Here is a 57671-nt window from a genome sequence, read left to right as displayed (position 1 = left end):
TCTGATTGCAAAATCAGAATTATAGCAACGGGCGAACAGATTCAAAGCAGTCTAAAATCTCCTCCCAAGTGGGAAAACTACCATAACATAACGGACGACATTGAATTGTATATTCCCAACTCAAGTAAGACTTCAACTCCGCATCAGGAAATAGAGCCAAACTATCCCTAAAACTCAATCCTGGTGGTGGTGTGTAGCTATCACCAAAACTCTCGCGACTAATGCGATCGCAATCAAACTTAAGTTGCTGATACTCATCATTTTCTAACATAGTACGAACTTCGACTTGTTGCAATAAGCAGTAGAGGTCGTAGTAATGGCGAGTGTATTTTCCCAAGCCTTCTTTAGTTTGGATGTACTGTCCGACACGACTGTGGATTGCAAACAACTTTTCGATTGCAGTCCGCCGAAAATCTAGTAGAAGCATCGAAAAGCTACTTTCATCCTCAGTTCCTAAATTCTCCCCCACGGTCTGCAGAAATTTCACCACATAAGAAGTAAGTTCCACTCGCTGAATGGGATAGTCTCCGCTGCGCGTTCCCATCTCCAGTAAAATTCTGGGAGCGATGATAGAGATAGTCTCGGTTTCTGGAAATCTTGATCGATAGTCAAAGTAACTATTCCGACTCGCACCGCGTTTGCGATTTCCTAAATCCTTCACCAGAGTTAAACCGGGGTTCAGAGCTACCGCAGCTTCAATCTCCATCAATTCCTTATCGACGCGATTGGCTCCCAAGGGTGGTGTGAAAGCTTGTTTATTCAGAAATAGATCGATATCTTCCGAAAACCGATTGATTAATTGCCAACCTTTGGATAAACTCGTTCCTCCTTTGAAAATAACTGAAGTTTCCCAACCACAAGCAATCCTCCGTAAAGCCTCGGTCACATAGTAATCCTTTTCGATTAACTGGGGAGTAAGTCCGTGTGCGGCAAAATAAACACTAGCTGCGACAAGCGCATCTTGAAAGTCAGGATGTTGGTTTAATCTCATTTAGATTGCCATTCCCGAGCATAACGCAAAGTACTTAATTTCCCAAAATCAAATCTAGAGTAAGGATTCAACAATCCCCTTAACCGTTGCAATAACTCAACCGAGTACCCTAATTCCTGTCCTAGTGCCCCCAACATTGCTCTCACTCGCGGTGGTTCGGTATGGGCGATCGCTACCAATCGCTCGAACATTTCTGGAGATTGAAAATGTTTGAGCAATTGTTGGTGCGTCTGAGCAGGAGACAAATCGCTCCATTTTCCCCGGTAACGTAAAAAGTCCAGCAGAGCTGCTTCCTTAGTTGATAGATTTCCCCAAGTGCTAGGACGACGGGTATAAAGTTTTGCCCGTTCTCCTAACCAAACCCTAGGTAGGCTATTGGCGGTGGTTGCAAAAGTCCCGTTGAGGGCGTTCTGGGTGGTAAATCCTAGTAAATTAGCAGCATTGACTCCGGCGGGATATACGGGCGTTTGGGCTAGTCGGGGAGGAATTTTACCAGGGATAGGCTGACTTATACCGAATCGAGTAGGGCGGGGATGGTAATAATGACCTTTACTGACCCGTTGCAGGATGCCTTCTTTCACCAGTTGAGTAAGGGTTTTAGCCACGGTGGCTAAGGGATAGTCGGATAAGTCTTGATGATGCCAAAATCTTTCCCCACCACCCAGAATCCTTTGGCGGATAGATTCAGTTAAGGTTTTGCTCATAGGAAAAAGAAACTATCTACTGTCTTATATTTTAAACTTATTCCAGGTTTTTGACAAAAAAACTATAACCTAGGTTAAACTTCTGCGTAGTGTTCCTGTTGACGTTCCACAAAAGTTTGTACGCGATAACGATAAATCCTCATATTTTCGTCTGCCCACTCCTTATCACTACTGTTAACAAATAAATGCACTAAGGGTTCACTAGCATCTGGTAATACTAGTACCCAACTGTCATCATAAGATTGACAAATTTTTACTCCATCAATCAATTCTAGGTTGTGTGCGGGATGGGTTTCCACTAGATAACGCATTAAAGCTCCTTTGGCAATCCAAGGACAACGAATGGTATAATTCTTGTGAATCACTCGCGGTAACTCTCCCCGCACAGCAGTCAAGGAACGCTCTTGAATTGTTAACATTTCAATCAATTTGGCGATGCAAAACATGGAATCAAATCCAGGATGTAATTGGGGGAAAATAAAACCGGTTTCGCCACTACCGCCTAATACCACATGGGAATTTTTTTGACAAGCTTCCATTAAAGCTGTGGGGTTGGCTTTGGTGCGAATTACTCTACCGTCATGACGACGTGCTACCTGTTCCACTGCACTCGAAGCATGTACTGGTACAACTACGGAACTTCGAGGATTAGCTGTTAACATCATTTCTACCATTAATGCTGTCAGCATTTCTCCACGCACGGGATAACCAGACTCATCCACTAAAATTAGTTGTTCCCCATTTGCAGACACCTGTACACCAAAGTTCGCTTTCACCGCTTCTACTACATGACCTAATTGAGTTAATAGCCCCTCTTTGGTTGTTATGGTCATTGATGTTTTATTTACACTGGCATTTAAAACTACTGCATCCGCACCAAATTTATCCAGCAGTTGGGGTAGGACAGCACCGGAAATAGCATAAACATAGTCGATAACAATCTTGGCTCGACTATTACGTAAAGTTTCTACATTTAAAAGATTTTCAAAAGCTGTACAATAATAATCTATGACCTGACTAGGATAGGACACATCTCCAATTTCATGACTTTGTGCCCTTCGCATGTCCTCTTTAAAATAAGCTCCTTCAATTTTCTTTTCCTGAGCTTTAGTAATATTAATTCCTTTACCATCCATAAACTCAATCAGGATATAATCGGGACGGTCTGGGTGCACTCGCACATGAATCCCACCAACTAAAGCCATTTTGGGAATTACGGTTCTGGCAATGGGAATTGCAGTGGAGTCAAGATTTTGAATATCTACCCCTACAGACATTAATCCAGCAATCAGAGAACGGGTGACCATACGCGAGACGGTGCGCTGATCACGGGAAACGCTGACTATGGAACCCGGTTTTAAGGTGGAACCATAAGCTACACCCAGTTTCACAGCAAATTCTGGACTAATATCAATGTTTGCTAAACCTTGTACCCCTCGCTGACCAAATAAGTTTCGTTGAGCGGTGTTTCCCCATATTAAATTAATGTTTAAAACAGCACCAGATTCAATCTTTTTACTCGGCCAAACCCGAATCCCTGGATTAATTTGTGCCTCTTCTCCTACCGTGGACAAGGAACCCACAATAGCAGCTTCCATTACATGGGCACGACGGTCTACCCTAGTACCACGGGAAATGACACAAGCAGATAGTTCTGCTTCTTCCCCAATAATCGCTCCATTCCAGACTATGGGACGTTTTAAATTCGCATCCGCACCAATGGTCACGTTGTCACCAATTATTGTACCATCTTCAATTTTTACCCTGGCCCCAATTCGGCAATTATTACCAATAATAGTGGGACTCTCAATTTTTGCTGTGGGGTCAATATAAGTATTTTGACCTATCCATAGGGAGGGAGAAACTTCCATATAGGCAATCTCTAATTTCACTTTCCTCCTTAAAGCATCATATTGTGCCTCTCTGTAGGCGTCTAAGTGACCTACATCACACCAGTAGCCTCGGTCAATATAACCATAAATGGGTTCATTCTTCTCTAATAGCAAGGGAAATAGGTCTTTTGAAAAATCAGATTCCGTATTTTCTGGTAGGTATTCTAAAACTTCTGGTTCTAAAACATAAATGCCCGTATTAACCGTGTCGGAAAAAACTTCCCCTGTGGAAGGTTTTTCTAAAAATCTTCTGATGTGACCTTCCTCATCTGTAATTACCACTCCAAATTCAATTGGGTTGGGAACACGGGTTAATATTAAAGTGGCTTTGGAGTTTTTTTGCTTATGAAACTCAATGGCTGCTTTTAAATCAAAATCTGTAATGCTATCACCGCTTATTACTAAAAATGTTTCGTCTAATAGTTCAGCTACGTTCTTAACACAACCCGCTGTACCTAGAGCTTGTTCTTCTTCAATTGCATAGGTAATTTGCACCCCAAAATCACTACCGTCTTGAAAATATTCCCGAATTACGTCTGGTAAGTAGTGTAATGTGGCGATTATTTCCGTAATTTCATTTTCTCGAAGAAGATGAATAATATGTTCGGCAATTGGTCTGTTCAAGATGGGAACCATTGGTTTGGGTAGATCACAGGTTAGAGGACGTAGTCTTGTCCCTGAACCACCTGCCATTAGCACTGCACGCATAAATCCTCCTGTATACTAGCTGAATTGCATATAGATTCGTTATAAAATATGGCTCTTCTAGTCTCCTATTAATTTTGACCTTTGAGGAACTTCCACAAGAGACATCTTATAAAAGTTCAGCAAATTTACTTATGTGCTCCTCAAAATTGTATGATTGACATCCTCCTCAGCAAGTATCTACTAGGTGGGTATCATGGCTCGCCTCGGCTATACACCAGACCATTATACAATGATTATCTTGCTGAGGATCCAGTTGGACTGGGATTCTTTGTGTTCTCGTAGCAAATTTCTTAAAATTTTTGTCCTTTTACTCTTGACAATGGCTCAAACAGGTGGTAATATGGATTCATAGAATCCATATTACCAGTACAGAGCTGTCAGGGATGTAAAAAGATGAAACTAATGATTATTGGACTTGGCTCTATTTATTTGGTTTTCGCTTGGCGATTCTGGTTAGGTTTTGAAAGAACACATTTCAGTCAAGGATTTTTCAATCGCCTAAAATTTAGTCTTCTGTGGCCAGTGTTTTACCTGACCAACTCCTCCTTTAGGCGCAATTTTAAAAGAGCACTCAAACGATAAAGTTTTTGAATATTTGGTTTAAAAAGCTTGAATCCACTCTTTAACTATATACTCTGTCCAAATACCATTTTTCCAATAAGGGTCAGCTTCTATGAGTTGACTCACAGCATTTTCGCTCTCAGCTTCATAAATACCAAAGACCTTAGTAATATCCTTGGTGGGACCTATGGTAATTAGTATTCCCGCATCCTTTTGTTTTGCCAGTCCCTCTAGGTGTGCTTGACGATAGGGTTCCCGTTTAGTTAAAACCTCTTCGCAATAACTACCCCACATAATATATTTTGCCATGATCTTTTTCCTCTGGTATTTGTAGTTGTGAAGCTTAACCTGCTCCCTAGGGATTTAACTCCTTAAAGTAACACCGAATTTTTCTACTAGGGATTCTCGAATTTTATGGTGTACTGGTTCAACCTCATTATCAGTTAAAGTGTGGTCAACCGCACGATAAACTAACCGAAAAGCTAAACTTCTTTGTCCTATGGGGACATTTTCACCTCTGTATTCGTCAAAAACCTCTACAGACTCTAGCAACCCCTTACCAGCTTTAGTAATTACTTTTTCAATCTCCCCAACCGTAACTTTTACAGACGCGAAAAACGCCAAATCGCGATCGCTTGCGGGGTAGGTAGAATAGGGTTTAAATTTAGGAGTCAATAGTTCATCATTATCCAGGGTACTGAGTAAGGTATCCAAATCTAATTGGAAGACATAAACTGCATCTGGTAAACTCTTTTCTCGTCTGAGTTGGGGATGAACTTGTCCAAAGGTTCCCAGTCTAGCTCCTCCTAACCATAAGGAAGCTGTCCTTCCGGGATGTAAACGTCTATCTCGATTTTCCGGTTGAAATTCTACCTCCAGTCCCAGTTGTTGAAAGACGTTTTCTAAAATACCTTTTGCTGCGAACCAGGTCATGGGATTTTCTTTTCCCCCATTGAACCATCTACCGACGGTGGTATCACCTCCTATAATTCCTGCAATGACTTGAGATTCTTCTAGTCCTTCTTCTTCTCTGGAGAAAATGGTGCCAATTTCAAAACCATTTAACGCCCCATTTCCTTGCTGTAGATTATATTCAAAAGCATCAATTAAACCAGAAATTAAATCGGTTCTCAGGGCTGAATATTCGGCAAATAAAGGATTATTTAAAAGAATTTGCCTGTCTTCACCGGGTTTGACCAAGGAGTAGTGCATTAACTCTGTTAAACCCTCTGCTCTTAAATAACTGCGTAATTTTCGCACTAGTTCCTGGTCTAAGGGTAAATAACCTGGTTCAGTTTTTTCGGGTAGAGTATCAACAAAGTTATCATAACCGTAAAGTCGGGCAATTTCCTCAATTAAATCAATTTCCCTTTCTAAATCGGAATAGCGATAGGATGGCACTTTTACTTGCCAACTACCATCCTGATTATCAGTTAGTTCACATCCTAAAGCTGTGAGAATCTTTTCCACATCTGCTGCTTTTAACTCTCCCGTTTCTACGCCCAAATCAATGGGACCTAACACTTGATTAATTCTCTCTAGTCGCAAAATAATAGGATGATTCTTTAGAGCATTATCAGGACGGTAATCAGCAATTTCTTGATGAACAACTTTAGCATCTGCTAACTCCTGCATCAGAGATAAAGCTCGATCAGAAGCTGTTGCTAATTCTGCCCAATTAACTCCTCTTTCGTATCTTCCCGATGCTTCACTTCTTAAACCTACACTGCGAGAAGAACGACGAATAGCCACTGAGTTGAACAGTGCAGCTTCTAAAAATAAACTGGTTGTACCTGGATGAATTTCTGTTTCTTCACCACCCATAACTCCTGCTAGAGCTACAGGTTGATTGTTAGCAGTAATTAATAAGTTCTGAGTAGATAGGTTCCGGGTTTGTCCATCTAGGGTTTGGAGAGTTTCTCCACCTTGAGCAAATCTCACCCCAATAGTTACATCTGTTCCCTGACCTACCTGCTCTAATCTTTGTTTATCAAAGGCGTGTAGAGGCTGTCCTCTTTCTAATAATACATAGTTTGTAATATCTACTATGTTGTTAATTGGACGTACACCCGCAGCAATTAAACGCCTTTGCAACCATTCAGGAGAAGGGGCAATTTTCACATTTTCTATTAGGGTACCAATATATAGAGGACAAGCGTGCTGTTCAGAAATTTTCACCCGGATTTTTTGTGCTGTGCTGGGGGTAATTTCTACTCCTGTTAGTTGAGGAAGGGATAGCTTTCCACCCGTTAATGCTGCAACTTCCCTGGCAATCCCTACCATGGATAAAGCATCTGCACGATTAGCGGTAGCTGTGACATCTAAAATCACATCGTCCAAACCTAGAAGGGGACCTACCTCCCTACCCAGGGTTAAACCCTCTTCTCTAAAAATATGAATCCCGTCTATCTCTGTGGGTAAACCCAATTCTTTTAATGAACAAATCATCCCATTGGAGGGTACACCTCTGAGCTTGGTCGGTTTGATTTTTAAATCAATATTGGGTAAATAAGTCCCCTTGGTCGCAACCGGTACATAAATATCAGCACACACATTTGATGCACCACAAACAATATTAAGTGTTTCCTCGCCGCCTATATCTACTGTGCAAACACTTAATTTATCCGCGTTTGGATGCTGTTCCCGTTTTAGAACTTTTCCTACGACAACTCCATTCGCCCAAGTGCGACGATCCTCTATACCCTCTACCTCAAACCCCGCCATTGTTAGGGTATGAGCTAGTTCTTCCGGAGTTAGTTTAATTTCTACAAGTTCCCGTAACCAATTGAAAGAGATACGCATTGTCGTTGTGTTTGGATTTGGCCTTTTCTATCTTACCATTTTTGTATTTGGGGTACTACTATTTCTACCCTTTCGCACCACCGATAAAATACAATAGTGCCATGCGCACAGCTACACCACTGGTCACCTGATCTTGAATTAGGCTGAATTTTGGATCGTCCATTAAATCTGAACTGATTTCCACACCCCTATTCACTGGACCTGGATGTAGTACTTTTACTTGAGATTTACAAGCTTTTAATCTTTGCCTGGTAATGCCAAATAGTTGATGATACTCTCTTAAACTGGGCAACAGGTTACCAGTCATCCTCTCTTTTTGCAACCTCAAAGTCATGACAAAGTCAGCATCCTCTAAAGCTGGATCTAATTGCCAATGGATGAATAAATTCTGGGAATTTTCCCGTGATCCTACATATTCACTAAAGTATTTGGGTAATAAGGTGGGTGGTGCTGCTAGATGTACTTGGGCACCACTGGTGGTCAAACTCCAAATATTAGACCGGGCAACCCGTGAGTGTAAAATGTCACCTACAATAGCAATCTTTTTACCTGCTAAAGATGCAATTTTGGGTTGTTCTGGATCAATTAAACTACAAATGGTGAATAAATCTAATAGTCCTTGGGAGGGATGTTCATGTTGTCCATCACCAGCATTTAATACACTAACTTTTACACCTAAACGATCCATTTCCCGGGCGATCGCCTGTGGTACTCCTGCTTCTTTATGGCGAATTACCATAATATCTGTACCCATGGCTAAATAGGTTTTAGCCGTATCTAAAATTGTTTCTCCCTTGGTCATAGAGGAACTAGAACTAGAGAAATTTAGAGTATCTGCACTTAGCCTTTTAGCAGCTATTTCAAAACTACTTCTGGTGCGGGTGGAAGGTTCAAAAAAGAGATTGGCTACCACTTGTCCTTGTAAAGTTGGGACTTTTTTAGTTCGCCGTGATAACACTTCTTTAAATGAAGCTGCTGTTTGTAAAACAGCATTATATTCATTTACAGTAAAATCAGCTAGAGAAAGAATATGATGACGATTCCAATTACTTGCGGGCGTTGACATGTTAAACTGAAAATGATACTGCCTAATAGCTTAAATTAAATACTTTCAAAGCAAGGGAAATCATGCTCAAGAAGGTTAAAAAACCAATAGTATCCAACATAGTTGTCACCAGTGGACCACTCATTAAAGCTGGATCTAATTTTAGCCTTTGTAATCCCATAGGTAATAAAGTCCCCAAACTCACAGCAACCATGGTGTTGGTGGCCATTACCACACCAGCAATTAAAGCTACCCACTTTTCATCGGGTTTTGCCCAAATCAAAGAAAGTAGAATCATGGTTGAACCTAAGGCTAAAGCGGTTCCCAAACCCGCTATTAGTTCCTTCCGCAAAATTTTCCCAGCATCCTTTGTGGTCACCTCCCCTACACCTAAACCCCGAATGGTCACAGTTAAAGCCTGAATACCCACAGTCCCCCCAGTATTAGAAAATATGGGCATAATCACCGCTAAAACCGGAACCGCTGCAATTACCCGCTGAAAGGGAGCGATCGCACTAGCTGCACCAATATACAATGCCATGATACCTAATAACCAGGGTAAGCGTTTGCGAATGGTCAAATGGGGTGGGGATAAAGCCTCTTCATCGCCACTTACCGCTGCCAATTTTTGAATATCCTCCGTGGCCTCCTCTTGTAAAATATCAACCACATCATCAATAGTAATAATTCCTACTAATCTATCCTCCCGATCTACCACAGGTATGGCTATTAAATCATAACGCTGCATGATCCGCGCCACTTCTTCTTGGGAAGTTTCAGTAGTTACTTTTACTACCTGAGAACTAGCAATATCCCTGATGAAAACTTCTGGAAAGGTAAATAACAATTGACGCAAGGAAACCACGCTCACTAACTTACGGTTGTCATCAGTCACATAAGCATAGTAAATAGTTTCCTTATCCTCATCTTGAAGACGAATTTTACTTAATGCTTCCCCCACTGTTAACCCTTGACGCAAACGCACATACTCTGTGGTCATTACCCTACCTGCAGTACCTTCGGGATATCCCAGAATTGTCGCAGTTGCTTGTCTTTGTTCTGGACTAAGTTGTTGTAATAGTCTTTTAACCACCCCTGCAGGTAATTCATCAAATAAATACGCCCTCTCATCAGGACTCATTTCTTCTACCAGATGTACCACCTGAACATCATGTAAGGAATTAATCAATTCCTCCTGCACATCCGTAGGTAAGTACTCAAAAACATCAATGGCCTGATTTTTATTCAACAACCTAAAAGCGATCGCCCTTTGTTGTTCTGGCAATTCTGAAATATACTCTCCTACGTCTACAGGTTGCAGACTATTCAAATCATATTTGAGTTTATTTAGGTCAGCAACATCCAAAGCGTTGCGAACATCTTGTGTTAGCACGATTCACCTCCTTATGTCCCCCCCTACAGCGGGAGACAATCTCGCCAACTTAGGAGAGGATACTACTGCTATCTGGTGGACTTTTGTCCATAAAATTTCAACAATTTAATAGCGATATTTCATCAAAGAAATGCTAACTTATCATCCTAACTCATAATGGTATTGATAGGTAAGATCATCTTTTTTGTCTTTGTGTGGGGGAGAGCGGGGAGAAGTCAAAGCTTATGCCATTAATATCAATAGGAAGGGGTAACACTGTGCATGTTATCCCCACTTTTGCCCAAGCATGGGTCATGGCTTGAACTACTTTAGGGGAGTGCGCGCTGTCTGTTAGAGCTAATAAGGTTGGACCTGCTCCACTAATTACCATACCATAAGCACCAGCTTCTATCACAGCACTTTCCACATCATCATAACCGGGAATTAGAGATTGACGGTAGGGTTGATGCAATTTGTCTTTTAAGGCAGCTTGTAACCATTCTTTCTGATTGCTAGCTAGGGCCTGCAACAACAAACCAAAATGGGAAGTATTAAAAATTGCATCGTCACGACTAATTTCTATCGGCAAAACTTTGCGGGCTTGGGATGTTGATAATTCAAAATCGGGGATGGCTACTACTGGTATAATCTCAGGATGCCAATGCACTGGACAAATTTCCCAACCTCTGCTGCTAGTAGCTGCTAGCTGACATCCCCCCAAAAAGGCAGGAACAACGTTATCCGGGTGACCCTCCATTTCAATGGCTAATTTGATTACTTCCTCTGGGGATAGGGGTGAATCAGCTAGAATGTTACCCCCCACTAGTCCCCCCACTATGGCCGTGGCCGAACTACCTAAACCCCTGGCTAGGGGAATACCTAAATTAATCTCAATTTCCACGCCTGGGGGTGTTTTATTTATACGCTCATACAGCTTAACAAATGCTTGATAAATTAAATTACTGCTATCAGTTTGAACCTTTTCTGCTTCCTTACCGTGAACCTTAATACACAACTTGGAATCACCTAAGGTAAACTTAAATTCATTGTACAATTGCAGTGCCGCACCAATACAGTCAAAACCAGGGCCTAGGTTGGCAGTGGTAGCTGGGACTTTAACAATAACATGAGAAATTATGGACATGGAGACACAACGGAAAACTTTGAACTATTACCCAACGAGTCGGGACTACTATTCTCCCATTATGGTGGTATGGTAGCATATTTTTTTCGACTTCAAGAGTCACTTTTGAACCAGATCTCGGGACATGGATTTACCAAACAGCGAAAGTTGTTAAGAGCATATAAATCCACCATCAAAGTTCAACATGGACATCTCTAATATAAAAATACTTCCCCGTTGTAATTGATTTTCGAATTTTAAAATTGCTTGATGTTTATGAGCGATCGCTATTAATTCGATAAAAAGGATCAATGCCAATTCCCGTATCTTTAACTTTAATGATTGCTTTATTTTCTTTTTTAGGGATGTTTCCCCTTGCGATCGCATCGGGTGCGGGTAGTGAAATTTTACAACCTTTAACCATTGTAGTTTTAGGTGGTTTATTTACCTCTACCGCTTTAACTCTACTCGTAATTCCGGCTCTTTATGCTAAATTTGGTAAGTGGTTAAGACCAAAAATGGAACAACAATTAGGTTTAACAGATTAAAACTTTCTTATAAGATTAGTAGATAGTAATATTTTTCTATGGATAGGTATCGCAAAAAATTATTGGAAATAGTTAAAACATTGTTACAAAATTTTGTACAATGTCATCATCAAACAAATGAGTATTTTTCCCTATTGACATGATGGTGGATAATTTTCCTTGGTTGACGACGATTATCGTCTTCCCCCTACTAGCAGCTTGCTTGATACCCCTAATACCAGATAAGGACGGTAAAACGGTTCGCTGGTATGCGTTAGGTGTAGCTATTACTGATTTTGCATTAATTTGTTATGCCTTCTGGACACACTACAATTCACTTAATACAGGTTTTCAACTAGTAGAGAGTTATAATTGGATGCCCATACTGGGACTCAAATGGGCAGTAGCAGTAGATGGTATTTCTGCACCTTTGGTACTGTTGGCGGGGTTTGTGACCACCCTTTCTATGTTTTCTGCTTGGCAAGTAGACCGTAGACCACGCCTATTTTACTCCTTGATGTTGGTGTTATATGCAGCACAAATAGGAGTATTTGTTGCTAAGGACTTGTTGTTATTCTTCATCATGTGGGAAGTGGAACTAATTCCCGTATATCTATTAGTTTCTATTTGGGGTGGTCAAAGAAGACGTTACGCTGCTACAAAGTTTATCATATACACCGCAGCTGCTTCCATATTTATCCTCATAGCTGCTCTGGCCATGGGTTTATACGGTGGAGATAATCTCAGTTTTGATGTTAGCGACCTAGCTACCAAAAACTACCCTCTTACCCTACAATTACTGCTGTATGCAGGACTGTTTATTGCTTTTGGAGTCAAGTTAGCAATTTTCCCCCTACATACCTGGTTACCAGATGCACATGGTGAAGCATCTTCTCCTGTGTCAATGATTTTGGCAGGAGTGCTGCTCAAAATGGGTGGTTATGGATTAATTCGCCTTAACATGGAATTATTACCGGATGCTCACATTTATTTTGCACCAGTAATAGCAGTCCTGGGCGTGGTGAATATTATCTATGGTGCATTAAACTCCTTTGCCCAAACGAATATGAAACGACGTTTGGCTTTCTCATCCATTTCTCACATGGGTTTTGTCCTCCTCGGTTTGGCTTCCTTTACCGATTTGGGTATGAATGGAGCAATGCTACAAATGCTATCCCATGGATTAATTGCCTCCGTTCTCTTCTTTTTAGCTGGTGTTACTTATGATCGTACTCATACCATGGTAATGAAGGATATGGGCGGTGTTGGTCAAGCTATGCCCGTAGTATTTGCATTGTTTACCATGGGTGCGATGGCTTCTCTAGCTTTACCGGGAATGAGTGGTTTTGTGGGAGAGCTTTCCGTATTTGTGGGTGTAACCACTAGTGATGTTTATACATCCACTTTCTGTACAGTGACAGTTTTCCTCGCAGCTGTGGGTGTTATTCTTACACCGATTTATCTGCTTTCCATGTTACGTCAGGTATTTTATGGTAAAGATGCAGCTTTGACATGCGATATCACTAGTGCGGGAGTGGAGAATCAGGAAGACGAAGGAACCGCCTGTTTTGGTACTGATTGTCTTTTACCTAATCAGTCAATTTACAGTGATGCCAAACCTAGGGAAGTGTTTATAGCAGGTTGTTTCCTGGTATTAATTATTGGCATTGGTTTATATCCCAAGGTATTTATGCAAATGTATGATGCTAAAACCGTGGCTGTCAATGCCCATATTCGTCAATCTTATACTGTTATCTCCCAAAGTTCTCCCAGTATTTACGCCTTGGCAAATCTCAGGTAGTAGAACCTTTACAACCCCCGTCCTAAAAGTTGCTATAGTTGATTATGGAATCCTGCATTTTCTCCACAACTTTTTCGACGGGTATTACCCCCAGTTCACCAGATGCACGGGTGCGAATACTCAAAGAATTACTTTCCACCTCTTTAGCACCTACTACCGCCATCACGGGTATTTTATCTTTCTCCCCATTGCGGATTAATTTGGCCAGGCGATCGCCACTTAGGTCTGCTTGGGCTCTAATTCCCAGCTCTGTCATTTTCCCAGCTACTTCTTTGGTGAACTCAATTTGTTGTTCACCAACTGGTAGGAGTCGAATTTGTATTGGTGCTAACCAGAGAGGAAAATCCCCTGCATATTCCTCAATTAAAATGCCAATCAGTCTTTCTAGGGAACCAAAGGGAGCTCGGTGAATCATAACTGGGCGTTTTCGTGACCCATCCTCTGCTACATATTCTAGGTCAAACCTTTCCGGTAGATTGTAGTCCACCTGTACTGTTCCCAATTGCCATTCTCTTTCTAAAACATCGCTGAAGATAAAGTCCAGTTTTGGACCATAAAAAGCTGCTTCCCCTATACCCTCAAAGTGATCCATTCCCAACTGCTGCACCGCACGACGAATTGCTCCCTCTGCTTTATCCCAAACTTCGTCCCCACCAATGTATTTATCACTGGTCGGATCTCTAAAACTCAATCTCGCTTTAAAATTTTTCAGTTGTAACATTCTAAATACGGTCAAGATTAAATCCACAACGTTTAAAAACTCTTCATCTAATTGCTCTGGTGTGACAAATAAATGGGAATCGTCCACGGTAAAACCTCGCACTCGGGTTAAACCTCCTAACTCACCGGACTGCTCATAACGGTAAACTGTGCCAAATTCTGCCAATCGCATGGGTAATTCTCGGTAAGAACGCAGTTCACTTTTATATATTTGAATATGAAATGGGCAGTTCATGGGCTTGAGGACAAAACCCTGATCTAGGGCTTTTGATTCTTCATTTTCCGCCATCATGGGAAACATATCTTCTTTGTATTTTTGCCAGTGTCCCGATGTTTTAAATAAATCTACCCTGGCAATATGGGGGGTAACCACTGGTAAATAACCCCTTTTTAACTGTTCTTTTTTCAGGAAATCTTCTAAGATGCTTCTCAATAAGGTACCTTTGGGGGTCCATAAGGGTAACCCTGGACCTACAGGGTCAGAGAAAATAAATAAACCCAATTCTTTACCAATTTTACGATGGTCACGTCTTAAAGCTTCTTCTTTGCGACGTTTATATTCTCCTAGCTGTTCGGGGGTTTGCCATGCGGTGGCATAAATACGCTGCAATTGGGCTTTAGTTTCATCACCACGCCAGTAAGCACCTGCAACGCTTTCTAGTTCAATAGCTTTGGGATTGATATCCTTAGTGTTTTCCAGATGGGGACCTGCACATAAATCCCACCATTCATCTCCTAAGTGATAAATAGTGATTGGCTCTTGTTTAATATCCGCCAAAATCTCTAATTTATATGGCTCCTGAATTTTTTCAATCCGTTTTTTGGCTTCCTCTCGACTGACTTCTTCCCGTATCACAGGTAATTTACGGTTAATAATCTTCACCATTTCCTTTTGAATGGCTTTTAAATCTTTATCGCTAAAGGGTTCTGGGTTATCAAAGTCATAGTAAAAACCATTCTCAATCCAGGGACCTATGGTCACTTGCGCCCTAGGAAACAGCTTTTGTACTGCCATGGCCATGATATGGGAAGCAGTATGGCGAATTTTTTTTAAGATCTCTGATTCGCTAGTCTTGGGTAAATAAATTTTTTCCGCTGGTTTTTCTAAATTTTGAGCTTCTTGATTTGACGACATCGGCTGTTGGTAGCTTTTAAATTAATGTTGACAGAACTAGTTTTGATAAGAAATATCTTAATAGATACTTTACAGCTAAGTAGGGAGGCACAATTACTTGTAGGATGGGTTAAGCCTAACCCATGCGGGCGTTGGGTTTCATGCTTCAACCCAACCTACGTTCGTCTTATATTTAATTCCACCCACCCACTTATTGGGCGTAACTGTTGATTCTCCTAATTTACCAAAATATCCGCTGGGGGGAAGCTCTCTTGTTCTATTTTTTCTTTGAGAAAATTTACAAATTGTAAAGTTTTATGAATAGAGTTAATATAAGAATGACCTTTAGAAATATACTTTTCATATATGCCAGAATCTAACCTTTCGGCCTCCCAACTGCTACAATCACTCCTAGAACCACTTTTAGAGGATTTTGAATATTGGTTTGCCCGCTCCCAGCAATTGTTGGAAAATGAGAAAATCTCATTTATGACTGAAGAGGAACAGTCCGATTTACTTGACCGAGTTAAACAAGCACAACTGGAGGTAAATACATCCAAAATGCTATTTAATGCTACTGGTAAACAGGTGGGACTAGATATGGCAACTTTAGCCCCTTGGCATCAACTTTTAGGTGAGTGCTGGAGGGTAGGGATGCGCTATCGTCAAATAAAATAACACCAAAATTTCAGGTTTAGAATCTTAACATTGTTTTCATAAAAAAATAATGTGTCCCATGCTACGTTAGTGCTAATGCCTTTGAAAATATCAGCACATAGACTATTTTACTTTTCTTACTTTTGCCAATTACAGGTGAGAAAAGTTTAAGGAATTATAGCCGTAGCTACCCGGGCGAAGGTAAGCCAGAATGCCTATCCAGCAATCAGTTTCAGCTATAGTCTATGGCGTTCTGGCTCAATACATACAATATAAAACTTTAAAATTTGTTATCTTAGTGGAGGATAAGTTGATGTTACACCTACTGTACATTGTAGCTTTTACGGCTTTAGCATTTATTGCTGTCAGTAATTTAATTAGAAACCTGATTATGTTCAGTTTTGACCGTTCTTATCCTCCCAAAATGGGGGGTAATCAAAGTGGTTTTGGTTATTATGGAACCAAGTCCATACCCCATCCGGAGTTATTGGATGATTCGGGTAATTTAATTAAGGAACCACTTTTAGTAATGCGTTCTATTAATATAGAGGATGCACGTCAGCATTTGGATGCGCTGTATGAGTCTTCCCCTGGCAAAAAAATTGAGAGTTCGGAAGATGCTTAGTTAGCTTAGTTATAGGTTATAGTTAGATGTTTTTCAAAGATTAGAAACTATTTAAAACCAAGTAAAGGCTTACCCTAGAGTAAGCCCTTATTCAGTTAAACTAACCAAAACCTAGGCAAAAGCAAAGTTACTGGCAGTGAGTGTGCTAGTATTTATTCCGGTTAAGGTGGCTACTTTATTCCCATTGATGATAATGTCGCTATTGGTTAGGGTCAGATTATTAAAACCAAAGTTGCTTCCTTGACCACTAATACCTAAAACGTCAGTACTTATCTGGAAGTCCACAATGGTATTGGCAACGTTTTTGTTGTCAACACTAGGGATATCACCGGTAGTGATCCAGAATTGGTCTGCACCAGCACCACCGGAAATTAAATTCCCTCCACCCTCGGTAACAAAGAATTTATCCTCTCCATCGCCACCTAAAGCGCGACCATTAGTACCCAGATAAAATACATCATTACCAGCACCACCGGAAATGCGATAGTCTTTGGCATCCGTGGCGAAGATTTCATCATTCCCACTACCACCAAAAATGCGATCGCCATTATTTACGTCTATAATATCTTTTCCGCTACCTGAGTGTACTGTATTATTGCCTGCGTAGGGGTTGGTGACACCCAGGGTATCCACTTTATCGTCTCCAGCACCAGTGAAAATTATATCATTAATGCCATCGGTTCCTTGTGTAACAGACACATTATCAACACCGGGAGTGCCAAAAACCAATTGAGAGCTTTCAGCGATGGTCGCAGCTAGACCTAGACGAGCATCCAGGGCGAGAGGCTTGTCCAACTCTAGCACAACGATTTCATTATTGTCAATGAGGGGGGGACGACCAATGGAGAAAGGATAATTGTTATCATTAGCCACAATAATGGTTTTATTATCCCATACCACCACATCTTCAATGGTTTGAAATGGCATGTTATAGGTTTTATTACCATCACTATTGAGATCATTGGGGTCTTGGATATCCAGTAAGTTTGCTACTTCTTCCTTGGGAACAAAACCTTGAGCATTGACCTGACTAAAATCCACCTTGAATATCTTTTTAAACGCTGCGCCAGTGCCCTGATTATTGTCCCTTTCAATTACCAAGAACTCTTTGTCATTTATAGGTGTGAAATCGCCAATAGCATTGCTAGGACTGGCTAGTTGATAACGTCCTACTAAACCGGTGTAAGTTTCTGTTGCTACATCAAATTTGTAGATTCTGACGGAACCAGCAGGATCTCCTACCACCGTACCTTCCAACATGGGATAGACCGTTTGACGGTCTGGACTAAAAGCCATACCTTCAAATCCCTGGGAGCGGTTGAGATTAGCAGTAACTAAATCACCATAGTAAGGTTGATTGGGATTGAAGTAAACTGGGGAGTCGGCAAAATAGGGTGAGTTCAAGTTATTGTTGGGGTTGGCGTAACCTGTTCCCGCTAGATAGTTGTTAACTATTACGGATGTTCCTGTTTTGGGGAAATCAGTAAAGAAACCATCTACGCCTAAATCCACAAATTTACGTACTTCTGCTCCCGGATCTCCCTTATAGTCGGCAGAAAGGAAAAACCCATCATTTCTTAGGGTGTAAAGATGAACTAGTAGTCCCGCTTGGTGGGCATCCTGAATGAGAGTTGTTGGTGCGCCCAGGGTGCGGTCTGCATCACTGATTTGACCATCTCCATTTAAATCATCCGGTTGACCATCTTTATTATTGTCTACGGTGGTCATAGGAACTATGCGCTGTTTGTTTGGTCCTATGCCTTTTGCATACTGAGCAATTTCTTTTAACCCAGTAGGTGTAGAAAGGTCATTATAGGTACGACTGTCTCCATTGACCACAAAATCGTAGGGTCTACCGGATCCACCAAATAATTGCACTAATGGGATATCAACACTCGCACCAGGCATAATTGTGTTTTTCAATTCCTTGAGGTTACTAACTTCAAAGGATTGAATGAAGACACGACTAGCATCAGTAAAGTTCAGGGTTTTGAGGGTATTTACCAATAATTGACTGGTGTTAAAACCTTGCTGCTGGAAGAATGTAGGATGTTTGGTTTCTGGGTAAATACCAATCTTGCGTCCAGTTTCCAATTCTACCTGTTTCACCAGGTCAATTACCTCTTTGAGAGTGGGAACCTTCAACCCATCTTGATCAAAGGCGGTACTACGGAGAGAAGGAAGACGCTCAATAGCATTTAGTTCTTTGATTTCTGCTAGGGTAAAGTCTTCTGCGAACCACCCACCCACGTTGCGACCATCTAAGTTTTTGACTTTGAGGCGATCTTGGAATTTATCACGTAGATGAACGTCTGTGCTGGTATCTGTGAGATTGATTTCTGGTTTACCACCCACAAGTTTAATTGTACCATCAGTGTTGAGGTTCACAACCGCCAACATCGGTTCATGACGGGCAATTAAAACATTATCTTTGGTGACAACCAAGTCTGGTTCAATGAAATCTGCACCCTGGGCGATCGCCAATTTATAACTAGCTAGGGTATGTTCTGGACGCTCTCCGCTACTACCTCGGTGACCAATGACAATAGGTTTTTGACCATTGAGAGTATCAAAGTTAGGTTTGGACAGAACAGTGGGATTTTGGGGGGATCTTACTTGGTTGGTGGTAATTTGGTCTCTCACCAAATCTCCTGTTCCTGGGAAGTCGGTAAAGTAACCATCTACACCCAAACTGATAAATTGACGATATTCCAATTCCGGATTGTTATTGTAGTCCGATGCCAAAAAGCGACTTTCATTGCGGAAGGTGTAAGGATGAACTAACAGTCCCACTTTGTGAGCATCGCTAACCACACTGGTAGGTGGCAAGGTTACCTTGTCACTGTCATTGATGACCCCATCATTGTTGAGATCGTCTGGTTTGCCATCATTGTTCTTATCTACGGTTTTAACAGAAATAATCTGGCGCTTCCACGGTCCAATGCCATCCGCGTATTTGGCAATTTCCGCTAAACCTGCTGGAGTCAGGAGATCACCATAGGTACGAGTGTCTCCCTTGACAGTAAAATCGTAGGGACGAGCGTAAGCATCTTTGTATATAAGTGTGCCATCATCAGCTACATCATATGCATCAATTAGCTGCACTAGGGGAATATTAACACCTCTTGCTGGCATGATGTTATTATTCAAATCCTGAAGATTACTAACTTCAAATGATTGAATGAAAATGCGTGCCGGATCAGTAAAGCTCTTGCTTTTAAGGGTGTCAATTAGTTTTTCTTCTAAAGATAAACCCAGATTGTCGTGGTAGGTGGGATGTTTAGTTTCTGGGTAAATACCAATTTTCTTGCCCGTTTGTGCTTCTACTTCCTTGACTAAATCAATAATGTCGCCCAGGGTAGGGATTTCCAGTAACCCATTAAACACCTGGTCACGGTAACCCTGAGGCATAACTGCTCTAAGAGTTTTAATTTCCGCTAAGGTAAAGTCAGAAGCAAAGAAGCCTTCTTCTTCTACTCCATCCACCACAACCTTTTTCTTGCGACTGGCAAATTCAGGACGATTGGCTACATCAGTAGTATTAATCAAATTGGGTTCGTGACGAGCAATTAAGACCCCATCTTTGGTAGAGACTAAATCTGGTTCAATGAAGTCAGCACCTCTTAAAATTGCCAGTCTATATGCTTCAATGGTATGTTCTGGTAATTCACCACTAGCACCTCTATGACCAATAACAATGGGTTTTTGACCGTTGAGAGTGTTTAGTTTGACCAGATTGGGGGTACTAATGGGCGCATCCAATAAAACTCCATTGCTGTCAAAGTGTAGCAGGTAAGTACCAAACTCATCACCTATCCAAATATCCCCTTTAGCATCAATAACAAAGGATTCTACGTCAAAATCCGCTCCTGTGAGTTGTCGTTCAGGAGTGTTTTGATTCACAATGGAAAAGGGAATCAGGCGGTTAGGATCTGAAAGTTGAATGAAGTTCTCTACCCCAACCTTAGCATTACCATTTTCAACCCCAGTAAAATTAGGGTCTAGTTGGTAGATGCGCAGGAGGAAGTCCGCACTGTTGTTTTTAGCACCAAAACCATTGTCCGCTAAAAACCAAAATCGGGACCCACTGGTGTTAGGAGCAAATTGCACCCCGCTAAAGCCTTGTACAGGTTGACCAGAAAAAGGCGTAGTACGTCCATTGGTGGGATTGGTGACAGCAGCACCGGATTTTGGACCAGCAGCAAACGTATCAGCAGGAAGAACAGCAAAACCTTTGAGTGTTACCATATTGGGAATTTGGGTAAAGAAAAATTAAGTTAGTATTCCCAATACAACTTATTGGTAGAAAGTTAAGATACCATTGTCTCGAGAGTAAGTCTATTTTAAATATTGATTAAGTTATTGATTAATTAGGATTGAGGAGGGGAATTTTTTGAGTTTTGTCAAGATTTAACAGTTACCAAACTTACTTGATCAGTTTTTGGATTAGGATCTGGGGAAGTGCTTTCTCATGGTCTAAATTGGACGTTTAAGAATATTCATGAGCATCTCGACTTCCGTGCTGAGTGATTTGCTACAGTCACTATCTCACCTACGTCCCCAGTTATATTTTAAGGCTTCACTAACCGCACTTTCCCATGCGATGGAAGACCAGATTTTGGGGACTACCTTGGGTGAACCACTAATTATTGCCAGTTTCCAGCGGGAACGGTTTTATCGTCAGGAAGCTCATCGCTATGAGCGTCTTGCTGAGCGTAGTAGTCAAGTATATGTATTGTCTGCACTAGAAACTGGGTTTACTAGTAGTTCAGGATCTTATGAAAAGGTTGCTTTTGCACCAGAGGATGCTCTAAGTAAAGAGTGGCATTTGGTTGTGATTGCAGATAATTATGCTACCTGTTTAGTGTGTCGAGAAAGTGTTAAATCGGTTGTTAAAAGTCACCAAGTACCAGAGACGAGTTCTGTCCTGGATATGGATACCTCAAGAAGATTTGAGGGTATTTGGACAGCTGATAGGACTGTTAGTATTAAAGCGGCGGATTTATTATTAAGCAGAATTGTGGCCTATCGTCCTGATTTGAAGGACAAGGTGGTTGATGTACGTAAACGGTTTAATATTAAAGAATTCACAAAGTCCAGTCAGAGAAAGAAGATAGGGGGAAGGGAAATTGATACGGATCCTTTTGTCCGACGATTAGTAACTTATTTACAGGCCAGTCAGTATAAGTTACATAAGGCCTACCGCTCTCTTACTGTTCAAGCTAGGAAGGAAAGACTGGTTAATTCTATTAGTATGGCTATTAGGCGCTCCCTGGATCCAAAACAAATTTTGCAAGTTGCTGCGCAGGAATTGGGAGATCATTTAGCAGCGGGTCGTTGTTTGATTTATCGTGCTCAGTCTGGTGATGTGAGGGCAAATATTGAACATGAATTTTTGGATCAGGGTTTATCATCGGTTTTAGGACAAACCTGGGATTTACAACGTCACTCTCTATTTCAAGAAATTGTGGATAAACAGGAAGGAGTATGTGTGGGTGATGCGACAACGGATCCACGAGTTAAAGATTCTCCTTACTTGTCCTCCATAGCAGACAAATTTAATATTCGTTCTTGGTTGATGGAACCTGTATTATTTCAGGGGAGATTGCTGGGTATTGTGGAACTACACTATTGTTATTTTCCTACCTACGATTGGCAACCAGGAGAGCTGGATTTAGTCAAGGCGATCGCAACTCAAGTGGGTTCAGCTTTAATTCAAGCCGAATCATTTACTAACTTAGAAGAGCTAAATAAACAACTAGAGGCTTTAGACCGAACTCGCAGCAATCTAATTGCTATTACTGGGCATGAGTTGCGAACTCCCCTTTCTACGATTCAAGTGTGTTTAGAAAGTTTGGCCACCGAGCCAGATATGCCCGCCGACTTACGGCAAGTGATGTTAAATACAGCTCTTGCAGACTCAGAGAGAATGCGTAAACTAGTGCAAGACTTCCTGACCCTTTCTAATTTGGAAAGTGGGAATGTGGAATGGCATACGGAGTCTTTAATTCTCAAGGAGTGTGTGGATTTAGCATTAAGTCGCATGCGTATAAGATCTAACAAAGAAAAATCACCCCAGGTGAGTAGTGAGATTCCCATAAATTTACCCCTGGTGAAAGCGGATGGAGACTGGTTAGTGGAAGTATTAGCCAAATTGATAGATAATGCCTATAAATTCACTTCCCCCTCGGGAAAGATTACAATTAAAGCCAAACAGAATCGTAGTGACCAAGTGTTGGTTACTGTAGGTGATACAGGTCGAGGCATTGATCCGGATGCGTTGGAAATAGTATTTGACCGGTTTTATCAAGAGGAGGGAGCTTTAAGGCGAACTACTGGAGGAACGGGATTGGGTTTAGCGATTTGTCGTCAAATAGTTAATGCTTGGGGGGGAAGAATTTGGGCTGAGTCGGAGGGTAAAGATAAGGGAAGCCAATTTCACTTTACTATTCCCATTGTGCGGGGGAAGATAGAAAAAAAGCAGTCCAAGGTTAATACTGGGATATCATCACCCAGGTAGTTCTTTTTGCCCAGCTACTGGATGACGGCAATCACAAAGATTTGCAAATTTTCCTCCCCTCAGATTTGAGAAAGTGTTACAGTGTGTGAAATAATCGTAATATAGGATAAGTTAGGGTGCTAGTATGCCCTAAAAACGTTGAGAGAAAACCCTAATCCTATGGCAACTCTAACTGGACAAACCCCCCTATTTGGCGGTAGTACTGGCGGACTACTTAAAAAAGCAGAAGTAGAGGAAAAGTACGCTATTACCTGGACAAGTCCCAAAGAGCAAGTTTTTGAAATGCCCACCGGTGGTGCAGCAACTATGCGCACAGGCGAGAACTTGCTTTATATTGCCCGCAAAGAGTATGGCATTGCTTTGGGTGCCCAACTCCGCAAGTTCAAAATAACCGACTACAAGGTTTACCGGATTCTTCCCAGTGGGGAAACTACTCTGATTCACCCCGCAGATGGTGTGTTCCCAGAAAAGGTAAATAAGGGTCGGGAAATGGTACGCCATGTACCCCGCAGAATTGGTGAGAACCCCAGTGCTGCAGCACTTAAGTTTAGTGGTAAAGCTACCCACGACGCCTAGGATCTGTTGGCGCTAGTTGATAATGGGTAATTGGTAATGTAACAGTCTTTACTAGTTACCCATTTGAATTTATAAGTATATAAAACTTTAACCTATGATTTTCCCCGATTTTCAGCAATTTATAGAATTAGCTCAACAGGGTAATTTTGTCCCGGTTTATCAGGAATGGGTTGCTGATCTGGATACCCCTGTTTCCGCTTGGTACAAGGTTTGTGCAGGTCAACCCTATAGCTTTTTGCTGGAGTCGGTGGAAGGTGGGGAAAAGGTGGGACGTTATAGTTTATTGGGTTGTGACCCTCTTTGGATTTTGGAAGCAAGGGGAAACCAAACTACTCAAATCTATCGAGATGGAAGACGACAGGTTTTTCAGGGCGACCCCTTTAGGGTTTTGGCTGACTGTTTGGCACCCTATCATCCAGTGAAATTACCGGAGTTGCCTTCGGGAATTGGCGGTTTATTCGGGTTTTGGGGTTATGAACTTATTAATTGGATTGAACCAACAGTACCTATACATAGTCAGGATGATCGCTATATTCCTGATGGACTGTGGATGCAAGTAGACCATTTGTTAATATTTGACCAGGTAAAACGCAAAATTTGGGCGATCGCCTACGCTGATGTCAGGGAAGGTGTGGAAGAGAGTTACCAAAAAGCATGCAATTGTATTAAACAAATGGTAGAGAAATTATCTTTACCCTTAACGAAGGAAAACACCCAATTAACCTGGAAATCACCACAGAATAGACCCAAGGTGGATATTAAAGAGTACAGCAGCAATTTTACCCGGGAGCAATTTTGTGCCAGTGTGGAAAAAGCAAAGGAGCATATTAGAGCTGGGGATATCTTCCAAGTAGTAATTTCCCAAAGATTAGGGACAGAATATCGGGGGAATCCCTTTGAGTTATATCGTTCCCTACGTCAAATTAACCCTTCACCTTACATGGCATTTTTTAACTTTGACGATTGGCAGATCATTGGTTCTAGTCCAGAGGTGATGGTCAAAGCAGACAGAGATGATGAGGAAGGGGGGATAATCGCCACGGTGAGACCACTTGCTGGAACAAGACCCAGGGGTAAAACCACCAAGGAGGATGGGGAATTAGCAGCGGATTTATTAGCAGATCCCAAGGAAGTTGCTGAACACATTATGTTGGTGGATCTGGGACGTAATGATTTAGGAAGGGTTTGCCAAAATGGCACGGTTAAGGTGGATGAACTAATGATTGTTGAACGTTATTCCCATGTGATGCACATAGTTAGTAATGTGGTAGGTAAATTGGCGGAAGATAAAACCGCTTGGGATTTATTAAAAGCCTGTTTCCCCGCAGGGACAGTTAGTGGAGCACCAAAAATTCGGGCTATGCAAATCATTAACCAGTTAGAACCAACTCGCAGGGGAGTCTATTCAGGAGTATATGGCTATTATGACTTTGAAGGACAATTAAATACTGCTATATCTATTAGAACTATGGTACTAAAGGATGGGACTGTTAGCGTTCAAGCGGGTGCAGGACTAGTTGCGGACTCCCAACCAGAGAAAGAATATGAGGAAACTTTAAATAAGGCTAGGGGTTTATTAGAAGCAATTAGATGCTTGAAAGAGATTACCTAGTTACCTAGTTCAGCACGGGTCTTGACTCTACAATTCCCAGCAAGACCCCCATTAAACTCTCTAAATCATCTGGAATACGATACAACGAGATATCCTGGAAAATTTGTTGCTGCATTTTCTCTAACCGACCAAAACGCCAAGCATCACCAATGGTTACACAACCATAAAAAACATCGCCTGGTTCCACCTGAGAAATGGCAATTAATTCCACCGCCAACTGGGTAAAACCTCTGGTCAAATCGTCATTTTTAGCCTCAACCACGAGTAAACCAAGATTTCCCTTGAGAAAATAATCTAAATTGCCTTTTAACCAGTTATTCACGAATAGTGGGTATTCAATTCTGACCTGACACTGACAATAACGGGCCACTTCTAACAATGTAGGAGCTACTAAAACTTCTCGCCGTGCTGTTTCACTACTTAAACTTGCTAAGGTTAAATATTCCTCAATCCTTTGTTTTAACTCTTGTAGTCTTTCTAAACAACGATTACTTTTAGGTAAGTTAATATGTCTCCTTAACAGGTTATATCCTAATTCGGCTAGAATCTCATCAGCTTCATAGCACATTTCAAAATAAGACCTAAAGGTGTAGGATTGATTCTCTTGCAGAATTTTTCTACCAGCCATATTTAACTCAATTAACTCACAAAAGTGGTAAGAAAGCGGGCTAACCAGTTTGTGGTTAACCCGTTTATGCTTTGGGAACGCGCAGATAATTAATTATTGCAACACTAACTTAACATTAGCATTCTGCAAACCACGCTGTTTTACTTCGGCTAGGGTTTTGTTAACCGCGTATTTTTGGTTAATAGAGTTAATCAGCTCAGTCTGGTTGTGCTTCTTAGCAACGCCCCATAAATCAGCAATGAGGTCGAAAGAACCATCGCTATTACGAGACCAACCTAAATCGTACTCGCCTTCTAATACCGCAACAATGTCCGAACGTACACGCTGACCATTATAACCACGTACATCAGCCTCAGTTTTTACAGTAATACCTAGGTCGCTTAGGGAAGCTTTGAGAATTTCGGCATCAGTAATCTTAGTACGCAGAGTGCTAAAATGAGACATTTGGGTTTCCTCCAATAAGAAGATTGATGAGAAAAACGACAACGGTTTCTTTTTCACCAAAGCCGCATTAATCTGGGATTAATTGGGAAGCGGCTTAACTCGTAACCCGTTAGCCCGTGGACTAACCTTTCCCCTCTGGTTTACAGAGGAAAGCTTTTAAAACTCCAATCGCTGATACTCAGCTACGGAGGATGCTGCTGGTCTAGCACGCTGTCTGGCCCAGTCCCTTAAGGCTGTGACCTGTTCTTGCATCGTTCTTGACAACGGCAATGTAGACTTCAATGCAGCAATAATATCTAATTGGGTGAACTCCCGATCCTGAGCAAAGGCCTCATACATGGCTGCAATTATTGCCTGCTCTATTTCAGCACCGGAAAAACCATCGGACATCTTGGCTAGTTGCTCTAGGTCAAATCTAGCAATTTCCTCTCTTCTTTTGGTTAGGTGAATCCTAAAGATATCCTGACGTTCTTCCGGTGTGGGTAAGTCCACAAAGAAAATTTCATCAAAGCGACCTTTTCTTAAAAACTCTCCTGGCAACCTTTCTACTCGGTTAGCTGTTGCCATAACAAATACTGGAGATTTTTTCTCCTGCATCCAGGTCAAGAAGGAACCAAAAATTCTACTTGATGTCCCTCCATCAGAATCGCTAGACCCCGTACTACCTGCAAAGGATTTATCCAGTTCGTCTATGAATAAAATAGTTGGGGAAATAGATTCTGCTGTTTTTAAAGCATTACGCAAGTTCGCCTCGCTTCGACCCACCATGGAGCCATCATAAACCCTCCCCATGTCCAATCTTAAAATTGGCAATCCCCATAACCTGGAGGTGGTTTTGGCTATCAGTGACTTCCCGCAGCCAGGAACTCCTAAAATTAACATCCCTTTCGGTTGTGGTAATCCATACTCCCTCGCCCTCTCTGTAAAGGCGTTGGACCTCTGTTTTAGCCACTTCTTTAATTCCTCTAACCCACCTACCGCTTCGATAGTTTCATCTTCTTCAATGTATTCTAAAATGCCATTACGGCGAATTAGCTGTTTCTTTTCTGATAAAACTATATCAACTTCATCTTCCGTCAGCCTCCCACTCGTTACCTGGGCCTTTCGATATACTTTCTCGGCTTCGTCCTTGGTCAGTCCTAAGGCCGCTCTCAGTAGTTTCTCCCTAGCTTCGGTTGTTAAACGCCGCCCCCTATTCTGCTCCTGGTGGGCAGTGAGAACTTTACTTAACTCGGTCATGTCTGGCAGTTGGAAGTCAATAACAACAACCTCTTTCTCCAACTCTATCGGTACTTGTTGCATCGGAGACATTAAAATAATGTTCTTTTGCATACCTTTAAAACTGGCGATCGCATCCCGCAGGGATCTAGTTGTTGCCGGAGCATCAATAAAAGGATGTAAATCTTTAAAAATAAATATACCAGGTTCTTTCTGTCTAATTGCCCACTCAATAGCCGCCTCTGGTGACACGGTGTTGTGCTGGTTTGTACTCCTAGCCTGTCCGTATTCCACAATACCATGGGTTACAGTCCATACGTAAACCCGACGTTGGGATTTTAACGACTGGGCCATCGTATAAATTGCCTGCTCTGCCCGTTCTTCCTCGGAGGTCACAAGGTAGATTAAAGGGTATTGAGCTTGAATAAGTATGTTTAGCTCTTCTTTCATATCTATCGACCTACTTGAGACCTTATAGAAACACTACAGTTATAGTTATCAGAACAACAACGGAAAGGGTTAAAAGTTTCCACTCATCCATTCATAATTTTTAACTAGCAAGGTACTAATTCTTCCTCAGTCCTGGGATGGGTTTGACTTTCAATACACAGGTCATCTTGTCCAATAATTCCCGGTTGGCGACCCAAGGCTATTAATTCCCCATCCTTTAAAACTAGTGAACTTAGACAACTGGGACAGGGATAAACTCTGTGGGTTCCTCCGTAAATTGACTCTTCCAGTTCAGCTATCACCTCTGAATGAGCTAGATAGAAACTGATTGCTCGCTCTGCTAACCCTGACATCGTTTCTGAGTCCATAACTGAGCGAATCTTGAGCTTTCTGTGTAATTCGGGCGATAAGTGCAACGTTACTTTTTGTTTTGTTTCCTGCTTTGTGTGCATATTACTATTCAACTGTCCTACCCGGGTATGTAAACTACCTTATCTCTTATTTTTTTTCTTGTCAAGCCATCAAACCAGTTTAACGCCTATTTTGTTACATTTCTTAACAATGTTCATTTTGGGGAAATTAATGGGGTGGGGAATTCATAGCGCAGGATACAAAAATCTGATAGATTTAGCTATCAGCGAGTAAAAACTGGTAAAGATGAAAGTCCTGGTTATTGGTGGCGATGGATATTGCGGTTGGGCAACAGCTCTGTACCTTTCTAATAGAGGTCATGAAGTTGGAATTTTAGACAGTTTGGTGCGTCGGCACTGGGATAATACGCTTGGTGTTGAGACTCTAACCCCAATTGCACCAATTCAACAGCGTCTCCAGCGGTGGCAAGATTTGACGGGTAAATCCATCGACTTGTTTATTGGCGATATTACCGACTATGGTTTTTTGCACAAGGCGTTGCATGAATTTGAGCCAGAAGCAATAGTACATTTTGGTGAACAGCGTTCAGCACCATTTTCCATGATTGACCGTGAACATGCTGTGCTCACCCAGGTCAACAACGTAGTTGGCACATTGAATCTGCTCTATATCATGAGAGAAGACTTTCCCGATTGCCATCTAGTGAAATTAGGAACCATGGGTGAATATGGAACACCCAATATTGATATTGAGGAAGGCTATATTACCATTGAACATAATGGGCGTAAAGACACCTTACCCTATCCCAAGCAACCCGGTTCCATGTATCATTTAAGTAAGGTTCATGACAGTCACAACATTCACTTTGCTTGCCGAATTTGGGGTTTGCGTGCAACGGACCTAAATCAGGGCATTGTCTACGGTGTGATTACCGAGGAAACCGGATTAGATGAGCTGTTAATTAACCGCCTTGATTATGATGGGGTATTTGGCACAGCACTGAATCGCTTTTGTATTCAAGCTGCTGTGGGTCATCCCCTGACGGTTTATGGTAAAGGTGGACAAACTCGGGGCTTTTTAGACATTCGCGACACAGTGCGATGTATTGAATTGGCCATTGTCAATCCCGCCCAACCTGGGGAATTTCGTGTGTTTAACCAATTCACAGAATTGTTTAGCGTTGGTGATTTGGCCTTAATGGTGAAAAAAGCCAGTTATGCCATGGGACTAAACGTAGAAATTGATCACATTGACAATCCCAGAATTGAGAAGGAAGAACATTACTTCAATGCCAAAAACACCAAATTATTAGACTTGGGCTTACAACCCCACTATCTATCAGATTCCCTACTGGATTCTTTGTTAAACTTTGCTGTTAAATATAAAGGGCGAGTTGATAACAAACAAATTTTGCCCAAGGTCTCTTGGCACAGGAAATAACTGACACCTTGCCACTAGGCACAAAAAAACAAAGCTAGGATGGACAAGGTTGGGGGTAGAGTCCGAAAATTCTATAATACATGATATTAAGATATAAATGTTGAGAATACTGACAGTATCCCCCACCTATTTTATGAAAATTGCCCTATTCACCGAAACTTTTTTACCCAAGGTTGATGGCATTGTCACCCGTCTATCTCACACAGTTGACCATCTGCAACGAGATGGACATCAGGTTATGGTGTTTTGTCCGGAAGGAGGTATTAAAGAATATAAAGGAGCAAAAGTGTATGGAGTTAGTGGTTTTCCCTTACCCCTTTATCCAGAGTTAAAATTAGCACTGCCTCGTCCTGCTATTGGTCATGTATTACAACAGTTTGCTCCCGATCTAATTCATGTGGTAAATCCAGCAGTTTTAGGGCTATCAGGTATTTTGCACAGTAAATTGCACAAAATCCCTTTGGTAGCCTCCTATCATACACATCTGCCTCAGTATTTACAACATTATGGACTAAGCGTACTAGAAGGGCTACTGTGGGAGTTACTCAAGATTACTCACAATCAAGCAGCTTTAAATCTGTGCACCTCCACAGCTATGATTGAGGAGTTGGCGGCCCATGGAATAGAAAGGCTGGATTTGTGGCAACCGGGGGTAGATACAGAACTCTTCCATCCTGATTTAGCCAGTCAGGAAATGCGCTCCTACCTATCCCAAGGTCATCCAAACAGTACTCTGCTATTGTATGTAGGTCGCCTTTCAGCAGAGAAAGAGATCGAACAAATTAAACCCATTTTAGAAGCCATTCCCCATGGACGTTTAGCCCTGGTGGGGGATGGACCCCATCGACAAAATTTACAAAATCACTTTGCCCACACTAATACCCATTTTGTGGGTTACCTCAAAGGTCAACAATTGGCCTCAGCCTTTGCTAGTGCCGATGTGTTTGTTTTTCCCTCCCGTACGGAAACCCTGGGATTAGTATTATTAGAAGCCATGGCTGCAGGTTGTCCAGTAATCGCTGCTCGTTCTGGGGGGATTCCCGACATCGTCACTGACGGTGTCGATGGTTATCTTTTTGACCCCAATGCCCCTATTCAACAAGCTATTGACCTCACAATTAAGTTGTTAAGAGAAAAACAGGAGATTGCCGCTATGCGTAGTAATGCCCGTAAGAAGGCAGAGCAAATGGGTTGGTCTGCTGCTGTAAGACAACTACAAGAGTACTATCAGAGAACATTAAATTAAGCATCAGATTCACTTTCCGGTGGGAAACTTTTACCTATTCTGAGTTGTTTCTTAGAGCGTTTTAATTGTTTCCATAGAGACTTGATTTGTTCATAAGCATCCTCAGGGGGAAGTTTACCACCGGTTTCTAAGTTACAAATATAACTAACTCTCTGAGCAAACTCCTGGAGATTGGCATTAAAAACCAGATTTTCAGGTTGTACATGACCATAGTAGCGACCACGGGGATAGAGGAAGTCATCTTTTTTGTCCACTATTTTTTTCTCCATATACTTAATTAATCCCATGCTTTCTCAAACAAAATGACGGACAAAGGCTCTTATGCGTATTTTTTTGGTAAGAAAATGCTAAACGTTAAACTAGGATTATGACAAATTTTTTTAGTTATTGGTTAGATTGGCTAATTAGTTTAGTTAATTTGGCGTATAACCAAATCAGATCATAAAATAGTTAAGCTCAAAAACATAGCTCTGGGAAAATAATCTACCACCATGTCTGTTAACACTAATAACAAGCTATACGAAGGTAAAGCCAAAATCATCTACACCACAGAAGACCCACAGGTTTTATTGGCTGAATTTAAAGACGATGCAACCGCATTTAATGCGAAAAAACGAGGTAGTATCCAGGGGAAAGGCAGTATAAACTGCACCATTTCCAGTAAATTGTTTCTCCGCATGGCACAGGAGGGTATAGAAAACCATTTTATTGACAGTCCAGGTGCTGGAAAAATGAGGGTAAAAGCCTTGAAAATTTTGCCCTTGGAAGTAGTAGTGAGAAATATTGCAGCTGGGAGTCTTTGTCAACAGACGGGAATAGAGTTAGGCACAGTATTGGAAAGACCTCTAGTGGAATTTTACTATAAGGACGACAAACTAGGGGATCCCATGCTGACCAGGGAGCGCCTTTCGTTGCTGAAATTAGCCACGGAGGAACAAGTAGGGCAAATTATCCATCTAGCATTACAAATCAACACTTTTCTCCAGGATTTATGGCAACAGTGTAGTATCACTTTAGTGGACTTCAAACTCGAATTTGGTTTAGACCAGCAACATAAACTGTTGTTAGCGGACGAAATTAGTCCTGATACCTGTCGTTTATGGGATATGTCAGAAGTAGATCCTATTCATCGCGTCCTAGATAAAGACAGATTTCGTCGAGACTTGGGTAAGGTGGAAGATGCCTACCAAGAAGTTTTGACCAGACTGCTAAAAGTTATACCTTAGGTTAACCCAGAACTTAACAAGAGCTAGTAATGACTAAATTAAATTGTGTGTGGTGGTTAAAAGATGAGTAAAAAACATTTATCTCCTGTGCTTTTGGTAACGGTAGCTATAGCTGCCAGCTTGGAAAGTTCCTTGAGTGCTAGTGGACAAACGCCTAGTCAATCTCAACAGTTACTAGATGGAGTCAATACTAAAGCAAGCCAGTTATTATCTAGCAATCTATATAGTGTTAAAGGTGAGACTTTCATTGGCCAAACAGCACCAGTAGATCCTAATAGCAATGGGAATGCAGTAGATAATAATCAACCTGATGGTCAACCAACTAATCCTAATAATACAGAACAACCAACAGAAACAGCAGAACCTAGAGTATTAATTTCAGAAGTGGTGGTCAAGTCAGCGGTTGGACAACTCCCATCGGAAATAGAAACCCAAGTTTATCAGGTTATTCGTACTAAAGCTGGACAACCTACAACCCGGTCACAATTACAAGAGGATATTAACGGAATCTTTGCCATTGGGTTTTTTACTAATGTACAAGCAGTTCCAGAAGATACGCCATCAGGTGTTAGAATAACTTTTGTAGTTAGTCTTAATCCCGTACTTAGCAAAGTAGAATTAGATGCCAATCCCGGCGCTGGAGTGGCTTCTGTTATACCTGCTGATACCGTGGATAAAATCTTTAGTCAGCAATATGGTAAAGTAATTAACCTACGTGATTTGCGAGCTGGGATCGCGCAATTAACCAAAGAGTATCAAGACAAAGGTTACGTACTGGCCAACTTAATAGCAGCTCCCAAAGTTTCTGAAACAGGAGTGATCACCTTACAAGTAGCTGAGGGAATAGTAGAAAATGTCCAGGTTGCTTTTCGTAATAAGGAAGGCCAAGATGTGGACGAGAAAGGTCGACCCATTCGGGGAAGAACAAAAGACTATATTATCAAGCGGGAAATGCAATTAAAACCCGGTCAAGTGTTCAACCGCAATATCGTCCAAAAAGACCTACAAAGGGTTTTTGGACTCGGTTTATTTGATGATATTAATGTCTCCCTTAACCCGGGAACAGACCCTAGTAAAGTTGTTGTTGTAGTAAATGTGACTGAGCGCAATAGTGGTTCCATTGCCGTAGGCGGAGGTATTAGTTCTGCCAGTGGATTATTTGGTACCATTAGCTACCAAGAACAAAATCTATCAGGTAGAAACCAAAAGCTGGGATCGGAACTGCAAATTGGACAACGAGAACTCTTATTTGACTTGCGATTTAGCGATCCTTGGATTGACGGCGATCCCTATCGTACTTCCTACACAACCAATGTTTTCCGCCGTCGTTCCATTTCTTTGGTGTTTGAAGGTAAAGACAGCAACATAAAAACCTTTAACCTTGATAATACTACTGATGTAAATAGTCAGGCAACCCCCCGCATTGCCCGCTTGGGCGGCGGAGTTTCTTTTGGTCGTCCCCTTTCTACCAATTTATACGAGAATCCAGAATGGTTTGCCTCCCTAGGGTTGCAATATCAAAGGATTTCTAGTCGCGATGGCAATGGTAATATTAGACCCCAAGGGGCAATTTTTGATGACAGTGGCAATCGACTCAGCCCAACCATTCCTCTCACCCAGTCCCCCACCGGTGAAGATGATTTGTTCTTATTACAACTCAGCGCCCAAAGCGATCGCCGGAACAATGCAGTGCAACCAACCAAGGGTTCTTACCTGCGTGTAGGACTGGATCAATCTGTACCTATAGGGCAAGGTAGTATACTAATGTCTAGGGTAAAGGCCAACTACAGTCAATACGTACCCATAAAACTTCTGGGATCTAAAAATCCAGAAACCCTTGCTTTTAACCTGCAAGGGGGTACAATATTAGGTGATTTACCACCTTATGAAGCCTTTAGCCTGGGGGGAAGTAATTCCGTGAGGGGTTACGATGAGGGTAAGTTAGCAGCGGGACGTACTTATGTCCAAGCGTCAGCAGAATATCGTTTCCCCATATTCTCGGTGGTTGGTGGGTCTCTATTTTTTGATTGTGGTACTGATCTGGGCAGTGCTACCAGAGCAGCTGAAATCCTCAATAAGAATGGGAGCGGTTATGGTTATGGCTTGGGATTGCGTATTCAGTCACCACTGGGTCCTATTCGCATTGACTATGGTATAAGTGATGGAGGTGATAGCCGCATCAACTTTGGTATAGGGGAAAGGTTCTAATGGCAGAAATCTATAACTAGTTGCGTTGAGATTAAACAAATCGATGTCTTGCCTGAGTGTATCTATCGCCCGTTTAGTTAATAGTGGACCGAATAACTTTGCCGTTTGGGTAGTGAAAGCTCCCTATCCCAGCGGTTACGTTTTGCGTGACTGTGTTTTTCCACCTCAACTTGCTGAAATTTGGATAGAATGGCAGCAAATGTTTGGTGGTTTTGTAGACACCCATCACCTGGGGAAGGGATTGGTTGGGTCTGGGATGGGACAAACCACTGGTTCCTATAGTAATCGGTTAATGCAATCTTTAGGGATCAGTTTATGGCGTTGGCTATTTGATGGAGAAATTCTGAGCAGTCTAGAGCGCAGTCGTGGTCTAGCTATGGGGAGCAATAAGAGATTGCGGTTGCAATTGGAAGTTCGTGAACCTGATTTGATTGGTTTACCATGGGAAATTATGCAACCGGAAGCGGGTCATTCAGCAGTTTCCCTCAACCAAGAGGTTTTGTTTAGTCGGACTATCAATCAGGTTGAACCAATAGCAAATTTATCAGCAGATTCCTCTTTAAACGTGTTGTTGGTTTTGGGGTACAATGGCAATTTGGAATTGGAAAAAGAGGCTACCATTCTGGAGAAAATCCTCCTAGAATCCAGTTCTCTTGGTGGGTATTACATATCAAACTGTTTGGTCAAAAAGCTATTACAACCCACACCAAAGCAGTTGATACAAGAACTGGAAACTAAGGCATATAATGTGATTTTTTATGCAGGACATGGTTTGCCCAATCCTGATGGCGGGTTGTTGTATTTGACAGAGGAACAGTCCCTTAATGGCATAGAACTGGGTCAAGTGTTAGCTCGTAGTAAAGTTAAACTAGCAGTATTCAATGCCTGTTGGGGTGCCCAACCGGCAGTTCGTGATAAAGCAATACCTACTAGTAGTTTGGCAGAAGTTTTAATTTGTCATGGTGTGCCCGCAGTTTTAGCCATGCGTGACCAAATTGCTGATGAGGAAAGTCGTAGTTTTATTCAGGGTTTTACTCAGGCATTGCGCATGGGTGAAGCGATTGATGCAGCTGTAGCAGTGGCTAGACAAAAGTTATTAGCTATTTACAAGTTTAATCAGCCAGCATGGACTTTACCGGTTCTCTATCTACACCCAGATTTTTCAGGTCAGTTGATTAAAAGTGTTGATGAGGGAATTACAGAATTGCCAGATCTAAGTACTGGAATAAATGTTCCCCAGTCTAGTGCTGTTTTGCGCTCACTTTCCCCCCAGGGTCAAAGTTGCTCTATGCGTTCTGATGTGACTCGCATTGGTCGCACTAAGGATAATGATCTTGTGATTCCTCAAGGTTATGTTTCTAAGCACCATGCAGAAATACTTTGTAGAACCGTACTGGATGGTTCTCAACCAGTTGTTACTTACTATTTACAAGATTGCTCTACCTACGGAACAACTTGGTATTTAAATGATTATGGTTGGCAACGGGTTTTACGGGAGGAGGTGGTGTTAACATCGGGAATGAAGTTAAAGTTTGGCAGTGCGAAGGGGGAAACATGGGAGTTTCTGATTTTTGATGATTAGGGGAGATTGTTTTTGTTGTTTTTACGGAAATTCCTAGCTGCTAACTGTAGCTCCCTGTAATACCAATTATGCGGATGAAGTTTGAGGCCCAATATGACTGATAATACAGGTGATTTAGATAATCGGAAACCTTTCCTTCCCTCCGTGGATTGGGAATTGTTGACAGCAATATTAGAACCGGAAGATGAAACTTATCCTTGGAATCTCGCAACTGATCAAGCAGATGATTATTTTCAAAAACTAGCAGCACCACTCCACTGTGACCCACTGTTGATGGAAAGTCTCGACCAGCAAGGGGAAAATTTCTATAATTCTCTTGACCAGATCTGGACTCAGGTTTATAACTCTAAAGCTGACCGTGATGAAAGACCACGCACTACCCTAAATGATATTTTTGGTACGTTTGTTCCCTCCCACTGGCTTGATCAGATTATGGAAGCAGCAAAGAAAACTTTCTATGATATGGAACATTCTACCAGTGAGAAGATTGTGGGTTGTGTTCAATCTTTGTTACCTAATTGGGATATGGAAGACCTATTAGTTTTGGCACGTCCTATTGCTTACTCCATGAGAAGTGATTCACAGGAGAAATCAGACCACAACTTATCAAATCGCAATTGGACTGAATTATCAGAGATAGAACGGGCAAAGATTTGTTTAGTAGTGGCTGACTATGCCTTAAAAGCAGTTTCTACCCAAGCAGCAGAAAATGGGGAGTAGTATTTATTTGGGATCCAGAAACCGGGTGGCAAAATTATGCGATCGCGTAGGTGATAATGCTCGAGCTTTGAGGATAGCAGCCATCAAAAAAGCATAGGACAAAACACCTACAATTACTAATAGTAGGGCATTAATGGAACCGGTAGCATTCCAGAGAGCGTGGAGAGCGGAGGCGGTGAAATAACCAACACCCAGGATTTGCCAACTCATGCGGGGTTTGAGGGTGGCCAAACCGATGAAATAGCCCAAATATCCACTATAGGCCATGTGTCCAGCTACGGAACCCAAAATCCGGGGGATAAGTAACTGTAAACCGATCAGTTGACCAGTACCTACTCCCGACTGCTGGCTAATGTTTTGGGTGATTACTGGAACATATTGGCCAAGGGTTTCTAATAAAGTAAACCCTACTGCTGATGCAGTCCCCAGGAGAATGCCATCTAGTGGTTCCCCAACCCCAATCCTTTCCCTCCAGGGGGATGGTAGGGATTTGCCTAAAAAATAGGCGCCTATTACCGGTAGGGCCTTGAGTAGTTCCTCCATTAACCCAGCTCCGAAAAACATTCTGATCAATAATTCTGTGAATGTGTCACTACCGGAGGGTGATATACTACCAGGGAGAATTTCTCGAAAAACAAATATAAATAAATCTAATAGTGGACTGACTAAAATCAACATGGTACTGAGCGCCATGGCCATAAGTATCCACCATGGTTTTTGTTTGCCACAAAGTTGATAAACGAAATAATAAGCGGCTGATCCAATATAAGAACCGACAATTACTTGATTAGCTTGGGGATAACCTACAGTAGCAAACATTAACACGACAAAAATAACTGTTAGTATTCCTGGTATAAGATATGCTTTGCGGGTTAAGTCCTTACCTGTGGAAATTATAGGAAATAACTGGGTGAAACTAACTCCATCATGCTTTGATTGTTGTTGAGTTGTCTTTCCTGGTACTATAACTGTAGCTGGGTTAACTGGCACATTTCTAGAAACAGGTATGGTTTCACATTCAAAGACAAATTGAGGACCATCATAACCCAAAGAAATGCGATCGCCATGTTGTAGCTCTTGAGGTCCCCGCAGTAGTTGTCCATTGAGAAAAGTGCCATTAGCGCTGTTTAAATCACAAAGAGTCCAGGTGAACTTACTTTCTGGAGAGAGGGGACGAACAACCGCATGACGACGGGAGACCATTCTATAGGTTATAGCGTCCAAGACAACCTGACAACCGGGGTCACGTCCCATGACCATTTCCTGATGGGAAAGCAGTGGGTAGCGGGATTCTGGACTAGAAACCGCCTCACTAGACACCAGTCTCAAAAATGCATTCTGTCTTGGGTTTTTGCCTATCATTTACTTAGCGGTTGATGAGAAGGTTGTTGGCTTATTCATTTAGTTATCAGCGAACCTGTGGGCGGATCCAAATGAAATTCCGCCATTGCTCTAGGAAAATTTTTATTTTCATGACTGGGTAGACTTAACTTGACCAGTACAAACCTTTGTAACGGAGTTAAATCTTGCCACTGCTCCAGGGTGATCGTAGCACCTATGGTCTCTAATTTTTCAATAAGTTGTTTAGGTAGAGTGGTAGAATCTAGCCATGGGGGATGGGGATCTGTGGGAAGCAAAGAGGGATAGGTTCCTGTGTATTTAAAAACTAATTCCCTTAAATAGTTTTGGTAGTTTTCTATTTCCCCTGGTGTGAAGCAGGGTAATGTAACTAGATTATCACGTTCTGAGAGACTAATCTGATGCCAATGAGCCAATTTTAGTTTAATTCCACATGTATCCAGCTTATAACGGACTACCATGGGTATACAACGAAGGGTGGCTAGAAAATCAGCTTCAAAGTGAAAAAACTCGGTAGACATAACAGCAAATTAGGGTCCTACTAGATTCTGGGGTAAAGGGAGCGAAAAAGTTGGTAAGGTCTTGTTATTCAACTAACTTTTACGACGACTTTGGATAATTAGATAGCTAATAGATAGAGCTAGTATAGCAATCCCCAACCCAATGATATCAATTCCTGTCACTTTTTCCAAGTCTAAGATAATGATTTTTCTAGCAACAGCAATTAAAGAAGTAATAATCACTAATTCTACTTGAAAAACATGCTTTTGTAGGTAGGCCGTAATATTTTCTAAAATTTCTAAAGCAATGAGAATATTTAAAAACAAACCAAATATCTTAAACAAAATAGTATTAAACTTGCCATAGGGAGCATCAAATAACTCTTTAAGCAGAAAAACTGTTAAGTCCGCAATGGCCACAAGGATTACCACCACCATTAAAATAGAAAGAACCTTAGAAACTATCACCACAATATTTTCAATCAAGTGCATGAAATTATCATCACTGGTGAAAGTTTTAAGTTGCCTAAAAAACCTTTTCATTGGATTTACGATACCCCATCAAGTCAACAAATCACCCAGTATTTTACCACTGGATAGCACTTTCTCTAAGATTGAATGGGAATTATGGGAATTAACTGTACAGCACAGGCTTTCAATTCTGGCTGAAAAGAATCTGGACAAGACGAAGAATGAGTAAGGGCATTAGCTTCAGAATTTTCTGACCATAGTTTACCCCAATGCATAGGGACAAAAACAGTACCAGGGGAGATAGTCAAAGTGATTTTAGCAGGAAATTCCGCTGCACCACGACGGGAACGAACCATCACCAACTGATGATCAGCAAGCTGTAGCTTGAGCGCATCACGGGGATGAATTTCCAAAAAAGGCTCAGGGTGCATTTGACAAATCTTATCAATTCTACCTGTGCGTGTTTGGGTATGCCAATGGCCATATAATCTTCCTGAAGTGAGAATAAAGGGATATTCAGGGTCTGGAGGTTCAGCTAAACCCCGAGAAAAACATGCTGCAAACTGAGCCTTGCCATCATGAGTATAAAAACGTAAATCTGTATATAATCGTTTAACTTCCTGATAATTATCTTGAGAAAAAGGCCAATGAGTTGGACCATTAGCAGTTAGAAACTCATAACTTAAACCCGACATATCACAGGGACGATGACGAGTTAATTGGACAAATTCCCGATAAACCTCACTAGAATCCTGAAAATTAAACTGATGTGAAAAACCCAACCTCCTACCAACTTCAGCGAAGATTTCCCAATCAGACTTAGCCAATTGTGGAGGATTTTTAAAAGCAGAAGATAGGGTAATTCGACGTTCCGAATTAGTCATCACCCCAGTTTTTTCACCCCATTGAGCAGCGGGTAATAAAAGATGAGCATAGTTAGCAGTTTCCGTGGGATAATAGGCATCCTGATAAATAGTAAAAGGGGATTGTAACAATGCTTTTTTAGTTCTTTCTAAATCTGGCATACTTACAGCTGGATTAGTTGCTGCTATCCATAATAGCTGCACATTACCAGACTCTAAAGCCATAATCATTTCCCACACATTTAACCCAGGAATAGGTGAAATTGTACCTGGTTTTAAACCCCAAAATTCCTCCACTTCTAACCGATGTTGTGGATTTTTAATTAATCTGTATCCGGGTAATAAATGTGCTAAACCACCCGCTTCCCTACCACCCATAGCATTAGGTTGACCCGTTAAAGAAAAAGGACCTGCACCTGGTTTTCCCACCTGTCCTGTGAGGAGATGTAAATCAATAATACTCCTTACCTTAGCAGTCCCTTCAGAAGATTGGTTCACCCCCATTGACCATAAAGAAAGCACAGATTGGGCTTGACCCCAATATTTAGCAGCGGTTTCTAAATCTGCCAAAGAAATACCACATCGACTGGTAACAAGATCCGGAGAATAATAATTAATGACTTGGATATAATCTGCAAAATTGCTAGTATAATTATCCACAAAATTTACATCCCAAGAATTCCATTTCACCAATAGATGGGCAATACCATTCAACAAATCAATATCAGTACCTGGAACAATGGCTAAATGTAAATCAGCTGTTTTAGCAGTGGAGGTGGAACGGGGGTCAACCACCACCATTTTCACGTGAGGATTTTTCTTATGATATTTAGATAACCGGTTAAAAATAATGGGGTGGCATTCTGCAGTATTAGTACCTATTAAAAAAACGCAGTCAGTTAATTCCAAATCGTCATAACAGCAAGGAGGTCCATCAGCACCAAAACTTTGGAGATATCCAGATACCGCACTAGACATACAAAGACGGGAATTAGCATCGAAGTTATTAGTTCCTAAACAACCTTTAAGTAATTTTTGGGCAATGTAATAATCTTCAGTTTGAAACTGTCCAGAACCATACATACAGATAGATTCTGGACCGTGAGTAACTAAAGTTTGTTGAATATGATTTGTAATGATAGTGAAGGACTCCTCCCAGGAAATCAAGCGAAAATCTTGTGTTAAAGATTCTCGAAACATGGGATATTGCAATCTATTTTTATATATTGCTTCTGCAACAGTTGCACCTTTAACACATACCATTCCTTGACTAGAGGGATGAGATTTATCTCCACGAACACGCCAATTAACAGTTTCTTGATCACCCGTATTATCCGTAGTGAAACTTGGATGTTGGGTAGGGGAAGAGACTTCTAGTCCACAACCCACACCACAATAGGGACAAAGTGTTTTGATAAATTCGGTCATATTGGTGGATAAACTACTCTTCAATATGAGCACAACGACGATAAAGAAAATCCAGAGCGTAGTTCCTCAAATGATAATATTCTGTACTTTCCATAATCTGACGACGCTGACGGGGACGAGAAAAAGGAATATCTAATATTTCACCAATATTAGCAGCAGGTCCATTTGTCATCATGACCAATTTATCAGCTAGAAAAAGAGCTTCGTCAATATCATGAGTAATCATTAACACAGTAACTTGATGATCGGACCAAATTTGCAGTAGTTCCTCTTGTAATTCTTCCTTAGTAATTGCATCCAAAGCGCCAAAAGGTTCATCCAAAATCAGAACCTGAGGACGAATAGCCAAAGCACGAGCAATAGCCACCCTTTGTTTCATACCTCCTGATATTTGATGGGGTTTCTTTTGAGCAGCTTCCGTGAGTCCTACCATACCTAAATGTTCTCTAACTATAAACCGTTTTTCAGCCTGGGTTTTATTAGGAAATACAGAATCAACAGCAAGATAAACATTTTCAAAAACACTTAGCCAGGGAAGTAGACAATAGTTTTGAAAAACCATCATCCGGTCTGGTCCTGGTTCAGTAATAGGTTGACCTTGCAACCAGACCACACCATTGGTAGGTTGATTGAATCCAGAAATCATATTTAACAGTGTGGATTTACCACAACCCGAATGTCCAATGAAACAAATAAATTCTCCCTCTTGGACTTTGAGACTAATGTTGTCTAAAACAGTATATGGTCCCTCGGAGGTGGGGTAAATTTTGTTTACACCGTCAATGAATAGGAAATCCCGTGATTTTTGGTGAGACTGTGGATTACCTAAAGCTTGAAGCTGAGTATTTTTGGGGAGATTCAATGTGGTCATGACTTTCATCCTTTAATTTTAATTTAGTTAATTCAGTCTTAAGTGGGTGGGTGGAGTTAAATATAAGATGAACGTAGGTTGGGTTGAAGTATGAAACCCAACGCCCGCACGGGTACCTATAAATAATTGTGCCTCCCTATTTAAACCAGAGCTTCTTCAACTCGCACCCGAGATTTAATGGCTAAACCTGTGAGATATTCTAGGGGTTGAGAGGGATTAAATGTTTTACCATCAAATAACTGAATGGATTCTTCCCTACCAATATCCAAAATGCCCACTTCTCTTGCAGCTACACCAAAAATATCTGGACGACAAACTCGGTCAATTATTTCTACCCAGTTTTTAGGGAAAGCAATAAAACCCCACCGAGCTAATTGGGTAAGGATCCAGAGCATTTCATGACGGTTGGGATAGTTGGCTTGGTGCAGATAAAACTGATGGGAAGTTTGGGAATGTCGATGATAGTTACTTTGATAACTTTCTAATAATTCAGAGCGTAAATTTACATGATGATCACCTATATATTGAGGTTGAGAAATTAGACTGACAATTTCTGACTCATTACGAATATCATCACAATATTCACAAGCTGCTAGGAGCGATTTAACTAAGGCTAAATGTGTTTGAGGATATTGTTGAGACCAATCTTCTGTGACTCCTAGTATTTTATCTACATGTCCCTGCCAAATATCTGAAGTGGGCAACATAATAAACCCCAGATTTTGCTCAACAGCACAGGTATTCCAGGGTTCACTAACACAATAACCATCTACTTTTCTTTCCTGGATAAAATCAACCATTTCATCCGGTGGAATTACTATTAATTTGACATCCTTATCTGGTTCAATACCACTTGCTGCTAACCAATAACGCAATAACAAATTTTGCATTGATGCTGGATGAACAACTCCCAAAGTGTAAGTTTTGTCAAGATCAGTGTTGACTGTTTTTTCTAGATCTGCAGCATTCCTTACACCATTTGCCCGTAGTTCTTGGCTTAAAGTAATAGCACTACCGTTGCGAGATAGAGTCATTGCTGTTACCATGGGAGTCGGTGTTTTTCCCATAGCACCTAGAGTCATGGCTAATGGCATACCAGCAACCATTTGAGCAGCATCCAGCTTACCACTAGCTACACTTTGGGCAATATCTTGCCAATTTTTTTCAGGTATTAGGTTCACTTGTAAACCACATTCTGCAAAAAAACCTTTTTCTTGGGCAATGATTAAAGGTGCAGCTTGGGTGATAGGAAGATAACCGATTTGTAAGTGAACTTTTTCTGGTTGATTGGTGGAAATCAGAACTGGTGATATGGTTTGTTTTTGACGCTGTTTTGCCAGTTTCTGTTGGTTGAGGAAGTAGATCATTTGATTCCGCAGATTGTAATAACTGGGATGTTCAACTACCTCTAATCTTTGTCGGGGACGGGGAATGGGTACTTCTAAAATTTGTCCAATGTGTGCTTCTGGTCCATTGGTTAACATCACAATTCGGTCACTTAATAATAGTGCTTCATCTACGTCATGTGTTACCATCACACAGGTAATTTTATATTCATTACAAATTTTCATTAATTGCTCTTGCAAATTACCCCTGGTTAGAGCATCCAAAGCACCAAAAGGTTCATCCAACAATAACAATTTTGGTCTGGTAGCTAAAGCACGAGCAATGGCCACTCGTTGTTTCATCCCCCCAGATAATTGACCGGGAAGTTTTTTAGCAGCACGACGTAACCCTACTAAGTCAATATGTTCTGCAATGATTTTCTGGCGTTCTCCTAGAGATAGATCCTGATGGACCTCATCTACTGCTAAAGCAATATTTCCCTCAACTGTTAACCAGGGAAGTAAGGAGTAATTTTGAAAAATTACCATTCTATCTGGACCAGGTTCTCTCACTTCTCGACCTTCTAAGGTCACTCCACCAATAGTGGCTTGATCTAGACCAGCAATAATATTCAATAGAGTGGATTTACCACAGCCAGAATGACCGATGAGAGAAATAAATTCTCCTTGACTAACCTTTAACTCAATATTTTTCAAAGCAATATATTTACCACCATAAGGGAGGTTAAATATTTTATCTACATGGTCAATTTCTACAAAGGTATTCATGGTCTCCTGGTGATTATGGTAAAAGTTATTTTTGTTCTTTTTGTACAATCTTCTCAGCTATAAAAGCCACTGTTCTATCTAACATCAGTCCCACTATTCCCACATAGATTAGGGCAATAATAATTTCGCTCAAATTGGTATCCGTGGTAGTATTATAGGCATCCCAAATAAATGAACCTATACCCACACCACCTACCAACATTTCTGCAGCTACAATAGCCAACCAAGATAACCCAATACCAATTCTCAGTCCGGTAAAAATATAGGGAACCGTGGCTGGGAAAACTATTTTTAAAAAATATTTGGCCTGACGTAACCGTAAAACACGAGCCACATTGACATAGTCTTGGGGAATATTTTGTACTCCCACGGTTGTATTGATTAAAATTGGCCAAATTGAAGTGATAAAAATCACAAAGATCGCCGAAGGATTGGCTTGTTGAAAAGCTGCTAAGGAAATAGGTAACCAAGCTAGGGGTGGGATAGTTCTTAGTACCTGGAAAATAGGGTCTACCGCATTATATAAAAACCTATTGGCACCAATTAATATGCCCAGAAAAACACCCACAATGGTAGCTAGAGAAAACCCCAAGCCCACTCTCCCTAGACTGGTCAAAATCTGCCAACCCAAGCCCTTATCGCTATCACCATTGTCAAAAAATGGCTTAATGATAAAGGGATCCCAGGTTTCAACAAAAGTTTCTAAAGGACCTGGTAATTGAAATCCGGGAATGGAACAGAGTAATTGCCACAACATCAAAAATATAACTAGTCCACATAGTGGTGGTAATACCTTATGCACTAAAAATTTGTTAATTGTTTTAATTGCTTTTTGTCGTTTAGTGCTAATTTTCTGATTTGTTACCCCCACGGCCATCTTCTTCTTGCTCCTTATTGTGGAAATTGGTCTTGTGATTTTGTGTCTCCCATAACTCCCCCACCCCATATCAGAATTGCTCGCGGACTAGACCTTTTTAATGGGTAAACTGTTTAAATATTCTTCTGGTTTTTCTGGGTCAAACTTCACCCCATCAAAAAATGTTTCTACCCCTCGCGATGAACTAGTAGGAATTTCCGCTGCAGGAACTCCTAAAGCTGTGGCCGCTTTTTTCCACAAATCTTCTCGATTTACCTGATCAACAATGGTTTTAACATCCGTATCCCGGGGTAAATAACCCCAACGAATATCCTCGGTCAAAAACCAAATATCATGGCTCTTATAGGGGTAGGAAGCATTATCAGCCCAGAATTTCATTCGATAGGGAAAATTTTCTACCTTGCGACCGTCTCCATAGTCAATATTTCCCTTAGACCGTTCTAAAATATCACCAACTGCAACATTAAAGTATTTTCTATCAGCACATATTTCACACATTTCTGCTTTATTTTCATCTTTTTCACACCATTGTTGTGCTTCCAAAACGCCCATTAATAATGCTTGTGCTGCATTGGGATTTTGATCAACCCAATCTTTCCTCATGGTGAAGGCTTTTTCTGGATGATCCTTCCACAATTCTCCGGTTACTAAAGCTGAGTAACCCAATTTTTGACTGACCAATTGCGCATTCCACGGTTCACCCACACAAAAAGCATCCACCGTACCCACTTTCATATTAGCTACCATTTGTGGTGGTGGAACTGGTTCTAATATGACATCTTGGTCAGGATTAATCCCACCAGCAGCTAACCAATATCGCATCCATAAATCGTGGGTACCCCCAGGGAAGGTAATGGCAAGTTTGATGGGTTTTTGTGCAGATTTTGCTTGATTTGCTGCTTCCTTAAGGACTTTGTTGTCTAAGCCAAGTTTTATCTGTTTGAATTTTTCAGCCACAGAAATGGCCTGACCATTAGTATTTAGCCTCGCCAATATGTACATTGGTATTTTATCATTAATGGTTATCAAGTATGGCATGGGACTGAGAATGTGTGCACCGTCAATGCCACCCCCTGATGAACCAATTTTCAGGTTGTCACGAGTCACTGGCCAAGATTTTTGCTTGCTAACCTCCACATCTGTCATGCCATATTTGGCAAAAAAACCCTTTTCCTTACCAATAATTAGGGGAGCTGAATCCGTTAGAGCGATAAATCCCAATTTGGCCTTAGTGGTTTCTACTTTAGCTGTATTACTAATTTGGGTTGACGAGTTTGTTCCTGACCCGGAGTTGTCAGATGAACAACCATGTGCTACTATTGCTGTCGCTGCTGTTACACTAGATGTGATCAGAAATTTTCTGCGGGAAATATTGCTCATTTTAACTCTCTTTAATTCTTTGCTACTTGTGACTGTGGTCTGATTTGAGCTGATGTTTGTTCGCGCACTTTTGCCCCAAACTGTTTTAGCAGGATATCTTTTAATATCGGTTGCAGGTCTTCACAAGCAACACTTTTCTGAATACAGGTTCCTAACCTAGCATCCTTACCAACTTTTCCACCCATGTAGATGTCAACACCTTCCAATGTTTGCCCATTTTTTCGCACTTTGGTTCCCATTAGTCCAATATCCGCCACTTGAGGTTGTCCACAGGAGTTTGGACACCCAGTCCAGTGAATACGTACGGGCTTTGATAGGATTAATTCCTCTTCCAAAGCCTCTGTCATGGCTATGGCTCGTTTCTTAGTTTCTATGAGGGCAAAATTACAAAACTGGGCCCCTGTGCAGGAGACAACCGATCGCATTAATAAACCAGGACTGACACTGAATTTTTTCAATATGGGTTCGGTCAGAAGTGTGTTTAATGCGGAATCGTGAATATTGGGAATGATGGCATTCTGCTCAACCGTAAACCTTATTTCTCCACTACCATAAACTTCTGCTAGTCTGGCCAGTTCAAACATGTCATCCGCACTTAGTCTCCCCACGGGAATGTTTAATCCCACATAATTTAACCCCAGTTGTTTTTGGGGGTAAACGCCAATGTGATCTCGTTTTTCCCAATCTATTTCATCTTTGAGCGCTGCGGTTTGCAAGCTTTTTCCCCATTGTTTTTCCACTTCGTCCCGGAATTTTTCTAACCCCCATTCATCAATTAACCACATTAATCGAGCTTTTTGCCGGTTCAAACGTAACCCGTGATCTCGAAATATCTCTACTATGGCTTTAGATAGGCTAACTACTTCTTCTGGTTTTACCCAAACATTTAAGGGAATAGCAGCTTCACAGCGTTTACCCGAGAAAAATCCACCAACTAAAACGTTAAAACCAAATCCTTCTTTAAATGCTGGTACAAATGCCAAATCGTTGATTTCTGCATGAATGGAATTATCTTTTCCTCCAGTCACTGCAATATTAAACTTACGAGGAAGATTGGTAAACTCTGGATTACCTTCCCCCCCATTAGTTAGCAGGTCCTGTATTTGCTGTACCAATTCTCTGGTGTCATACAACTCGTTGGCATCTAAACCCGCCAGGGGATCACCAGTAATATTACGTACATTATCCATACCAGACTGAATACTGGTCAGCCCAACTTTGTGAAATTTGTTAAAGATATCAGGAATATCTGAAAAATCTATGCCACGAAGTTGTATATTTTGTCTAGTAGTGATGTCCGCGCTACCTTCCCTATCGTAACGCCGTATCACTTTAGCTAAAACACACATTTGAGTGCTAGTGAGAATACCATTAGGTATCCGCATTCGCATCATAAACTTACCGGGAGTCACTGGACGAAAAAACACACCCAACCATTTTAGGCGGTGGTTGAGGTCGTTTTCTTCCATGGCTTCCCAACCCTGACGAGCAAATTCGCTGATTTCTTGTTTGACTAGTAGTCCGTCCTTTTCAGCTTTTAATTTCTCGAACTTATTGAGCTTTTCGCTACCTGTTTCTGTCATAGGTTTTTGGGGAACAGGATGTGGTTGATTATGGATCCGTGTTCTTAAATCGTGCCAACTACCCACCGAAAAACAACTGATCGTAGTTCTCTGGTAGGGGTTGTAACAATTTCGATATTGATAACCTAGGGCAAATTTCGGGAAGGATTCGTATACTCAGTTACGGAATTCTCAGAAATTCTCGGCTGTTGTGCAAATTTTGCATTGATTATCGGCATTTATTACATAGGAGATGATTTATGAAAAGACGCGAGTTTTTCCAGTGGGTGGGTTTAAGTTTATTAGCTAGTTCTTTACCTATAGCATTTGCCGCTTTGACATCAGATGATGATACCTTAGCATCACCAGCACCAAACAAAGCGGCTAAAGACTGGCAGAAAATCGGAAGTGTTGCCCAATTGGATAAAAATGGCCAACTACTAGTTGAGAATTCCCCTATAGGAGCGGTTTTAGTGGTGGGAACATCTAAAAAACCAAAGAACTTAATAGCAGTTAGACCTAACTGTACTCATCAAGGTTGTACCGTGGAATGGAAAAGTAATCAATTTGCTTGTCCTTGTCATGGAGCAAGATTTAGTGATAAAGGTAAGGTAAATAACGGTCCAGCTGAAAAACCTTTGAGAACCTATTTGGCTAAAATCGAAGCTGGTTCTGTTTTTGTTAAATCGGTCTGATTTTCCAACTGCAAATCACCCTAATGGTACGTCAATCTTAGTTACTAGTTCTCTCTTACATGGGTGGTAATTCAATTACATTACCACCAACTGCTTGATGATAAAAAAGAGTTGCAAAAAGTACCATCTTACTCTTGTACTAACTGGTCACATCCATGAAGATGAAAGAATTGCCGCACCTAAGTTTCTACGCCAAGCTGAACGCAAGTTAAAATCTGCGCAACGTCGTGTCTCTCGTCGGAAGAGAGGTTCTAATCGCCGTAAAAAAGCGATTAAAAAACTGGGTATTCTACACAAGAAAGTTGTTGATACTAGAAAAGATTTCCAATTCAAAACAGCTAATAATCTACTCAAAAAGTATGACGTAGTAGCTGTTGAAAAATTAAATATAAAAGGACTTGCTAAAACAAGATTGGCTAAAAGTATTAACGATGGGGGGACAGTTCATCACCATACTTTCAAACAAAGCCGAGAATGCTGGCTTGAAGAAGAGTCGTTGAGAAGCCCACTCTCACCTGTAAGGGAGTGTGTGGAGTATGTCACCATTGAACCGTCCTCCTCAGGTTTTTGTATATCCGTTGTTGGAAGCATGTCCCAAATGTATACAATATGTATCTCCTCCCAAAATTATTAGTTACTACCACCAGTTGGTTTTTGTGATTATGAGTTTAGAAATTAGTTTGCAACATACCTCTACCCTAAAAGAGATTGCCCAAAAAACCCGCTTAGCTGCTCTTAATTTGTCCCTATTAAACAGTAACCAGAAAGATTATGCTCTTGATACAATTGCTTTAGCTTTAGAGTCTGCTCAAGAAGAAATACTTCAGGCAAATATAGCTGACTGTCAAACTGCAATGTCTCAGGGTATCAGTAAATCATTATATAAACGATTGTATTTAGATTCTAATAAACTACAAGAAGCGATCGCTGGTGTAAGAGATCTAGTCAAACTAAAGGATCCAGTGGGTCAAGTTCAAATCCATCGAGAAATTGACAGGGGATTAATTCTCAAGCGTATAACCTGTCCCTTGGGTGTGCTGGGGGTTATTTTTGAAGCTAGACCAGAAGCTGCTATTCAAATTGTTTCCCTGGCAATTAAATCGGGGAATGGGGTGATTCTTAAAGGAGGGAAAGAAGCAATAGGTTCTTGTGAAGCTATAGTGAGTGCGATTAAACAAGGTTTATCTAAGACTGATGTTAACCAAGATGTGGTGCAATTATTAACCACCCGAGAAGAAATATTAGAACTTTTAAATTTAGATAAATATGTGGATTTAATCATTCCTAGGGGTTCAAATTCTTTTGTGAGATTTGTGCAAGAAAATACTCGAATTCCAGTATTGGGTCACGCGGATGGAATTTGTCATCTGTATGTGGATAAAGCAGCAGATATTCATAAGGCAATTGATATTACTGTAGATGCCAAAACCCAATATACAGCTGCATGTAATGCTATTGAAACCTTACTAATACACAGTAGTATTGCCCAGGAATTTTTGCCCCAAGTTGCATCAGCTTTAGAATCTGAAAATGTAGAACTAAGGGGAGATAACCGAACCTTGGATATATTACCAAAAATTGAATTGGCTACGGAAAAAGATTGGCAAACAGAATATAGTGATTTGATTTTGTCCATTAAAATAGTTGATTCTTTAGAAGAGGCTATCGCTCACATCAGTGAATATGGTTCACGGCACACCGAGGCGATCGTTACGGAAGACTTGATAGCAGCTAATACCTTTCAAGCATTAGTCAATGCAGCAGGAGTATATCACAATTGTTCCACTAGATTTGCTGATGGTTTTCGTTATGGTTTTGGTGCAGAAGTGGGAATTAGTACCCAGCAAATGCCACCTCGGGGACCTGTGGGTTTAGAAGGGTTGGTAACCTATAAATATCACCTAATCGGAGATGGACACGTTGTGAAGACCTATACAGGCGATCGCAGGAAAGGGTTTACCCATAAAGATTTAGGAGTGTGATTGGGCAATACTGTGAAGTTTTCGAAAAGAATGCAATTTTTTAAAGAATCTGTCAAAATCAAAGCTCAAAGGGTCAACTTTACCATTAGCCACATCTACAGCTCGATGAGTAGTGATTCTTTCGTCGGGAACTTGGCTTTGGGCAATCAACCAAGCTAGGGAATTGTATTGCTCCTGTGTATAACCACTATGTTCTCTAATATCTCTTTTTCCCCAACCGTCAGGAGGTGTTTCTAAAGAAACATGATAGGCAAAATTATTAACGGAAGGAGCTAATTTAGGATTAGTTTGAACTGTCTCTATTGTGCCATCTGTATTTTTAAAAACTGAATTGCCAGCGCCAAATGCTCTTTTATCGGGTGGGACTAAATAAATTACGGTTCCATCCCGGGCAATGATGGCATGATAACTAGCTTGAATATCTTCATCCACATTATGGTTCTGAAAGTAATTGATTGCACTCCTAGCAGAATATGTTGTTTCATGTAAAACAATAATTGGTTGGTTACTAACTGCCATACCCTTGGTATCCCGACTGAATCTTTCCCCATAGTTACTAGGATGTACTTGTGCTGCTGTTAACTTAGGTTGGTACTTACTAAAGCTATTAGTTGTGACGTATTTTTTCACAACCTTTTTTTGTTTAATTCTTTCGATAAGTGACTGAGAAAAATTTTGTATTTGTATTGATTTCGGTTGTTTTGTTTTTGCTTGTGCCTGTAATAATTGTTTTGGGTATGGATTCACAACTACTGCTTGAGATGTTTCAGAACTAGTCAAGGCGTTCTGTCCATACTGTTCCCTTGCTAGACCGGTAGAAATTACTATAATAAGGGTTGTCAACATCAAAAAAATAATGCCCACTCTTGTTGTCCAATGCTTTGCTCCTCTAACTATCAGTTCGTGGCAAATTAACCTTTGCACAAATGAACTAACAAGTGAACTAAAATATTTCCACTTCATATTCCTAGCCAATGTTACTAAAATGTTACTAAAAGTTAACCTATAAATCTTGAGCTGCGTTTAAAAATATGACCCATTCCTTTCTTGAACGTTTACATAGTCCTGAACATCCAGTTATAGTGTTTGATGGTGCAATGGGGACAAACCTACAAATTCAGAACCTAACCGCTGAGGATTTTGGAGGTCCCGAATACGAGGGGTGTAATGAATACCTAATACACACCAAACCAGAGGCGGTGGCCAAAGTTCACCGGGACTTTTTACTAGCTGGCGCAGATGTAATTGAAACTGATACCTTTGGTGGCACCTCCATAGTTTTAGCAGAGTATGACTTAGCGGATCAAGCTTATTATCTAAGTAAGACCGCCGCCGAGCTGGCTAAACGTGTAGCTGCGGAGTTTTCCACTCCAGAAAAACCCAGATTTGTTGCTGGTTCCATAGGTCCAACCACCAAGCTGCCAACTTTAGGACACATAGACTTTGACACCATGAAATCAGCTTTTGCTGAACAGGTAACAGCTCTATTTGATGGTGGGGTAGACCTATTTATTGTAGAAACTTGCCAAGATGTATTACAGATTAAAGCTGCATTAAATGGCATAGAGGAAGTTTTCAGCCAAAAAGGTGAAAGAAGACCGGTTATGGTTTCCGTCACCATGGAAAGTATGGGCACCATGCTGGTTGGCACAGAAATTGCCGCCGTTTTAACCATTTTAGCACCATATTCCATTGATATTCTAGGTTTAAACTGTGCCACTGGTCCGGACTTAATGAAACCACACATTAAGTATTTATCAGAACATTCACCTTTTGTTGTATCTTGCATTCCCAATGCGGGGTTACCGGAAAATATAGGTGGTCAAGCTCACTATAAACTGACTCCCTTAGAACTGCGCATGGCGTTGATGCATTTTGTTGAAGATCTTGGTGTCCAAGTGATTGGGGGTTGCTGTGGGACACGACCAGATCACATTCAACAATTGGCGGAAATTGCTAAGGATTTAAAACCAAAGGTGAGACAGCCAAGTTTGGAACCTGCTGCTGCATCAATTTATTCCACACAAAATTACACACAGGATAATTCGTTTTTAATAGTTGGTGAGCGTCTCAATGCTAGTGGTTCCAAAAAATGCCGCGATTTGCTCAATGCTGAGGACTGGGATGGTTTAGTTTCCATAGCTCGCAGTCAAGTTAAGGAGGGGGCTCACATTTTAGATGTGAATGTTGATTATGTGGGGAGAGACGGGGTGCATGATATGCACGAGTTAGTTTCCCGGGTTGTGAATAATGTAACTCTCCCCCTAATGCTGGATTCCACCGAATGGGAAAAAATGGAAGCGGGTTTAAAAGTGGCTGGGGGTAAGTGTTTACTCAACTCCACTAACTATGAAGATGGAGAACCACGTTTTTTAAAGGTGTTGGAATTAGGGAAAAAGTATGGTGCTGGTGTGGTGATTGGTACTATTGATGAGGAGGGAATGGCCAGAACAGCACAGAAGAAGTTTGAAATTGCCCAGCGCGCTTATCGTCAAGCGGTTGAGTATGGCATACCTGCATCAGAAATATTTTTTGACACTTTAGCTTTACCGATTTCTACTGGCATAGAAGAGGATCGGAAAAATGGCAGTGCGACCATAGAGTCTATTCGCCGGATCAGGGAAGAATTGCCCGAGTGTCATGTAATTTTGGGTGTGTCTAATATATCCTTTGGTTTAAATCCAGCAGCGCGGATTGTATTAAACTCTATGTTTTTACATGAGGCAATGGAAGCTGGGATGGATGCAGCTATTGTTAGTGCAAGCAAAATTTTGCCCTTGGCGAAAATTGACCCACAACATCAGGAAGTGTGTAAACAACTAATATATGATCAGCGCAGGTTTAATGGGGATGTATGTGTATATGATCCCTTAGCTGAGTTAACGAGATTATTTGCGGGAGTTAAGGCTAAACAGAATCGGGGAATTGATGAAAGTTTGCCCATTGAAGAGCGGTTGAAACTACATATTATTGATGGTGAGAGAATAGGTTTGGAGGCGCAATTAGCCAAGGCCTTGGAGCAGTATCCCCCCTTAGATATTATCAACACTTTCTTGTTGGATGGGATGAAGGTTGTAGGTGAATTATTTGGTGCTGGCCAAATGCAGCTACCCTTTGTTTTGCAATCAGCAGAAACCATGAAAGCAGCGGTGGCCTATTTGGAACCATATATGGAAAAGTCGGGAGCTGGTAGTAATGGGAAAGGGATTTTTGTGATTGCCACGGTTAAGGGCGATGTTCATGATATTGGTAAAAATCTGGTAGATATCATCTTATCCAATAATGGTTATAAGGTGATTAATTTGGGGATTAAGCAACCGGTGGAAAATATCATTCAGGCTTATGAAAAGCACCAACCTGATTGTATTGCCATGAGTGGTTTATTAGTTAAATCCACCGCATTTATGAAGGAGAATTTAGAGGTTTTTAATGAAAAAGGCATTACGGTTCCTGTAATTTTGGGAGGTGCAGCATTAACTCCTAAGTTTGTCAACCAGGATTGTCAAAACACTTATCACGGCAAGGTGATCTATGGTAAAGATGCTTTTGATGACTTGAATTTTATGGATAAATTAATGCCAGCAAAAGCAGCGGGTAAATGGGATGATTTACAAGGGTTTTTGGATGAGGTTAAGGGAGATCTTCCAGAGATTAATCCCCAAGAGCGGATTAAGGAGGAAGTAAAACAGCAACCCACGGAAGTAGATACCCGAAGTTCTGAAGCCGTGAATGCCAATATTGAACGTCCTCAACCACCTTTTTGGGGAAGTAGATTTTTACAACCCCAGGATATTCCTCTAGAGGAAGTATTGTACTATTTAGATTTACAGGCTTTGATAGTGGGACAATGGCAATTTCGCAAACCCAAAGAAAAGTCTCAAGCGGAACACCAGGAGTTTTTAATTGATACGGTCTACCCCCTTTTAGAAAACTGGAAGCAACGTGTAATCCAGGAGAAATTATTGCATCCCCAGGTAATTTATGGATATTTCCCCTGTCAAGCAGTAGGTAATAGTTTATTGATTTACGAAACTACCCACATTAATAGTAAAAATCCTGTAATTACCACAACTTTTGAATTTCCTCGCCAACGCTCCGGGAGAAGATATTGTATTGCTGATTTCTTTGCTCCCAAAGAGTCAGGATTGATTGATGTATTCCCCATGCAAGCGGTAACTGTGGGAGAGGTAGCAACAAAGTTTGCCCAAAATTTATTTGCTGAGAATAAATACACTGACTATCTCTACTTTCACGGGATAGCAGTACAGGTTGCTGAGGCATTAGCGGAATGGATTCACGCTAAAATACGCCAGGAGCTGGGATTTGGCGATGTTGAACCGGATAATATTCGGGATATTTTAGCTCAACGTTACCAGGGTTCTCGATATAGTTTTGGCTACCCAGCTTGTCCCAACATTTCCGATCAACACAAGCAGCTACAATTATTAGATGCTAATAGGATGGGTATGTATATGGATGAAAGTGAACAGTTGTATCCTGAACAGTCTACAACTGCAATTATTGCTTATCATCCGACAGCTAAGTATTTTACGGCTTAATTAGGAAAAAGTGAGGAAAATCTTATATCTTTGTTATCCAAATCCTGTCCTTATGGGGGAATGGATGATAATAATGTGGGTGTTGGTCTAAATTCCTCACTTCTTTTGTTCTCTTTAAATGTTTCCAATTGTCCATTAAGGCAACTTTAAGATAATTTTGAGCATTTATTAGAGAATTAAAAGCTGAAAATATAAATGTCGTGGAGTGGATAAGGTCACTAATTAGGGGCTCCCGTACCAACTTCATGTTAATTACAGATAAATTGTCATGAATATGCCTAATTTTCCCTGGTTGACGACGATTATTCTTTTTCCAATAGCTGCGTCACTACTCATTCCTATCATCCCCGATAAGGAGGGTAAAACAGTCCGTTGGTTTGCCTTAATTGTGGGTCTGATTGATTTTGCCTTGATTGTCGCTGCTTTCTACACTGGTTATGATTTCTCCAATCCCGACCTTCAATTGGTAGAAAGTTATTCCTGGATCCCACAAATAGATTTGAGGTGGTCTGTGGGTGTGGATGGCTTATCCATGCCTCTAATTATTTTGACGGGTTTTATTACAACTTTAGCTGCTTTAGCTGCATGGCCTGTAACCTTTAAACCAAGGCTATTTTACTTTTTACTTTTAGCTATGTACGGTGGCCAAATTGCCGTATTTGCAGTTCAGGACATGTTGTTGTTTTTCCTGGTGTGGGAGTTGGAATTGATTCCTGTCTACCTTTTACTGGCTATCTGGGGTGGTAAAAAACGCCATTACGCAGCAACTAAGTTTATTTTGTATACTGCTGGTGCTTCCCTGTTTATTCTGCTGGGATCTCTAACTATGGCGTTCTATGGTGATAATATTACTTTTGATATGTCATCCCTAGCCTTAAAAGACTATGCTCTCAACTTACAACTGCTACTATATGCCGGCTTTTTAATTGCCTATGCGGTTAAATTGCCTATCATTCCCCTCCATACCTGGTTACCAGATGCTCACGGAGAAGCTACCGCACCAGTACACATGTTGTTGGCAGGTATTTTGCTCAAAATGGGCGGGTATGCTCTAATTCGCATGAATGCCCAAATGTTACCTGATGCCCATGCCTATTTTGCTCCCGTATTAGTCATTTTGGGTGTGGTAAACATCATTTATGCGGCTTTAACCTCTTTTGCTCAGCGCAACCTGAAACGGAAAATCGCCTATTCTTCCATATCCCACATGGGTTTTGTCACTATAGGTATTGCCTCGTTTACTGATCTGGGTTTAAGTGGTGCGGTTTTACAAATGGTCTCCCATGGTTTAATCGGTGCGAGTTTGTTTTTCTTAGTGGGTGCTACTTATGACCGGACTCACACCCTGATGCTGGATGAAATGGGTGGGGTTGGTAAGCGGATGAAGAAAATTTTCGCTATGTTTACCACCTGTTCTATGGCTTCTTTAGCTTTACCGGGAATGAGTGGCTTTGTAGCGGAATTAATGGTGTTTGTGGGCTTTGCTACTAGCGATGCTTATAACCCCACTTTTAAGGTGATTGTAGTATTATTGATGGCAGTCGGTGTGATTTTAACGCCCATTTATTTGCTGTCAATGCTGCGGGAAATATTCTATGGTCAAGAAAACGACGAGTTAGTTTCTCACCAAGCATTAATTGATGCTGAACCAAGGGAAGTATTCATTATTGCCTGTTTGTTAGTCCCCATTATTGGTATTGGTTTTTACCCTAAGTTGCTCACCCAAATTTATGATGCAACCACAGTACAATTAACTCAAAGATTGCGGGACTCAGTCCCCACCTTAACTGCGGAAAAAGAAATACAACATGTTTCCGTAAATACCCCTGTAATTGCCCAATAGTTCTGGATTCATCCCCACCTCAGGGTGGGGAATCTCTAAAACCAACCTTCCTGTTCTAGGGTTTCAATGAGTTGTAACCCACGAGGATCTCCCACTCCTAATAGTGAAGCTTTGGCATCTTCTTTAACTCCTAAATCCTGGTCTTCAGCAAAGGCTTGAATTAAGGCGTCTATAGCTGTAGCGTAAATAATATTAGAAGGTAACTCTTTACAGAGTTGACCAATGGCCCAGGCGCAGTTACTGCGCACTCCTGGAGTAGGGTCTTGAACTAAGGCTTCTATTA

The 57671-nt window shown here is 41.2% G+C and carries 43 protein-coding genes and 2 pseudogenes (1 of these 45 cut by a window edge); 19 read left to right on the top strand and 26 right to left on the bottom strand.

Features of this window, described 5'->3' with window-relative positions; all coding sequences use genetic code 11:
- Positions 1–19: 19 nt before the first annotated feature.
- The 8 genes from C6N34_RS04980 to thrB all read right to left on the bottom strand — a co-directional run bounded on the left by C6N34_RS04980 (position 20) and on the right by thrB (position 11219).
- Positions 20–991, bottom strand: coding sequence for a nucleotidyl transferase AbiEii/AbiGii toxin family protein (locus C6N34_RS04980; RefSeq protein ID WP_115538336.1), 972 nt, complete (start codon positions 989–991; stop codon positions 20–22).
- On the bottom strand, positions 988–1695 hold the full coding sequence (locus C6N34_RS04975) for a hypothetical protein (protein WP_115538335.1): 708 nt from the start codon (positions 1693–1695) through the stop codon (positions 988–990). Before C6N34_RS04975 ends, C6N34_RS04980 begins: the two co-directional genes overlap by 4 nt.
- A gap of 74 nt (positions 1696–1769) precedes the next feature.
- On the bottom strand, positions 1770–4295 hold the full coding sequence (locus tag C6N34_RS04970) for a mannose-1-phosphate guanyltransferase (RefSeq protein ID WP_115538334.1): 2526 nt from the start codon (positions 4293–4295) through the stop codon (positions 1770–1772).
- 600 nt (positions 4296–4895) lie between these two features.
- Positions 4896–5165 carry a YciI family protein gene (locus C6N34_RS04960; RefSeq protein ID WP_057177313.1) on the bottom strand — a complete coding sequence of 90 codons (270 nt, stop codon included), beginning with the start codon at positions 5163–5165 and terminating at the stop codon, positions 4896–4898.
- A 54-nt stretch (positions 5166–5219) separates the two neighbouring features.
- The gene (gene pheT, locus C6N34_RS04955) at positions 5220–7658 is read right to left on the bottom strand and encodes a phenylalanine--tRNA ligase subunit beta (RefSeq protein WP_115538333.1); all 2439 of its coding nucleotides are present in this window, start codon (positions 7656–7658) and stop codon (positions 5220–5222) included.
- Between the two features lie 64 nt (positions 7659–7722).
- Entirely contained in the window at positions 7723–8724 is a 1002-nt protein-coding gene (locus tag C6N34_RS04950; RefSeq protein ID WP_057177311.1) for an aspartate carbamoyltransferase catalytic subunit, read from the bottom strand.
- Between the two features lie 22 nt (positions 8725–8746).
- Positions 8747–10096 (bottom strand): magnesium transporter, encoded by a 1350-nt coding sequence (gene mgtE, locus C6N34_RS04945; protein WP_057177310.1) that lies wholly within the window; start codon positions 10094–10096, stop codon positions 8747–8749.
- A 175-nt stretch (positions 10097–10271) separates the two neighbouring features.
- A complete protein-coding gene (gene thrB, locus C6N34_RS04940) occupies positions 10272–11219 on the bottom strand; it encodes a homoserine kinase (RefSeq protein WP_115538332.1) in 948 nt (315 codons plus the stop codon).
- Here thrB and C6N34_RS04935 point away from each other — a divergent pair.
- The 3 genes and pseudogenes from C6N34_RS04935 (at position 11202) to C6N34_RS04925 (ending at position 13526) form a co-directional block, all read left to right on the top strand.
- Positions 11202–11417, top strand: coding sequence for a hypothetical protein (locus C6N34_RS04935; RefSeq protein WP_141303545.1), 216 nt, complete (start codon positions 11202–11204; stop codon positions 11415–11417). The genes thrB and C6N34_RS04935 overlap by 18 nt on opposite strands.
- Before the next feature lie 83 nt (positions 11418–11500).
- Positions 11501–11746: pseudogene (locus tag C6N34_RS04930) on the top strand (efflux RND transporter permease subunit); the annotation flags it as partial.
- 139 nt (positions 11747–11885) lie between these two features.
- The gene (locus tag C6N34_RS04925; protein ID WP_115538331.1) at positions 11886–13526 is read left to right on the top strand and encodes an NAD(P)H-quinone oxidoreductase subunit 4; all 1641 of its coding nucleotides are present in this window, start codon (positions 11886–11888) and stop codon (positions 13524–13526) included.
- Between the two features lie 22 nt (positions 13527–13548).
- Here the strand turns inward: C6N34_RS04925 and thrS are convergent, their stop codons facing one another.
- On the bottom strand, positions 13549–15381 hold the full coding sequence (gene thrS / locus C6N34_RS04920; RefSeq protein WP_057177306.1) for a threonine--tRNA ligase: 1833 nt from the start codon (positions 15379–15381) through the stop codon (positions 13549–13551).
- Positions 15382–15726: 345 nt separating this feature from the next.
- On the opposite strand from thrS, the gene C6N34_RS04915 reads away from it, so the two are divergent.
- On the top strand, positions 15727–16038 hold the full coding sequence (locus tag C6N34_RS04915; RefSeq protein WP_057177305.1) for a DUF2605 domain-containing protein: 312 nt from the start codon (positions 15727–15729) through the stop codon (positions 16036–16038).
- Positions 16039–16330: 292 nt separating this feature from the next.
- Positions 16331–16642: a DUF2973 domain-containing protein gene (locus C6N34_RS04910; protein ID WP_057177324.1), complete on the top strand. Its 312-nt coding sequence runs from the start codon at positions 16331–16333 to the stop codon at positions 16640–16642.
- 111 nt (positions 16643–16753) lie between these two features.
- Here C6N34_RS04910 and C6N34_RS04905 read toward each other — a convergent pair whose 3' ends face one another.
- Positions 16754–20899, bottom strand: a complete 4146-nt coding sequence (locus C6N34_RS04905) for a glycerophosphodiester phosphodiesterase family protein (RefSeq protein ID WP_236107506.1) — start codon at positions 20897–20899, stop codon at positions 16754–16756.
- Between the two features lie 244 nt (positions 20900–21143).
- On the opposite strand from C6N34_RS04905, the gene C6N34_RS04900 reads away from it, so the two are divergent.
- From C6N34_RS04900 to trpE, 3 genes are all read left to right on the top strand, one after another.
- Complete coding sequence (locus tag C6N34_RS04900; protein ID WP_115538329.1) at positions 21144–23162, top strand: DICT sensory domain-containing protein; 2019 nt, start codon at positions 21144–21146, stop codon at positions 23160–23162.
- 159 nt (positions 23163–23321) lie between these two features.
- A complete protein-coding gene (locus C6N34_RS04895) occupies positions 23322–23738 on the top strand; it encodes a photosystem I reaction center subunit II PsaD (RefSeq protein ID WP_006275750.1) in 417 nt (138 codons plus the stop codon).
- Positions 23739–23832: 94 nt separating this feature from the next.
- Positions 23833–25350, top strand: coding sequence for an anthranilate synthase component I (gene trpE, locus C6N34_RS04890; protein WP_057177302.1), 1518 nt, complete (start codon positions 23833–23835; stop codon positions 25348–25350).
- A 4-nt stretch (positions 25351–25354) separates the two neighbouring features.
- On the opposite strand, the gene C6N34_RS04885 is transcribed toward trpE, so the two are convergent.
- From C6N34_RS04885 to C6N34_RS04870, 4 genes are all read right to left on the bottom strand, one after another.
- On the bottom strand, positions 25355–25978 hold the full coding sequence (locus C6N34_RS04885) for a hypothetical protein (protein ID WP_006275752.1): 624 nt from the start codon (positions 25976–25978) through the stop codon (positions 25355–25357).
- A 93-nt stretch (positions 25979–26071) separates the two neighbouring features.
- A complete protein-coding gene (locus tag C6N34_RS04880) occupies positions 26072–26422 on the bottom strand; it encodes a DUF1257 domain-containing protein (protein ID WP_006275753.1) in 351 nt (116 codons plus the stop codon).
- Between the two features lie 156 nt (positions 26423–26578).
- Positions 26579–28090, bottom strand: coding sequence for a stress-responsive protein Ycf46 (ycf46, locus tag C6N34_RS04875; protein ID WP_057177301.1), 1512 nt, complete (start codon positions 28088–28090; stop codon positions 26579–26581).
- Between the two features lie 104 nt (positions 28091–28194).
- A complete protein-coding gene (locus tag C6N34_RS04870; protein ID WP_040007933.1) occupies positions 28195–28542 on the bottom strand; it encodes a hypothetical protein in 348 nt (115 codons plus the stop codon).
- Positions 28543–28747: 205 nt separating this feature from the next.
- Between C6N34_RS04870 and C6N34_RS04865 the strand changes: the two genes are divergently transcribed.
- Together C6N34_RS04865 and C6N34_RS04860 are read left to right on the top strand one after the other, a co-directional pair.
- The gene (locus tag C6N34_RS04865; protein WP_006275756.1) at positions 28748–29902 is read left to right on the top strand and encodes an NAD-dependent epimerase/dehydratase family protein; all 1155 of its coding nucleotides are present in this window, start codon (positions 28748–28750) and stop codon (positions 29900–29902) included.
- A 133-nt stretch (positions 29903–30035) separates the two neighbouring features.
- Entirely contained in the window at positions 30036–31148 is a 1113-nt protein-coding gene (locus C6N34_RS04860; protein ID WP_072149077.1) for a glycosyltransferase family 4 protein, read from the top strand.
- Here the strand turns inward: C6N34_RS04860 and C6N34_RS04855 are convergent.
- The gene (locus C6N34_RS04855; RefSeq protein WP_006275758.1) at positions 31145–31435 is read right to left on the bottom strand and encodes a DUF7219 family protein; all 291 of its coding nucleotides are present in this window, start codon (positions 31433–31435) and stop codon (positions 31145–31147) included. The genes C6N34_RS04860 and C6N34_RS04855 overlap by 4 nt on opposite strands.
- Positions 31436–31639: 204 nt before the next feature.
- Here C6N34_RS04855 and purC point away from each other — a divergent pair, with 204 nt between their 5' ends.
- The 4 genes from purC (at position 31640) to C6N34_RS04835 (ending at position 36884) form a co-directional block, all read left to right on the top strand.
- A complete protein-coding gene (gene purC / locus C6N34_RS04850) occupies positions 31640–32374 on the top strand; it encodes a phosphoribosylaminoimidazolesuccinocarboxamide synthase (protein ID WP_115538328.1) in 735 nt (244 codons plus the stop codon).
- Between the two features lie 63 nt (positions 32375–32437).
- Entirely contained in the window at positions 32438–34582 is a 2145-nt protein-coding gene (locus C6N34_RS04845) for a BamA/TamA family outer membrane protein (RefSeq protein WP_236107415.1), read from the top strand.
- Positions 34583–34625: 43 nt separating this feature from the next.
- On the top strand, positions 34626–36164 hold the full coding sequence (locus C6N34_RS04840) for a CHAT domain-containing protein (protein WP_057177297.1): 1539 nt from the start codon (positions 34626–34628) through the stop codon (positions 36162–36164).
- A gap of 93 nt (positions 36165–36257) precedes the next feature.
- The gene (locus C6N34_RS04835; RefSeq protein ID WP_057177296.1) at positions 36258–36884 is read left to right on the top strand and encodes a hypothetical protein; all 627 of its coding nucleotides are present in this window, start codon (positions 36258–36260) and stop codon (positions 36882–36884) included.
- Between the two features lie 3 nt (positions 36885–36887).
- On the opposite strand, the gene C6N34_RS04830 is transcribed toward C6N34_RS04835, so the two are convergent.
- From C6N34_RS04830 to C6N34_RS04790, 9 genes are all read right to left on the bottom strand, one after another.
- A complete protein-coding gene (locus C6N34_RS04830) occupies positions 36888–38246 on the bottom strand; it encodes a PrsW family glutamic-type intramembrane protease (protein WP_115538326.1) in 1359 nt (452 codons plus the stop codon).
- 35 nt (positions 38247–38281) lie between these two features.
- Complete coding sequence (locus C6N34_RS04825) at positions 38282–38764, bottom strand: nitrate reductase associated protein (protein ID WP_057177294.1); 483 nt, start codon at positions 38762–38764, stop codon at positions 38282–38284.
- Positions 38765–38836: 72 nt separating this feature from the next.
- Positions 38837–39286: a phosphate-starvation-inducible PsiE family protein gene (locus C6N34_RS04820; protein ID WP_006275766.1), complete on the bottom strand. Its 450-nt coding sequence runs from the start codon at positions 39284–39286 to the stop codon at positions 38837–38839.
- A gap of 65 nt (positions 39287–39351) precedes the next feature.
- On the bottom strand, positions 39352–41505 hold the full coding sequence (locus tag C6N34_RS04815; RefSeq protein WP_115538325.1) for a molybdopterin oxidoreductase family protein: 2154 nt from the start codon (positions 41503–41505) through the stop codon (positions 39352–39354).
- A gap of 13 nt (positions 41506–41518) precedes the next feature.
- The gene (locus C6N34_RS04810; RefSeq protein WP_006275769.1) at positions 41519–42376 is read right to left on the bottom strand and encodes a nitrate ABC transporter ATP-binding protein; all 858 of its coding nucleotides are present in this window, start codon (positions 42374–42376) and stop codon (positions 41519–41521) included.
- A gap of 140 nt (positions 42377–42516) precedes the next feature.
- On the bottom strand, positions 42517–44490 hold the full coding sequence (locus C6N34_RS04805) for an ABC transporter ATP-binding/substrate-binding protein (RefSeq protein ID WP_115538324.1): 1974 nt from the start codon (positions 44488–44490) through the stop codon (positions 42517–42519).
- 25 nt (positions 44491–44515) lie between these two features.
- Complete coding sequence (gene ntrB, locus C6N34_RS04800) at positions 44516–45367, bottom strand: nitrate ABC transporter permease (protein WP_115538323.1); 852 nt, start codon at positions 45365–45367, stop codon at positions 44516–44518.
- 87 nt (positions 45368–45454) lie between these two features.
- Positions 45455–46747, bottom strand: coding sequence for a CmpA/NrtA family ABC transporter substrate-binding protein (locus C6N34_RS04795; protein ID WP_115538322.1), 1293 nt, complete (start codon positions 46745–46747; stop codon positions 45455–45457).
- An 11-nt stretch (positions 46748–46758) separates the two neighbouring features.
- Positions 46759–48330 (bottom strand): ferredoxin--nitrite reductase, encoded by a 1572-nt coding sequence (locus tag C6N34_RS04790; RefSeq protein WP_115538344.1) that lies wholly within the window; start codon positions 48328–48330, stop codon positions 46759–46761.
- A gap of 239 nt (positions 48331–48569) precedes the next feature.
- On the opposite strand from C6N34_RS04790, the gene C6N34_RS04785 reads away from it, so the two are divergent.
- The 3 genes and pseudogenes from C6N34_RS04785 (at position 48570) to C6N34_RS04775 (ending at position 50986) form a co-directional block, all read left to right on the top strand.
- Complete coding sequence (locus C6N34_RS04785; protein ID WP_057177289.1) at positions 48570–49004, top strand: QcrA and Rieske domain-containing protein; 435 nt, start codon at positions 48570–48572, stop codon at positions 49002–49004.
- 157 nt (positions 49005–49161) lie between these two features.
- Positions 49162–49492 (top strand): annotated as a pseudogene (locus C6N34_RS04780) (transposase); the annotation flags it as partial.
- A 174-nt stretch (positions 49493–49666) separates the two neighbouring features.
- On the top strand, positions 49667–50986 hold the full coding sequence (locus C6N34_RS04775) for a glutamate-5-semialdehyde dehydrogenase (protein ID WP_115538343.1): 1320 nt from the start codon (positions 49667–49669) through the stop codon (positions 50984–50986).
- Here C6N34_RS04775 and C6N34_RS04770 read toward each other — a convergent pair.
- On the bottom strand, positions 50975–51832 hold the full coding sequence (locus C6N34_RS04770) for an N-acetylmuramoyl-L-alanine amidase (RefSeq protein WP_115538321.1): 858 nt from the start codon (positions 51830–51832) through the stop codon (positions 50975–50977). The two genes, C6N34_RS04775 and C6N34_RS04770, sit on opposite strands and share 12 nt — an antisense overlap.
- A gap of 185 nt (positions 51833–52017) precedes the next feature.
- Between C6N34_RS04770 and metH the strand changes: the two genes are divergently transcribed.
- Both metH and ndhD1 read left to right on the top strand, forming a co-directional pair.
- On the top strand, positions 52018–55545 hold the full coding sequence (gene metH, locus C6N34_RS04765; protein ID WP_115538320.1) for a methionine synthase: 3528 nt from the start codon (positions 52018–52020) through the stop codon (positions 55543–55545).
- 274 nt (positions 55546–55819) lie between these two features.
- Positions 55820–57388, top strand: coding sequence for a photosynthetic/respiratory NAD(P)H-quinone oxidoreductase subunit D1 (ndhD1, locus tag C6N34_RS04760; RefSeq protein WP_177169515.1), 1569 nt, complete (start codon positions 55820–55822; stop codon positions 57386–57388).
- A 35-nt stretch (positions 57389–57423) separates the two neighbouring features.
- Here the strand turns inward: ndhD1 and C6N34_RS04755 are convergent, their stop codons facing one another.
- Positions 57424–57671, bottom strand: partial view of a HEAT repeat domain-containing protein gene (locus C6N34_RS04755; protein WP_006275779.1) — the 3' portion only. 511 nt of this gene lie beyond the right edge of the window; only the last 248 of its 759 coding nucleotides appear in the window; the start codon falls outside the window, past its right edge — the gene reads right to left on this strand; the stop codon is at positions 57424–57426.

The sequence above is a fragment of the Cylindrospermopsis raciborskii Cr2010 genome, assembly GCF_003367075.2.
GTDB classification, from domain to species: Bacteria; Cyanobacteriota; Cyanobacteriia; order Cyanobacteriales; family Nostocaceae; genus Raphidiopsis; species Raphidiopsis raciborskii.
This window is presented reverse-complemented; position numbering and strand designations above follow the sequence as displayed.

What these genes read in the sequence shown, in the direction of transcription:
- C6N34_RS04790 (WP_115538344.1), bottom strand. Translation starts at nt 48,330, where the DNA reads ATGACAGAAACAGGTAGCGAAAAGCTCAATAAGTTCGAGAAATTAAAA.
- C6N34_RS04815 (WP_115538325.1), bottom strand. Translation starts at nt 41,505, where the DNA reads ATGACCGAATTTATCAAAACACTTTGTCCCTATTGTGGTGTGGGTTGT.
- C6N34_RS04840 (WP_057177297.1), top strand. Translation starts at nt 34,626, where the DNA reads ATGTCTTGCCTGAGTGTATCTATCGCCCGTTTAGTTAATAGTGGACCG.
- thrS (WP_057177306.1), bottom strand. Translation starts at nt 15,381, where the DNA reads ATGTCGTCAAATCAAGAAGCTCAAAATTTAGAAAAACCAGCGGAAAAA.
- C6N34_RS04830 (WP_115538326.1), bottom strand. Translation starts at nt 38,246, where the DNA reads ATGATAGGCAAAAACCCAAGACAGAATGCATTTTTGAGACTGGTGTCT.
- C6N34_RS04870 (WP_040007933.1), bottom strand. Translation starts at nt 28,542, where the DNA reads ATGCACACAAAGCAGGAAACAAAACAAAAAGTAACGTTGCACTTATCG.
- C6N34_RS04810 (WP_006275769.1), bottom strand. Translation starts at nt 42,376, where the DNA reads ATGACCACATTGAATCTCCCCAAAAATACTCAGCTTCAAGCTTTAGGT.
- trpE (WP_057177302.1), top strand. Translation starts at nt 23,833, where the DNA reads ATGATTTTCCCCGATTTTCAGCAATTTATAGAATTAGCTCAACAGGGT.
- C6N34_RS04880 (WP_006275753.1), bottom strand. Translation starts at nt 26,422, where the DNA reads ATGTCTCATTTTAGCACTCTGCGTACTAAGATTACTGATGCCGAAATT.
- C6N34_RS04775 (WP_115538343.1), top strand. Translation starts at nt 49,667, where the DNA reads ATGAGTTTAGAAATTAGTTTGCAACATACCTCTACCCTAAAAGAGATT.
- C6N34_RS04975 (WP_115538335.1), bottom strand. Translation starts at nt 1,695, where the DNA reads ATGAGCAAAACCTTAACTGAATCTATCCGCCAAAGGATTCTGGGTGGT.
- ndhD1 (WP_177169515.1), top strand. Translation starts at nt 55,820, where the DNA reads ATGCCTAATTTTCCCTGGTTGACGACGATTATTCTTTTTCCAATAGCT.
- C6N34_RS04935 (WP_141303545.1), top strand. Translation starts at nt 11,202, where the DNA reads ATGAGAAATTATGGACATGGAGACACAACGGAAAACTTTGAACTATTA.
- C6N34_RS04980 (WP_115538336.1), bottom strand. Translation starts at nt 991, where the DNA reads ATGAGATTAAACCAACATCCTGACTTTCAAGATGCGCTTGTCGCAGCT.
- C6N34_RS04950 (WP_057177311.1), bottom strand. Translation starts at nt 8,724, where the DNA reads ATGTCAACGCCCGCAAGTAATTGGAATCGTCATCATATTCTTTCTCTA.
- thrB (WP_115538332.1), bottom strand. Translation starts at nt 11,219, where the DNA reads ATGTCCATAATTTCTCATGTTATTGTTAAAGTCCCAGCTACCACTGCC.
- C6N34_RS04770 (WP_115538321.1), bottom strand. Translation starts at nt 51,832, where the DNA reads ATGTTGACAACCCTTATTATAGTAATTTCTACCGGTCTAGCAAGGGAA.
- C6N34_RS04910 (WP_057177324.1), top strand. Translation starts at nt 16,331, where the DNA reads ATGTTACACCTACTGTACATTGTAGCTTTTACGGCTTTAGCATTTATT.
- ntrB (WP_115538323.1), bottom strand. Translation starts at nt 45,367, where the DNA reads ATGGCCGTGGGGGTAACAAATCAGAAAATTAGCACTAAACGACAAAAA.
- C6N34_RS04825 (WP_057177294.1), bottom strand. Translation starts at nt 38,764, where the DNA reads ATGTCTACCGAGTTTTTTCACTTTGAAGCTGATTTTCTAGCCACCCTT.
- ycf46 (WP_057177301.1), bottom strand. Translation starts at nt 28,090, where the DNA reads ATGAAAGAAGAGCTAAACATACTTATTCAAGCTCAATACCCTTTAATC.
- C6N34_RS04835 (WP_057177296.1), top strand. Translation starts at nt 36,258, where the DNA reads ATGACTGATAATACAGGTGATTTAGATAATCGGAAACCTTTCCTTCCC.
- purC (WP_115538328.1), top strand. Translation starts at nt 31,640, where the DNA reads ATGTCTGTTAACACTAATAACAAGCTATACGAAGGTAAAGCCAAAATC.
- C6N34_RS04785 (WP_057177289.1), top strand. Translation starts at nt 48,570, where the DNA reads ATGAAAAGACGCGAGTTTTTCCAGTGGGTGGGTTTAAGTTTATTAGCT.
- C6N34_RS04900 (WP_115538329.1), top strand. Translation starts at nt 21,144, where the DNA reads ATGAGCATCTCGACTTCCGTGCTGAGTGATTTGCTACAGTCACTATCT.
- C6N34_RS04860 (WP_072149077.1), top strand. Translation starts at nt 30,036, where the DNA reads ATGAAAATTGCCCTATTCACCGAAACTTTTTTACCCAAGGTTGATGGC.
- pheT (WP_115538333.1), bottom strand. Translation starts at nt 7,658, where the DNA reads ATGCGTATCTCTTTCAATTGGTTACGGGAACTTGTAGAAATTAAACTA.
- C6N34_RS04885 (WP_006275752.1), bottom strand. Translation starts at nt 25,978, where the DNA reads ATGGCTGGTAGAAAAATTCTGCAAGAGAATCAATCCTACACCTTTAGG.
- C6N34_RS04925 (WP_115538331.1), top strand. Translation starts at nt 11,886, where the DNA reads ATGATGGTGGATAATTTTCCTTGGTTGACGACGATTATCGTCTTCCCC.
- C6N34_RS04805 (WP_115538324.1), bottom strand. Translation starts at nt 44,490, where the DNA reads ATGAATACCTTTGTAGAAATTGACCATGTAGATAAAATATTTAACCTC.
- C6N34_RS04970 (WP_115538334.1), bottom strand. Translation starts at nt 4,295, where the DNA reads ATGCGTGCAGTGCTAATGGCAGGTGGTTCAGGGACAAGACTACGTCCT.
- C6N34_RS04915 (WP_057177305.1), top strand. Translation starts at nt 15,727, where the DNA reads ATGCCAGAATCTAACCTTTCGGCCTCCCAACTGCTACAATCACTCCTA.
- C6N34_RS04820 (WP_006275766.1), bottom strand. Translation starts at nt 39,286, where the DNA reads ATGAAAAGGTTTTTTAGGCAACTTAAAACTTTCACCAGTGATGATAAT.
- C6N34_RS04845 (WP_236107415.1), top strand. Translation starts at nt 32,438, where the DNA reads ATGAGTAAAAAACATTTATCTCCTGTGCTTTTGGTAACGGTAGCTATA.
- C6N34_RS04865 (WP_006275756.1), top strand. Translation starts at nt 28,748, where the DNA reads ATGAAAGTCCTGGTTATTGGTGGCGATGGATATTGCGGTTGGGCAACA.
- C6N34_RS04960 (WP_057177313.1), bottom strand. Translation starts at nt 5,165, where the DNA reads ATGGCAAAATATATTATGTGGGGTAGTTATTGCGAAGAGGTTTTAACT.
- C6N34_RS04855 (WP_006275758.1), bottom strand. Translation starts at nt 31,435, where the DNA reads ATGGGATTAATTAAGTATATGGAGAAAAAAATAGTGGACAAAAAAGAT.
- C6N34_RS04795 (WP_115538322.1), bottom strand. Translation starts at nt 46,747, where the DNA reads ATGAGCAATATTTCCCGCAGAAAATTTCTGATCACATCTAGTGTAACA.
- metH (WP_115538320.1), top strand. Translation starts at nt 52,018, where the DNA reads ATGACCCATTCCTTTCTTGAACGTTTACATAGTCCTGAACATCCAGTT.
- C6N34_RS04895 (WP_006275750.1), top strand. Translation starts at nt 23,322, where the DNA reads ATGGCAACTCTAACTGGACAAACCCCCCTATTTGGCGGTAGTACTGGC.